Source organism: Acinetobacter sp. YH12135, assembly GCF_013418565.1.
Taxonomy (GTDB): Bacteria; Pseudomonadota; Gammaproteobacteria; order Pseudomonadales; family Moraxellaceae; genus Acinetobacter; species Acinetobacter towneri.
The window spans coordinates 1-57,671 of the sequence record NZ_VPBU01000010.1; the positions used below are offsets into that span (position 1 = coordinate 1).

Genomic DNA, 57,671 nt, shown 5'->3' on the forward strand with positions numbered 1-57,671 from the left:
TTTCATGTACTTATATTAACAATCAAAACTCAAGGAAAATAGTCCTTAGTTAAATCAAACGACACTTTATGTCGTGTCGCTTATATCTCTGACCTGAAGGACTGAGTTTTACGCTCCATTTGATAAAGCATGCTAAACTGCCAAACATAGGGATTAAACTGCGTTAACCATGTCAAATATCAATAAAAAGTTATTTAAGCGCTTACATTTAAATCATGCTTATGGACAGCTGATTGCACTTATTTTTGTGCCAATTATGGTTTTGGCATGCGTCGGCACGATGCTAGTTTTATCTGAAACCTCGAATGCCGCAAAAGCACAGCAGCGACAAATGGCAATTGCGATTTTGACCCGTTTTGAGTTGCCATCTGAAGCAGCTTTGCATCAACTGGCTAGCTTTCCGTGGAAGTACGAAGAAGCACGTACTTTTATGCAAAACATGATGAACGAAAAGCACTTGATTCGTACTGCACTGATTGATGCTTCTGGTACACGCCGTTTAAGCATGGGCTTTCAAGACCAAGCCGAATGGCCCAAATTCCCTAAAAATGCCGATTTTTTTGGCCCAATTCTGTATAAAAATAATCATGTGTATGGCATGCAAATTCAGCAAGACATCAACCGTCCTGCATGGTTGCTGATTGAACTGGACAATCAGCCATTACAAATTGCCCGTTATCGGGTCATGATTGTATTAATTGCCACAGGCTTGCTGACCCTGTTGTTGTTATTGCTGTGTCTGAATTTCTATTCACGACGCTGGATTGCACCCATGTATGAAATTCGCATGCAGCTACAACGCCTGAATGCCGATACGCTCGATCAACACATGGTCATTAACAGTACTGGCGAATTACGCTTACTGCAGCGGGATATTGCCAATGTGGTAAAACGCCTGCATTTCAGCTTTTTAGAACTCAAAGAACATACCGAACAAACCGAAGATGACTTGCGCCGCACCCTCGATACTTTGGAAGTGCAAAACATCACTTATCGTCAGGCACGTGACCAAGCGATTTCTGCCAACCAGTCTAAATCGGTATTTTTAGCCAACATCAGTCACGAACTCAGAACACCATTGAACAGTATTGATGGCTTTATTCACCTGTTATTGCGTCAGGAAAATCTTAGCAATGAACAGAATTTATATTTACAGACCATTCGTAAATCATCGGCGCATCTTTTAGCACTCATTAATGACGTATTGGATTTTTCTAAAATTGATGCAGGCAAACTGGAACTGGATACCGCACCCTTTGATTTAGAAGAAGCCATTTTTGATGTGATGGATATGCTCTCGCCTTTGGCTGCGCAAAAACACATCAACATGGCCTTTTATTTTGCCGATAACGTGCCGCAATATGTGCTGGGCGATGCTTTACGTTTCAAGCAAATTTTAACCAATTTAATTTCCAATGCGATTAAATTCACCCCCGATGGTGAAATTATTGTACGGGCGCGGGTAGAACATGACGATATTGGACAATGCTTAATTCACTTTAGCGTCCAAGACAGTGGCATTGGCTTAAGCGGTACAGACCGTAAAAAATTGTTTGAGTCTTTCTCTCAAGGTGATACTTCGGTCACGCGTCAATTTGGTGGTACAGGTTTAGGTTTGGCCATTTCCAAACAGTTGGTGCATTTGATGCAAGGTCAAATTGGCTTTGAAGACAATCAGGAACGCGCCCCAACCGAAAAAGGCTCGACCTTCTGGTTTACTGCCATGTTTGCGGTAGATGAAGCGCATGCACAGCAGCATCCAAACTTTAAAGAGATTCAGGTGGTGTCGTATTTGGCGCACCCTGCCACAGCGAATATCTTGCGTCATTATCTTGAAAATTATGCGGTGCGACATATTGAAGCCGCTTCAATTTTAGATTTATTTAGCCGCTTAAAAGATGTATCCGACCTGCAAGACAATACTTGGTTGATTGTTGATCATAGTGGCGACACCGAAGCTTTATTAAAAGAAATTCGTACCCGTTATCAAGGTAACTTGGCAGTGTATGGCTATCAAATGGCGCTAGACCCAAGTCTGTTAAATGAATATCGTGCGCGCGCTTTGTATCAACCGCTCAGTCGTTCAGCCTTAATTGACTTACTCAACAATGAAAACAGTTTTGATGAACAGGAGTCTGCATCATTTGATGGTAAAGGCCTGCACGTTTTAGCGGTGGATGACCATCTACCAAACCTGATTGTACTCGAAGCCTTGTTGGGCGAACTGAATGTGACCACCACCAAAGCGCAAAGTGGTCAGGAAGCTTTGGGGATTTTGCAGCAACGCATTGAGCAGGGACAGCAACCATTTGACCTGATCTTTATGGATATTCAAATGCCTGTGATGTCGGGGGTAGATACCACCCGTGCGATTCGTTCTTTAGAATCGACTTTGGAAAATCACAAACGCTTACCTATTATTGCCCTCACCGCGCATGCTCTTGCCGATGAAAAGCAAAAATTACTCAAAGTCGGTATGGATGACTATGTCACCAAACCGATTCAGATTGAACAAATCATCCAAATTTTAACCCATTGGACCACGCAAAGTTTTAATAAGCCACCTGCAGTCGATAAAGCCATTGTGATTGAAGCGCTAGATCCACAGGTGTTGGATTGGCAACAAAGCCTAATGCTGGCAGCCAACAAAGAAGACCTTGCAGTGGATTTACTGAAAATGCTAGTGGATAGCTTTGCCACAGAATTACATGAAATTGAACAGCTGATTGAACTGGAAGATTTCCCACAACTCGAGCATGTGTTGCATCGTCTGTATGGTGCGACCCGCTATGTTGGCACACCGAACCTGCAAGAAGTAACAGGCTCATTTGAACAGTTTGTTTCGACCTTACGTAAAGAACGTCGTAAAGCCGATGATCTGTTTGTGCAAGAGGTCTTAAACCGTTATCAGGAATTACAAACCTGTATACAGCAAGTTGAACATGCGGCAGAACACATTTTTACCAAACACAATGCGGTGAGTTAGCCAACATCAAAGTGACATTCACCGCGAACGCCTCAACGAGAAGATACAGTTTGTAAGCACGACTCACCCAGCACTATTCACAAAAAAAAGTCACGTAATCAAAGGCAAGGTCGCAAGGCTTTGCCGTGACTCTGCTGTCATTTATCGCACTGCTGCCCATGTTATGCTTTGCCCAGTAAAAACAAGAGCTCACATCATGACCTTACTTCGTATCGAAAAAAATAATGGCATCGCCACAGTTTCCCTGAACCGCCCAGACAAACGCAATGCCATGAGTTTTGCCCTACTCAAAGAATTGGTGCGGACTGCCGAAAAACTTAAAAAAGACCGCAGCTTACGTTGTGTAATTTTAACAGGCGAAGCAAAGGTATTTAGTGCAGGCATTGACTTGGCCGACCTCAACAATCCACAAAACCGTGCATTTGCGGCTTGGGAATTAATTAAGCCAGGGCAAAGCCTGTTTCAAAAAGCATTTCTCGTTTGGCAACAATTGCCTGTACCTGTAATTGCTGCAATTGAAGGGTATTGTTTTGGCGCAGGGATGCAATTGGCTTTGGCTGCAGATATTCGTATCGCGCATCCTGACACGCAAATGTCGATTATGGAAAGCCGTTGGGGCTTAGTGCCTGATATGGGGCTAAGCCGTTCATTAAAAGGTTTAATTGGTTTAGACCTTGCCAAAGAACTGACCTTAACTGCACGTATTTTTGATGCCAACTATGCCAAAGAAATTGGCTTGGTCACGCATTTAGATGCAACACCTTTACAAAAAGCACAAGACCTTGCTGAAGAAATTGCACAACGCTCTCCTGATGCATTGGCTGCAGCCAAACAAGTGCTGGATGCTATGGAACATGCGCCAAATAAATCTTTACGTTTAGAAAAAATTTGGCAATTAAAATTATTGCTGGGTAAAAATAGCCAACTGGCACGTAAAAAGGACAAGAACCCTGAAGTGACCTTTGCACCGCGTCAGTTTTGATTCAGTTCAAACACAACAGACTTTGACCAAAGGCTAAATTGACATTTCAAGCCAGACTTGTACTGTAGGCAAAAACGGAGAATCAGCGCTATGCATTTTGATCGTGACACAAAAATCGCTTTTTTAGGTATGGGACTCATGGGTACGCGCATGGCAACCCGCTTAGTTCAGGCAGGTTTTGAGGTCGCGGTGTGGAATCGTAGCCCTGCGGCTTGCGAATCTGTGCTCAGTCTGGGGGCAAAGTCGCTGCAATTGAGCGAGATCGGACAATATCCAGTGATCTTGAGTTGCCTTGCCGATGATCATGCCGTCCAAGCTGTATTAGATCAAATTGAGCCATTTTTGACTGCTCAACAAGTCATTGTCGATTTTTCCAGTTTGTCTGTAGATCAAACCCAAAAGCTAGCGCAGCAAGCCAGCCTCAAACAGGTCACATGGATTGACTCACCTGTATCGGGAGGCACTGCGGGAGCCGAACAAGGTAGTTTGGTGATTTTTGCAGGGGGTGATGCAAACACCATCGAAAAATTAAGCCCGATTTATCATGTGCTGTCACAACGTGTAACCCGTATGGGCGAAACAGGCACAGGACAAGCCACTAAAATCTGCAACCAACTGATTGTTGCTGCCAACAGCACCCTAATTGCCGAAGCCGTTGCCCTAGCTGGACAGGCAGGTGTAGACACCCGTTTACTTGCACCTGCTTTGGCGGGTGGTTTTGCCGACTCGAAACCGTTTCAGATTTTAACTCCACGTATGGCAACTCACAGTTTTGAGCCTGTGCAATGGAAAGTCCAAACCCTGTCTAAAGATTTAAACAATGCCTTACAACTGGCAGCGCAATTTCAGTTACAGATTCCTGTGGCAGAAAAAGCCCTTTCACAACTGCAAGCCCATCAAGCTAAGGGTTTTGCAGAAGCAGATTTAGCCACCATTATTCATCAGGTCGAAGCTTAATCGGCTTGATTCCTGATCCAACCTTTGCCTGCAAGGAGCACCTGCATGTCTAAACTGGCGGTTAATCTGTCGATGATTTTTACCGAAGTGCCTTTAATTGAACGCTTTGCCCTTGCACGCGAACATGGTTTTCAGCATGTTGAAATTCAATTTCCCTATGAGCTGAGTATTGAGCAGATTCAAACCCAACTCACACTCCACCAACTCAGCCTGTGTTTAATCAATGTCCCTGCGGGTGACCTCATGCAAGGCGGCAATGGTTTGGCGGGCGTACCCGGAAAAGAGATTGAATTTCATCATGCCTTAGAGTTAGCCATCCGCTATGCCACGGCATTAAATGTCCCTAGCGTCAATATTTTGGCAGGCAAACAACCTGTCGATGCCGATTTACTGCCTTGCTTAAACACACTGGCAGAAAACCTAAAACTGGCCTGCTCGATGCTCACTCAACATCATATTCAGCCTGTCTTTGAAATGATTAATGGCACCGACATGCCACGCTTTTTAGTACAAAATATTGCGCAAGCTCAAGAGATGCTAGAAGCAGTCAAACATCCTGCTCTTAAAATGCAATACGACTGTTATCACATGGCGATGATGGGTGAAGATGTGCTGAGCGCATTGCAAGAAAACATTCAGGATATTGGTCATATCCAGTTTGCCGACAATCCAGGACGCCATGAACCCGATTCAGGCGAGCTAGACTATACTACTATTTTCAAATGGTTACAGCACAGTGCTTATTCAGGCTATATCGCTGCAGAATACCGCCCAAGTCTGGCGTCAAATCAATCATTTGCATGGAAAGACAAATACTTTCCCTCAAATCAAAGTGGTTAAAATTAAACCGATTTGAAATTTCAGGCTAAAACAGCTATATTAGACGATGAATAATTTTAGGAAATTATACACCCCATGAATTTAGAACCATCGCCCGGCGCTTCTAATTCTCACGATCTTGCAATGAATACCCAAAAGCATGACGTACAAACTTGTCTTAAAGTTGTACATGAAGCTCTCCTTGATGTAAAAGCCAAAGAAATTGTTGAACTTGATGTCAGCAGCATCAGCAATGTTTCAGATGCCATTGTGATTGCTAGCGGTACATCAACTCGCCACGTAAAATCTCTTGCCGACAATGTTGCCGAAGAAGCGCGCAAAGCAGGCTTCCGCCCAATTGGTATTGAAGGTGAACGTGATGCAGAATGGATCTTGGTCGATCTTGGTATGGTAGTGGTTCACATAATGCTACCAACAGCACGTAAATTCTACGACCTAGAAAGCTTATGGCGCACTACGCCTGAGTCTGTTGCTTAATACAACAGCTCACTTGAGCAGCCTTAAAGATACACAATAAGCGACTTTCAAATAAGTCGCTTTTTTAATGCAGATCTTTTGAAGCTCATATCCCTAATCATTTTTATATCGCATTAATCTACCCACCAAATATTGGTTTATATCATCCCCTACCCAATACATTGCTTCAAACCAATCCTATAAAACTCGCCCAAACTCAATCTGCCTGATCTCAATTAACCACTTTACATCAGCCATAAAAAAAACCGCCCGAAGGCGGTTTCATATCTGGAAACAGTGTCTTAGTGACCTGTACCGTTGATTGATTTAGTCATATCTTCCACAACTTTCTTGGCATCACCAAAGATCATCATGGTCTTGTCGTTATAGAACAAGTCGTTGTCTAGACCCGCATAACCTGTTGCCATTGAGCGCTTGATGACCATAATGGTACGTGCTTTATGCGCTTCAAGAATTGGCATGCCGTAAATTGGCGAGTTTGGATCGTCTTTTGCCGCAGGGTTAACTACGTCATTTGCACCAATCACCAACACCACATCTGTTGCAGGGAAATCTGAGTTGATTTCGTCCATTTCTAAGATGTCTTCATACGGTACGTCTGCTTCTGCAAGTAATACGTTCATGTGACCCGGCATACGACCTGCCACTGGGTGAATCGCAAAACGAACAGTTACACCTTGCTCTTTTAACAAGTTGGCCAATTCTTTGACCGCATTCTGTGCACGACCTTGCGCCATACCATAGCCCGGTACAATTACTACGCTGTCTGCATTTGACATCAAGAAGCCAGCATCATCAGCAGAACCTGAACGGTAGTTACGTTGCACTTGCGCACCCGCTGCTGCCGTTGGTGCTGCTGCACCGCCCATCGCACCACCAAACAATACGTTGATGATTGAACGGTTCATGGCTTTACACATGATGTAAGACAGAATCGCACCTGAAGAACCGACCAATGAGCCTGCAACAATCAGCATGTTGTTTTCAAGTGTGAAACCAATACCTGCTGCCGCCCAACCTGAGAACGAGTTCAACAATGACACCACAACTGGCATGTCACCACCACCCACTGGTGCAATCCATACCCAACCGAATGCCAATGCTAAACCTGTCATTGCCCAGAATGAAGTCATGTTGCCGCTCAGGAAGAAGTGAATCCCAAAACCGAGCATAGCAAGGAAAATTAACGCCTGAACAGGTTTTACCCATGCACCCGAAATAGTTTTTGCCCATTTCTTCGCCGCCAATTTACCGTATGCAAAAACAGATGCAGTAAAGGTAATCGCCCCCACGAAACAGCCCACAAACAATTCAAATAAATGAACTTTGCTCATTTCATGGAAAGTAATGCCATTTGCAGCCAACAAGTCTGGACCAAGTTCGATTAACTTGTTGTTATGAATAATCGCAGCAATCGCAATTAAAACTGCAGCCAAACCGACTAAAGAGTGCATTAACGCTACAGTTTCAGGCATTTGAGTCATTGGCACCGTACGTGCGCGGGCAATACCCACCACCGCACCTGCTGCCATAGCTGCCAGAATCATCCACACAACTGGATTGTCTGCCACAAAGAATGTAGTCAAGACTGCAATCGCCATTGCGATCATGCCGTAACGGTTGCCCGCAATCGCAGTTTTAGGCCCAGACAAACCACGTAAAGTTAAGATAAAGAGCACAGCCCCGATTAAATAGAACCAGTCTGCATATTCACGAATAAATTCCATGCATTAGCCCTCTTTTTTCTTTGCTTTTGGTTTGAACATTTCCAGCATACGTGCAGTCACTGCAAAACCACCGAAAATATTGATGCTTGCCAAGAACACAGCAATCGCACCCAGTACACTCACCACATTAATGGTTTGGAAATCGACACTGCCTTCTACACCCATGATTGGTAGACCAACAGTTTGAATCATCGCACCGACAATAATGATTGAAGAAAGTGCATTGGTTACTGCCATTAATGGCGTATGTAACGCAGGTGTTACCCCCCACACCACGTAGTAACCTACGAAGATGGCAAGGACAAAAATCGTAATTGTTTCAACCATGAGAATTCTCCTTAACCACGCTTTAACAGCACTTGACCGTTATGAGTGACCAGCAACGCTTTCTGAATTTCTTCTTCAGGATTCAATGCGAAGTTCTTGTCGTTATCAAATAATGTTTCAACAAAATTCAACACATTACGCGCATATAGTGCAGATGCTTCTGTCGATACAGTCGATGGAATGTTTGGAATACCCAAAATTTTCACACCATTGGCAGTCACTACAGTTTCACCGCATTGTGAACCTTCGACGTTACCGCCCGTTTCGACTGCCATATCTAAAATCACAGAACCCGGCTTCATTTTTGCCACAGTTTCCGCTTTGATTAAACGCGGTGCATCACGACCCGGCAATAACGCAGTGGTAATCACGATATCTGCATTAGAAACGGCTTTATCGACAATCACTGCTTGGTCTTTAATGTATTGTTCACCAGGCATCCAGCCATAACCATTTTTGGCAGCATCGGCAGCTTTTTGTTGTTCTTCTTCAGACATTGGTACGTCTAACCACTTACCACCCAAAGATTCCACCTGATCTTTTGCCGTTGGACGCAAGTCAGTTGCTTCGACTACAGCACCTAAACGCTTCGCTGTTGCAATGGCTTGCAAACCAGCAACACCCACACCCATGATCACAACACGCGCAGGTTTTACAGTACCCGCTGCCGTCATTAACATTGGGAACATGCGTTGATATTCTGCTGCAGCCAACAACACAGATTTATAACCTGCCAAGTTGGCTTGTGATGACAACACGTCCATATTTTGCGCACGCGACAAGGTACGTGGCAAAAGCTCTAAAGCAAATGCAGACACCTGAGCCGCAGCAAATTGGTCTAATTCAGTATTGCGGTAAGGATCAAACATCGCCACCACAGTGCTGTTCGGTGCAAGTTTTTGAATTTCTTCACCCTTTGGGGCACGAACTTTCAAAATCATTTGGCTACCGCGATAAGCATCATCTGTCATGGTCGCGCCTACTTGTTCATAAGCGCTGTCGATATAAGCGGCTTTTACGCCTGCACCACGTTCAATGACTACGCTATGACCCGCGCTAATCAACTTCTTTACTGTTTCTGGCGTCGCAGCGACACGATTTTCACCGACAACAGTTTCGGTTGGAATTCCGATCTGCATGAGCGTTCCTCAAGCTAGTTTTTCTTAAGTCAACATCGTGGATAACGATGCTTTCCCCTCAGGATAAGTTTTGTTGAATTTTTGGATTCTAATGCAACATTTTTAAATTACCACCCAATATTTATTTAATAAATACCCATATTTTGAACTGATGATTCATAAAAATATTGTTGCGAGATATAATTGATAAGTTTTGCTTATTGAATATAAGTCTAATTATTCAGCAAAACTTCGATTTGAAGTGTCTAAAAGAAAAAAAGCGATGCTTTGAGCTTGCAGTTGACCACATTTAAATGAATTAAGCATTGATCATTCTGACACGCATTTCACTTAATTGGGAAAATCCGACTTAGCGCTAAAAGATTGCATATCTATACATTTAAGCGCTAAAAGCAAAAACTTAAACACCAAATTGACTTTTTTGACAATTTTTACACCGCACAACATGGTTCAATTTAGAAGTGTTTTGCGCATCTGAAAACCTTAGAAAAACCTACCTTTGCCTTATGAGTAAAACCGAATATTTGAAACAGTAAAACTTTTAAAAGAAGCTTGAATTTATTCAACTCAGGTCTAAGTTAAGTGCTGCTATTTTTTTCATTTTTTTTGTGCGTCATTTTGTCTGATGATGGATTTTCTCTGTTTTGCAATATTTTCAACTAATTTGCACCATTATCGTGCAAATCCCATTTACTCTACTTTTCACAAAATTTATGCCATCTCAAGCAGACCATCTGCATAAAATCGGCTATGCTTGCTCAAATACAGCACACACAGCTTGATCCATGCAGTCGCATCTGCCTTTATCTATCATGCAACTTGCATTTGTGTGCGCGGCATGTGTCACTTCTCTTGCATCCACCTTGCTCGACAGCATTTTTCATGATCAGACTTAACGCCACACAATGGGGCTCCATCTTTGCCTTATTTGCAGCCTTTTTGTTTAGTACCAAAGCCATTTTTATTAAACAGGCTTATGCACTTTCACCGTTGGTCGATGCAACCGTACTCATGGCTTTGCGCATGGCAAGTGCCCTGCCTTTCTTCTTGCTGATTTGTTGGCTCAATCGCCATCACAGTCGCAACATCTCTACACGCAATTGGCTGCTAATAATATTTGCAGGTCTGATGGGCTATTATTTTTCTAGCTGGCTGGATTTTTTAGGGCTGATGTTCATTAGCGCTTCATTAGAACGCATTATTCTGTTTTTATATCCAACGCTCACCGTTCTGGCTTCGAGCGTAATGTATCGGCAGAAACTGAGCTGGCTGAGTCTGTTTGCAATTGCTCTGAGTTATGGCGGAACAGTGATTGTGATGTTACAGGAACAGAGCAATACCCCACATGACACGTATTTTTGGTTAGGCAGTAGTTTGGTGTTCGCCAGTGCAGTGTGTTTTGCAGGCTATTTATTGCTGACCAAAAGCCTGATTCAGCATTTTGGTTCATGGAATTTTACAGGTCTGGCTTTAAGTACTGCCTGCATCGGTACGCTTACGCATTACAGTTTGGTCACACCGAATCCACTGGGACTGGTGCAACAACTGCCTGTAGAAGTGCTGGGCTATGGCATAGCTTTAGGGATATTTGTCACAGTCTTGCCCACCTTACTCATGGCGCACAGTATCGCCCGTTTAGGTGCGGCACAATCGGCCATGATTGCTTCAATTGGCCCCATCTTGACGATTCTATTGGCCACAGCATTTTTAGGTGAACATCTAAATGGCATACAATGGTTCGGCTGCATGCTCAATATTGTAGGCGTGATGATGATCACCTTGTCCAAAAACAAGTTCTCTCATTAAGTTAAAGGCGACATCCTGCCACTAATGAAGTTGAATATTGGATTCAATCTTTGAGCTACTGCAACCCCGTTTTACCATTGACCTTAGGATAATTATGAACACTGCACCCGACATCAGCCAAGATAAAACCCTGCTCTGGTTGATGGCGATCGCCTGTGGTCTATGCGCGGGGGCGAATTATTATTGCCAACCGCTGATTTACTCGATTCATCAATCTTTCCAAATTCCGCAATCCCAAGTGGCATTGACAGTGACTTTTTCACAAGTGTCTTATGCTCTGGGTTTATTATTCATTGTGCCCATGGGCGATATTGTCAATAAAACCAAATTCATTCCCTTATTGATGTTTTTGGCCTCGATTGGCTTATTTTTATGTGCCTTTTCCAGCAATTTAAGCATGCTATGGATTGGCACGATTATCACAGGGCTGTTTTCAGTTGCAGCACAAGTCTTAATTCCCTTTGCCACCATGACCGTAAAACCTGAAAAAATGGGTGAAGTGGTCGGTTTATTGATGAGTGGTTTATTGGTCGGTATTTTACTTTCGACCAGTTTGGCAGGTTTGCTGTCCAACTTATTCCATTGGAAAGTGATTTACCTGATTAGCGGTGTGCTGATGCTTTGCATTGCCGCGGTACTCAAAGCACGCTTACCCTTTATCTCAACCAGCAAACTCAGCTATTTGGCCGTGTTTCAGTCTATGGGCAAACTCATTTTAGAAGAACGTCGTTTGGTCTATCGTGCCTTGCTCGGTGCGTTTGCTTTTGCAGCGATGAGCGTGTTGTTTTCCACCATTGCAGTATTACTCAAATCCAGTTTTGGCTTAGCTGACTTTATGGTGGGCATTGTGGCAATGGTGGGTGTATTCGGTGCTCTTTCGACCAAACACGTGGGGAAAATTGCAGATCGTGGCTATGTTACAGCGCTGACGTGGGGTGGTTTGGCGCTATTGGCAATCAGTTGGGTCTTTCTATACAACGGACAATTTAGCTTATGGAGCTATATTCTTGGTTTTGGCTTAATTAACCTTGGGCTTGCCACCGTACACAGCAGCAACCAAAATGTAATTTTTCGCTTACGCCCCGATGCCAAATCGCGGATTAACTCAATTTATATGACCAGTTATTTTACTGGCGGTGCTTGTGGTTCTGCCTTGGGAATCTATGCATGGCAACACGGTGGATGGTTATGGAGTTGCCTAGTTGGTTTGTGTTTTGTTACCGCCGCAATGAGCTTTGCCCTACTCGACTGGCAGCATCAACGTCAACACACCGCCATGCCTTAAACGCTGCGATTACAATCAAGCAAGTCGCTTAAGACATTTGCATCACAGGGTAAAATGGCTGACTCAATTCCACATTTTCTAAATTTTCCAATAAGATTTGGATAAAACACGGCATCAACGCACACAGTAAAGTATTGGCATGGCTGAGTTGTTTGCGGTTGATTGCACTGTTATAAGTTGCACCACCTTGTAAAAGTTGCTGCTGTAACGTCAATAAGCGCTTAAACAAACATGCCAAAATTGTAGCTGAATCATGGATGTGCAATGCCTGCATAATCTGCTGTTTCTCTGCTTCATAATCTGCACGCCATTCAGCTTCAGTCATTTTTTGATTACGCCAATCCCAAAAACTTTGATACAAATAAGGGTTGGTCAGCAACACCTCTAAACTTTGTGGATATTTTTCCCAAATAATTCTCGCCATGCGCTGATCGACATCTTTTTGATACATACGCTGCACAAATTGCTGCAAGGTCTGTTGTGTATGCTCTGCCGTTTGACCTTGCGCATACAAGGCACTCAACGCCACCCATGCTGTCATAAATTGCATATCGACATCATCATGAAACTCAATGGCTTTTTTCCACCAACTTAAACTGCGCTGCATGCGTAAATTAAATGCCGTTGAAAATTCATTTTTCTTAGTTCGATAAATTTCTTCTAATACCAACATTTTATTTTCCCTCTTATGCTGCGTTATCCTATCTTTTCAACATACTAAAAAACGGCTACGCATACAAATACTGAGCAGTTCCGCTTTAGCATCTACGGTTGCGCTGCTTTGTTCATAGCGAACAAAGCAAAGTTAATGCCAATGGATGTGGGTTGGGGATACTGTCGATTTTCACTTAAACCCCGTATAATGCGCGGTCTTGTGCTTTTGTTTTTCAATTCAGGTGGGTTATGACACGTGCCATCCAAACTTTACAACCTCGCATTTCGGTTGCCCCTATGATGGATTGGACTACCCGCGATTACCGTTTTTTTGCACGTTTATTTAACCCCAATATCATTCTGTATACTGAAATGGTAACCACTGGCGCAATTTTATTTGGTGATGCCAAGCGCCATTTAGATTACAGCAAAGAAGAACATCCTATTGTCTTGCAGTTGGGCGGTTCAAATCCGAAAGACCTTGCGACCTGCAGTAAAATGGCACAAGACTGGGGTTATGATGAAATCAACCTGAATGTTGGCTGCCCAAGTGATCGAGTACAAAACAATAAAATTGGTGCGTGTTTAATGGCAGAACCAGACTTGGTTGCAGAGTGTATTGCCGCCATGCGTCAATCGGTTGATATTCCTGTGACCGTAAAACATCGCATCGGGATTGATGACATGCACTCTTATGCAGAGATGCTGCATTTTGTGGATACTGTGGCTCAAACAGGTTGCAATAACTTTATCGTGCATGCCCGAATTGCCTTATTACAAGGTTTATCGCCTAAAGAAAACCGCGAAGTTCCGCCTCTGCGTTATGAGGATGTGTATCGCCTAAAACAAGACCGCCCCGAATTGTTAATTGAAATTAATGGTGGAATTAAAACGTTTGCCGAAACCCAACAACACCTCAAGCATGTCGATGGGGTGATGATTGGTCGTGAAGCCTATCACAACCCTTATTTACTGGCAGAGCTTGGGCAATTATGGGGGCTAGAATTACCTGACCGTTTTGAAATTATGCAGCGCATGTTGCCGTATATTGAACAACGTCTACAACAAGGTGCACCACTTTCTGTCATTACCCGCCATATTTTAGGTTTATTCCAAAACCTGCCAGGTGCACGTAAATGGCGTCAGGCACTAAGTGGCGGCAATGCCAAAACATTTGCAGATGTAGAGCAAGCATTGGTCAATATTCAAGCAGCAATGCAGCGTACGGAAGACTATTTAAAAGAGCAGCAGCTACAACGACCTACTGAATAAAGTCATTGGCGATGTGCAAAATCAAAGAACTTTTTTATAAGCCATGCCTCGCATGGCTTTGATTTATGTATTTTTAGCCTGTAAGGCATCTAACTTTTTCAACACTTCTGCCACAGCTACCATCGCAAAACTGGACGTGACCACCACCGCCGAACCATAGCCGCCACAGCGCAAGCCTGCGCTTGGGCATACATCGGCACTAGAAAATGGATTGTCGATGGAATACACACAGGTAATCCCAAACTTTTCTTTTGGCTTTTTACAAATACCTTTGCTGCGTAATTGGGCGCGCAATTTGGCCAACATTGGGTCTTGTTCGGTTTTAGATAAATCTGCCACTCGAATTTTCAACGGATCAAGTTTGCCACCTGCACCACCCGAAACAATCAGTGGAATCTTGTTAAAACGACAATGCAGCATCAACGCTAGTTTAGCTTTTACGTCATCAATGCAATCTAAAATCAAATCAGGTGCAGTCGCCAATAACGCTTTGACGTTATCTGGACTGAGGTAATCATCGACCAAATTAATTTTGATACGTGGATTAATAGAACGGCAACGCTCTGCCATGACATTAATTTTTTCATGCCCCAAGGTTGAGCTCATGGCAGGCAATTGACGGTTAATGTTAGATGCTGCGACCACATCCATATCCACCAATGTCAGCTCGCCGATACCCGTACGTGCCAACGCCTCAACCGCCCAAGAGCCGACACCGCCAATTCCTATCACCATGACATGACTTTGGGCATAATGCTGAAAAGCACTGTCGCCATAAATTTTGGCCACACCTGCAAAACGGCGTTCATATTCATCATCTTGAAGAAGATCTGTCATGCTGCAATCAAATTTAATTTCAAAGTGTGGGCATTTTACTGCGTTTCGCAGACTTCGTGTTGTTTCATCTAAAGTTTAGGCAGGTCTAATACTTGAACACTATTCTGCCAAAGCTGTGCGGCTAAAGTTTGCGGTGCAATATCTAAACAATCCGCTAAACCTTCAAGCACATAAATCAGGTTCGCAGGGGTATTTCGGGTTCGTGATTGAGTATCTGTCTGACAACATAAAGGCGTCATATCGGGGCAGTCGGTTTCCAAAACCAAATGTTCAGCACCAATTTCTTGCACAACACGGCGCAGTTTTTTTGCATTGGGATTGGTAATCTGCCCTGTCACACCAATTTTAAAGCCCAATTTGATCAGTGCTTTGGCTTCTTCTACCCCACCGCTAAAAGCATGTGCAATGCCACCAAACTGAAATTGTTGCTGTTTGAGTATTTTTAAGGTTTCGGCATGAGCCTTACGAATATGTAGCAGTACAGGTTTATGTTGCTGACGAGCGATTTCCAATTGCGCGGCAAAAAAATCTTGCTGCTTTTGAAACGCTTCAGGCTGTTTATGTTCAACCAAAAAAGTGTCTAAGCCAATTTCACCCACCGCGACACAATGCTGTTGTTGCAAAAAATGTTCTAAATCTTGTAAATGTTGGTCTTGATGTTGTTCGATATAAAAAGGATGCAAGCCTGGTGCAAGATGACTTTGTGGCACATGCTCAAGTTGGTTTAAAAACTGTTGTGTAGAGATTAAATCTTGAAAACGTGATTGTACAAAGCCAATCAGTACCAAATGTTCTACGCCTGCTGCCTTGGCCGCATACGCCAATTGCTCCCGATCTGAGTCAAAATCAGGTACATCAAAATGGGTATGCGTATCAAACAGCGCAATGCTCATCTTAAGACTTCGCTTTGGTTGTTGTGTTTGCTGCACTTACTTCGGCAGGTTTTGCGGTTGCTTCAGAGGCTGCTTCTGTTACAGGCAAATACGCAGCTTTTAAAATTCCCTGCAGTTCTGCATACGGAATGGTTAAGCGCGGTAAACCAACGACATAAGGGCCGATTTCATATTCTGCATATTGCAAAATTAACCCCTGTTGACCTAAATAGTAATTTTCCGACAGCTTAAATTTCCACGCTTGTTCATATTCTTGCACATTGGTGGAAAGTTCAGATGCGATGACCCATTGTTTAAACGCTTCGTAGGCTTTGCGCTCCAATTGTGGACGCTGCTTCTCTAACAGAATGTCATTTAACAATACTAATTTTTTCTGTTCTAAATCAAAATTATAGTATTGCTGTGCCGATGCACCATGCGCTCCGCCCAAATAACTACTGCTATTCAGTACCACGGTTGCCAAAGGCTGATCTGCATTCAAAATTTTAGGCTTAATCATCAAACTGATTTTATGATTTGAGCTTAAAGCTTTCAGTTCCTGATCAAGTACCAAAAAGCTTTGCACATAAGGCACAGTTTGTTTTTCTAATTTTTGCGCCAAAGTTTCCACTTGTGCAATGGCTGCTGCAGTGGGGTTGCTGGCAGGTGCATCTGCAGCACTGGCTGCTGTATTTTCACTGGCTGCATTCTCAACTGCTATAGCCTCAGAAGCCGCCTGCTGTGGTGCAATTTCTAAAATTTGTGCCAATTCTTGAATAATTTTCTGATCAATAAAATGGTCGATAAAGGCCTGATTACTATTCAAACGCTCAATTGAGATTTCAGGGCAATTTTTCCCTTCACATTTAGGCAACGACAAATTCAGTTTTTCAGTATCCCCGACCAGTTTTAAGCTTTGTTGTTCCGCCTGCGTCTGCTCTGGCTCGACTGTTTCTGGTTCGGTTTTCTTTGGCTGACATGCAGTAATCCCTAGCGTTGTAATTAAAATACTGATCGCCAAAATACTTTTATTTTTCAACATGGATCCAACCTTGATTTCATCTATTTTTGCTTGTCACCGTACTCACCTACTAAAACATAGATGGATAGATGTCTGCTTTTAAAACTTGTTGTGTTTGTGCTTTGCTTAGGTAAATATCTAACTGCGTGCCATCTTTGACAATTTCATGGGTGCGATAATGCAATCCTAAGCCCTGATCATCAAAAAACCAATCTGCCTGCCCCCAGTATAATTTGGCAGGTGCTGCTTTTTGCACGTCACTGCTTTGTGTTTTGAGCCAATCCTGATAGGCCTGCTGTACAAAAGTATTCATACGGGTTTGTTGTTTGGCATCAATCACATCTAAAACAGACAAGGCTTTTTGCTGCTTCCGATCTGCCACAAAGAAATAATAGCGTTCTTTGACCTGCGTGCCTTCCTGTTTGCTATCTACCCCGACTTGCAACAAAACATATTGATTGCGTTGATATGCCATACGGGTGTACATCGCCAATTCATAAGCTTTATTTTGATCTAATTGTGCCTGCCAAGCATCGGATTTTTTCACATAGGCATCTACGGCTTGCTGCAAACTCATGTTTTGTTTTAAGCCAATTTGATCTTGAATCACCATGGCCTGATTTTTTGCAATCCAACTGTTGAGCCATGTATCTTGGGTATTTAAAGTTTGTACTTCTAATTCAATGCAGTTTTTATTTTCACAAAAAGGTAAGGCAATTTCTGCCGCCTGTTGTTTGATATTCAAATACGGCAAAACATCTGCTTGATCTTTCTGAAAAATAGACGTTTGCTCATCTGAGTTTTGATCTTGTTTAGATGAGTCACAGGCGCTAAGCAAAACCATCCCGCTCAAAATTGCACCCAGATAAACCGATTTTTGCTGCATGATTTCCCCAATTCATTTATCAAAAATAATCTTTAATCTTTTACCGCCCCCATAATAAAACAGCTTCCTAAAGAAGCTGTTTTAATTTTGAAACTTTTAGGCATGCCGAACATTCATCTGCGCTACGCTGATTGCATCTGCCAGATTAAGCATCATCAACCTGAGACTTAGTGCTCGCGTGTATTTCTAAACTCAATGTCAGGGTAACGCTCTTGCATTAACTGTAAATTCACACGACTTGGCGCGAGATAAGTTAAGTGACCACCACCATCGACAGACAACTGATCGTGGGCTTTTTTCTTAAACTCGTTAAATTTTTTCTCATCAGCACAAGACACCCAACGTACCGTGTTGATGCTGACAGGCTCGTAAATACAATCAACTTTGTATTCTTCTTTCAGGCGATAGGCGACGACTTCAAACTGTAGCACACCAACAGCACCTACGATTAAATCATTGCTGTTTTGTGGCATAAAGACTTGCGTTGCACCTTCTTCTGAAAGCTCTTTAAGGCCTTTTTGCAGCTGTTTGGACTTCAATGGATCTTTCAAACGTACACGACGGAACATTTCAGGTGCGAAGTGCGGAATCCCTGTAAATTGCAACTTTTCACCCGAAGTGAAGGTATCGCCAATTTGAATCGTCCCGTGGTTATGCAGACCAATAATGTCGCCCGGCCACGCTTCTTCGAGGTGCTGACGATCACCTGCCAAGAAGGTTAAGGCATCGCTGATACGTACATCTTTATCAATACGCACATGCTTCATTTTTAAGCCTTTTTCATACTTGCCTGAACATATTCGCATGAAAGCAATACGGTCACGGTGCTTCGGATCCATATTGGCCTGAATTTTAAAAACAAAACCACTAAAGCCTTCTTCATTGGCTTCTACAATACGGTCTTGCGTTGGATGTGCTTTTGGCGGCGGCGCATATTCACTGAATGCATTCAATACATGATCTACACCGAAGTTACCCAAAGCAGTACCAAATAGCACTGGTGTTTGACGACCCGCTAAAAACTCTTCACGGTCTAAAGGCTCATTCGCCATTTGTACCAATTCAAGTGATTCTTCAAATGCCGCCCATGCCAATTCACCTACTTTTTCACGTAGGTCTGCATGGTTATAGCCATCACGTACTTCAATTTCAGGAATGGTTGAACCAAAACCTGATTTGTACACATAAAACTTTTCTTCGATGAGGTTAAACACCCCTGCGAAATCACGCCCTGTACCCATTGGCCAAGTGATTGGCACACACTTAATTTTGAGGACATTTTCAATTTCATCCAACAACTCTAATGGTTCACGAATTTCGCGGTCCATTTTGTTGACGAATGAAATGATGGGTGTGTCACGCATACGACACACATCCATTAATTTAATGGTACGGTCTTCGACACCTTTCGCACCATCAATCACCATCAGTGCAGAGTCCACCGCAGTTAGAGTGCGGTAAGTATCTTCAGAGAAATCTTCGTGCCCTGGGGTATCGAGCAGGTTAATCATTTTGTCTTTATACGGGAATTGCATCACCGAAGTTGTAATGGAAATACCACGTTCTTTTTCCATTTCCATCCAGTCAGATGTTGCGCCACGATCTGACTTACGGCTTTTTACCATCCCTGCAACTTGAATGGCTTGTCCCCATAACAGCAGTTTTTCTGTCATGGTGGTTTTACCAGCATCGGGGTGGGAAATAATCGCGAAAGTACGTCGCTGTGCGACCTGCGCCGCTAACTCATCTTTAAAACTCATGCAAGACACCTACTGCAGAACCGCAGTGTATAAGATCAAAATGATCAATATGAAAAATTGGCGTAATTGTAGCAGATTTGAATCAAATTTTATTGATTGTTGATATGTTCTAATTTATCCACAACTGAGAATATAGTTATTTTTTCAATCTATACTTTTGCTTTTGGCTTTTCGGTTTTTCTGGAATCGTACGTTCAATCAAACCTACTTCTATGGCAGGATTCATATCGTTCTTTTGGAATGTTGCGCTATGAGTTAAACCTAACAACTGCATCAACTCAGCCAAACTATATTCATCTTGTTTCATCACTGAAATTAAACGCTGGACTTGGTCGCTCACTTGTACGCTATCTTGAGCGGTAGCATGATCGCTAGCTTAAGCCGAATGTTTAAACAGCTCTTCTAAACGCTCAACATCCATTGGTAAGCCTAATAAGTAGCCCTGTAATTGCTGACAGCCTAAACGGGTTAAAATCTCAGCTTGCAATGGCGTTTCCACCCCTTCAGCGGTCACAGTTAAACCCAGTTTAATGGCTAACTGAATAATACTTTCTAAAATTAATTCTTCTTTGCTGTCCAAACACAAATCTAAAATAAAAGCACGGTCAATTTTCAACTCATCGACTGGCAATTTTTTCAAATACAAGAAACTCGAATGTCCTGTACCAAAATCATCAATCGCCAATTGAATCCCCATTTGACGCAAACGCTCAAAACTACGAATACTCGATTCAATATGATGCATTGCTGTACTTTCAGTCACTTCAATCATCAGGTGATGGGGTTGAATCTCATAGCGTTTAAACAAGTTTTCTAACGTCGAAAATAAGTGTTTATGTTCAAACTGCACTGCCGATAAATTCACAGCCACAGGAAATAACGGTGCACCCGATCTTTCCCAAATTTGAATTTGTTTAAAGGCTTCTTCTAGCGTCCAATAGCCAATTTGAATAATCAACCCCGTCTTTTCAGCCCCTTTAATAAACATATTTGGGGTAAGTAAACCATGTACGGGGTGATACCAACGAATTAAAGCTTCTACGCCACAAATTTTATGGTCAGCGGCTTTAAACTTTGGCTGATAGAACAACGCAAATTGTTGTTGTTCAACCGCTTTATATAAATCATTAATCAACTTACTTTGGCTTTTGGCCTCAAGTAACTCCAGATCATAATTAAATACCGAACTGGTGTTACGCCCCTGATATTTAGAGGTCAGCATCGCCGCATCAGCATTCATTAAAATATCTTGCAAATTGGTGCCATGCTCTGGATACATCGCAATGCCAATACTGCCTGAAATATTAATGACCTTGCCTGCAATTAAGAAACTTTGCTGAATCAGTTCTAATATTTTTTCAGAAATGAGCGTGGCTTCTGCGATATCGGTATGTTCAATCACCAAAAGAAATTCATCGCCACCAATTCTTAATAACTGGGTATTTTCGCCCAAGTGGGATTGCACACGTTTAGACAACTGAATCAGCAATTGATCGCCAACATGATGCCCAAATACGTCATTCACCGCTTTAAAGCGGTCTAAGTCGATATACAAAAATGCAATTTTAGTGTTTTTTTGCCGATGCTCAGAAAAAAGCAATTGTGCATATTCAGCTAAATATAAACGGTTGGGCAATTTGGTCAGGTTATCTTTGACTGCCTGATTGGCCAATTCACGGTTGGCTAAAGACAATTGTCTGCTTTTTTCTTCTAAGCGCAGCTCCAGCAGAGATACGCCCACCGCAGCAGCAAAAATCAGACTGGTCACTAAAATAACCACCAACAGAGCTGGCCCTTGCCCGATCTGGAAGTGCCCTGATTGAGGCAAATCTGCTGTAGAGTAAAAATGCAGTGCTTCCATGCCTATATAGTGCATGGCAACAATGCTCAGACTCATGAGCACCGCAATGAAAATTTTATATTGTGCCTGACGCCCCATTCTGCACTTGGAATGAAACATAAACCAAAAGGTAAGTATTGCACCGCCAATGGCCACTAATACAGACAGCAAAACAATGGTAGGATCATAATAACTACGGTAGCCTTCTACCTGAATTCCCATCATGCCCGTATAGTGCATGCCTGAAATACCCAACCCCATTAAAATGCCGCTCAGGATCAAACGCGCCACAGGCAAGGTCGATTGCGTGGTCAGCCAAACCGCAAACGTAGAAGCGATAAATGCAATAACAAAAGATAGGGTCGTAAAGCTAAGATCAAATTGATACGGTGCAGGTAACTGGCATGCCAACATGCCCACAAAATGCATACTCCACACTGCCGCACCCAGCAGTAAACCACTCATGATTAATGCAATTTTTTTTAGTTGTTGTTGTACATTTTGAAAAAGCATTTGCTCAACAGACACTGCAAAATAGCAGGCCAATACTGAGATTGCTACCGAGCCAATTACCAAGCTCAGATCATAATGTACATGCATCATTAGATGTATCCATCTCTGTCATATTTTATTGTTTTTCGGCTACTCAATCTCACACTCTCTTATAAATAATAACTAAAAAGCAACCTGAACGACGGATTGATCTAGCAAAGACTGCATTGACTTAAGAGTCTAATACTATTCCGCTTTGGTCAATAGTCAAATATATAATATGTCATCATGAAATAATGGCAATTCAAAACTGCTAAAAATAGCTGTCTGACTCAAAGCTATATGCATCTTGTCACTTTACTTTTCGCTTTAGGATGAAAAAAACCAGCAACTTTTCGCTGCTGGTTCTATTTGATTAAGATTCTAACATTGTTTTAAGGTTGATTCGGCTCAGAAACACCTTTTTGTAACATGGCATAGTCTTGCAACACCTGCGCTGCTTCAATCACAAAAGCTTCTTCCTCAGGTAAAGTAGGGCGTTGTGCCGCTTTCATTTTGGCACGCGCTTCTGCCAAAGCATCAATAGATGCCTGATAGCTTTCCCAATTAGCAAATGGTTTCAAACCTGTTTCCTGACGGCGTTTGTTTTCCGCAGTCAGCGTTTGTTGCTCCAAAGCTAACAACTCTGCTCTGCGTTGTTCAATATCTAACACAATGCTTTTGCGATCTTCAGTTTGTTTGGCAATTTGCTTACGTTGTTCCAAATATTGAAATTGCGGATCAAGCGTGACACGTTGCTGTGACAATTGCCCTAGCTTGGTGATGTACGGCTGTACTGAACCTTCACGCTTAAATGGTGCAGTTGGAATAGTATCCCACTTCAAAGCATTTTTCGCTTTGCGTTCACCAAACTCCTCATTGTAAATATCCACCAGTTTAATGTCAGGAATCACACCTTTGTTTTGGGTACTTCCACCTGTAATACGGTAGAACTTACGTTGAGTTAAGGTCGCCTGCCCATAGGCTAAGGTGTCGAGTTGTACCTGCGCTGTACCTTTACCTGTGGTGGTGCTACCAATCACAATCCCGCGCTGATAGTCCTGAATTGCAGCAGAGTAAATTTCACTGGCCGAAGCAGAAGCAAGGTTAATCATCACTGCCAATGGGCCTGCATAAGTCTGTGCACCGCCATCGTCATCTTCAAATACGCTCACGTTGCCATTGCCATCACGAATTTGCACCACAGGGCCTGATTTGATTACTTGCCCAAGCATACGTGCCACTTCTTCTAGTGAACCGCCAGGGTTGTTACGTAAATCGACAATAATCCCTGCGACATTTTTGGCCGCCAAACTTTTCAGGGCATTGTTGGTATCCTCCGACACCGAGCGATATTCATTGCCTGCACGACGTGCACGGTAATTCAAATAAAAGGATGGAATTTCAATCACACCATAGGTATAAGTTTGACCATCACGTTTGATGTCAATCGTTCGTGAGCGAACTCCCGCATCTTCTTCCTGAATCACATCACGCACAATGGTCACATTACGCGCCTGATTCATCGCCGCACCCGCACCCAACAAACGCACAGTGACTTTGGTGCCACGTTTACCACGAATCAGCCCCACAATTTCATTACTCGGCCAACCCACAACATCCACCATTTTTTCGCCATCTTGCGCCACACCAATAATGCGGTCACCCGATTTCACCTGCCCTGTTTTACTGGCAGGGCCACCTTCAACAATGGTTTCAATTTTAGTGTAGTCTTCATTGCCCCGTTCAGGACGAATCGACACCCCAATTCCTTCAAGCTGCAAAGTCGTTTGACGGTTCAGCTCCATCGCATCGACAGGTGGGAAATAATTGCTGTGCGGATCATAAGTCAGCATCATCGCATTCAAAGTTTTATCCAGCACGTCATCGCTCTTTAAACGATCCATTCGCTCTAACTGGCGGGTATAACGCTTGGTTAAAGTCTGAACTGGTGTCAAATCTTCTGGACTTGCCAAATCCTGCCCATTGGTCAATTCAGGGTTATCTTTAATGGCTTTTTGTTTTGCCAATTCTTCTTCTTTGCTAATGGTCAGGTTAATGAGCTGCGACACCAGCATTTTTTGCCAATGCTTACGCATTTCTGCTTCAGTATTAAAGAACGGTGCTTTTTCCCGATCTGTTTCAATCGTGATATTTGGCTGTTTTAAATTTTGTGGTTTTTTCAGCTCTGCCAACATGAAATGATAAAACTGTTTTAAGCGTTCACGATACTGTGCATGAATTTGATACGGTCCAGCCAAATTGCCTGCTTTTAATGAAGCGCCAAATGTTGCTGCATATTGTTTGCGGTATTGCTCAACTTCTTTAGCCAAAAACAAAGTGTGGTCTGGGTCTAAACTGTCGATATAAAAATCAAAAATGCGCTGCGACGTCGCAGCATCTAAACGCTGATTTAAATAATGCTGACGATCGACCAAGGTCGCCAATTGACGCGAAACCAAAGCTTGTTCCTGCGTCGGCACAATACTGTTAGCAACGACAGCGGTATTATTGGCTGCAATTGCCTCGTTAATGGCGTGAGAAAAGAAAAAACCGCCAGTTGCTATTGCAACCGCACAAGCGATGGTTTGAAGTTTCATAAAAATATTTACGTCCTTGGTTTTTGACCAATCTCTGCTTTTCACAATGAATTGAGCAGATTCAAAATCTTATACAACTTAATTTGGGTCTGTCGTGTAGTTTTATCATAATCTGTGCTGTCAAAATGTAGCAAATCATTGCAGAATTCAGGTATTGTTTTTTTATTGATAAAAATCGAATACGGACACCCAATATGATTGGCGCATTGATGCTCGACATCGCTGGCACAGAACTTACTCAAGAAGATATTGAACTATTAAGCGCTCCGCAAGTCGGTGGAGTCATTTTATTTGCCCGAAATATCCAATCTCCTGCGCAAGTACGCGCCTTGACCGACCACATGCGTCAGGTACGCCCTGATATTTTAATTGCAGTCGATCAGGAAGGCGGACGCGTACAACGCTTAAAACAAGGTTTTACCCTATTGCCTGCTATGGGTAGATTTGGCGAGTTATACCAAAACGAACCTGAACGTGCCTTAGATTTAGCCGAAGAATGTGGCTGGTTGATGGCCACCGAAGTATTAGCCGTAGGCATTGATTTTAGTTTTGCACCCGTTTTAGATTTAAATGACATCAGTGATGTCATTGGAGATCGTGCTTTTGCTGCGCGTCCTGTCGATATTATTGCTTTGGCAGATGCTTTTTTACGTGGAATGCATCGTGCAGGAATGGCAACCACAGGCAAGCATTTTCCTGGGCATGGATCGGTTAAAGCAGACTCTCACGTTGCTGCCGCGATAGATTCACGTTCTTTTGCCGAAATTCAGCAACAGGATATGCAAACCTTTATCCAACTGCAAAATCAACTGGATGCCCTCATGCCTGCACATGTTATTTATGATCAGGTCGATCCGAACCCTGCAGGTTTTTCTGAGTTTTGGTTACAGCAAGTGCTTCGCAAAGACTTGGGCTATGATGGTGTACTCTTTTCGGATGATTTAAGCATGCAGGCGGCTTGTGTAGCAGGCGATGCCGATGCACGTATTCATGCCGCTTTGCTTGCAGGCTGTGACATGGGATTGGTCTGCAACAACCGTGCTGCACAACGATTGGCTTTAAATGCGATTGCCGATTTACCCTTGCCGAATCAGGCACGTTTAGAACGCATGCGCGGTAAAATCCCTGAGCTTAGTGCAGAGTTTAGCATTGCTGAAGTTTTAGACTTGGGTGATGAATGGCGAAGCGTCCGTGATCGTATCTTGGTATTTAAAGAACAAAGTGCCACGCTACTGGCAGCACAAACTAGTCACGACCCGACCAATTATTCAAGTACCACTAAAAACGCTGCGACTTGAGATCACCACAAACTAACTAGGGTCTGTTGACAATTCGTCTATGTTTGCGACGACACATATTTTTTAGCTGATATAAGGCATGGGACAGGAAATTTAGTCATTCTAAATGACTGGCACATAACGCAATAGCAGCAAAAAATATGCTCGTCCTGAAAGGCTGTGGCTAAAACTTTCTCAGATTACGTTATGGAACTTGAAAATAGGTCCACTATTCCCTGCGTTTTATGCCTGATCTGCTCAGTTTTAGCCTACAGCGCAAGCCATTTATGAAATGTCAACAGACCCTATACGCCTTCACTTTTTCACAGCATTTATACGACAAAGGAACACGACAGCTTGTTCCTTTTTGATTATGATAAACTTATTCTATTTTGAGTATATGCCTGACACCGCAGCTTGAGTGTCAAAGCATGCCTAAAAAGACAACGACCACCATACAAACAATTAAGGTCTATACGAAAATGACAAAAACATTGCTGAACAGCAAAATCACGACAGAAAAAAGGACTGAAATGCACAACTCGGATGCCAAGCCAACTCGCTCAGACACGACTGCATTGTCCAAACATCGGCATATTTCTTTTACCGCACATTATACGGGATATATCTGGTATCAAAGGGGGATTTCACATCCTGTATTTGCGACCCGAAAAGGCAAGTTTTTAGCCAAATTGGTACATCCTTTAGAAAACTGGGCAGAACGTCATGTGGGCGGCAGTATGCGCAGCACCCTCAAACAACGTCACCAAATGATTGATGCACACTTAACCGCACTGATTCAGCAACATCCGCAATTACAAGTGCTCGAAATTGCATCTGGGCTGTCACCACGCAGCTGGAACTTTCGACAAAAATATCCTGAACTGAATTACCGTGAACTGGATTTGCCTGATATGGCGCAAATTAAAACTCAAGCGTTACGACAAATTGACCACGACGCACCTGAAGTTCTCACCGCCGATATTTTTAGTGAATCCTTTCAACAGGCCTTTGAATATTTTGATCACTCTCAGCCCTTAGTAATTATTAGTGAAGGTTTAATTAACTACTTCAGCAAAGACATGCTACAACAGCTGTTAAATGGCATGTGTAACTACACCCAAGACTTTCCAGAACTGCATTATTTAACCGATATTTACCCTGAACCCGTCAAAAACAAGCTCGCCAATTTTATTTGGAACTGCAGCCGATTATTGAAATTTATGTCACGCAGTGCTTTCACCTTTCACTTTCAATCTCCGCAGGAATTAACTCAGTTTTTTCAAAATGCAGGTTTTGAGCAAGTGCAGCTACAACAACCACAACTGTATTTTTCCAACAGCTCTTTAGAAAAAACAACCGCAGAACATTTAGGCGATTTAGTCTGGATGGTTCATGCCTACAAAAAAAATAGCGTGGTTTAACACGCTATTTTGATTCTATTTTCTTTGGATAATTTTAAACCAAGCACTGATTTTATCTACTAACGGGCATATTCCAAATTTTGTGCAGCCGCTTTTTGACGTTCCACATAACGCAACAAACGCTCTGCCACCTCAAAACTACCATGCTTAAATAATGCGCGTAGTTGCTGCCCTTGGCTTTCAAAAATTAAACATTCAATGCTAAAACTGCCTTCCTCATCCTGTAATTCTAAGGCCATATCTCGTTCAAACTGTGCTGCTTGTGCCGCCAACGCAGCATTTTCAAAATCAAGCAATACACCAAAGAAGTTTAAATCGACAATGTGCGTAGCAATTTTCAAATCAGAATGACGATACTGCAAATGACTTTGCGGATTTTGCACCCGAATACGCGCTTCTCCACGGCGTTCCATCGTCAATAGTTGCGCACGTGTCATTGGAATAATGCCATCTAAGTCCTGAATAGATTCATCGCTTAAAAAGGTCGCAAATAAATTCATGGTTTCTTTACGGCGCTGTAATTGCGGCACATGATCTGCATTGGCAATCATGGCAAATTCCATGTTCGGGCACTGTAAGGCAAAATTGGCATTTTCATGCGGCAAGGTAAAACTGTCATATTGCCCACACGCCACCAAAACCTTACATTGCGGAATAGGCACATTGGTTAACCGCAATAAACGGTTGCAGTTCACATCGTAGCGATCTTGCTCTGTAGCGGTAAAGTCGGCCATTTGTCGGTAAAACAAACGCTTTGCAGTCGGTGACATGCGAGTTTGTTCCATTTTGGCATGATTGACCAAGTATAAAATCACCGCCTGACCAAATTCATCCATGCGCTGCTCTTTCATTAAATGCAGTGATTCTTCAAGCAACATGCGCCAACTTTTACGGGTCTTTTGCATAACCCCCATTAAAATCATGCGATCAATCAATTCAGGACGCTGATCTGCTAGACACGATGCCACCACCGAACCCAATGACATGCCCATGACGGATACTTTATCTAAGCCGACAATATCCAGCCAATCACCCAACATCTGACCTAAATCATGCAGTTCTAGCGTTCCTGCCGACTCACCTGTTTCCACATTGGTCATTTGCTGATTGGCGCCCATAGATGGCATATCAATTAAAATGATTGGCCCTGCACGAAAAAGCTGCTCGACACAATATTTATATGAATTAAAGTTTTGGAATGCACCACCAATAATCACAATTGGAGTTAAATGTGCGGTTTCTGGCTGAGCAATTGCCATGTATTCCACTTTCCAGCCGTTGATCCAAGTGGTACGAGCGGGTTGTTTAAAGCTGTGTTTATCGTAAATATCAAAAAAACAGACATGCGAACTTGCGTCCTGTACATCCGTGTCCATCTGGATCATGGAATTCATATTCCTTACCTCCATGCGCATTTTATTTTTATTGTGCAAGTGTTCGTCATTGAACGATTACCCACTTATCTGAATTAAAGTGGCATCCTGCTTATTGTTGTGAATGACATCAATGTCGTTATCGCATCATTCTATACAGGTGCTGATTTTATACGCAACATTTTCTATGACCGCTCATCTACTTTTAAATCATAAAGCATTTCAAAATATTAATTTTTGTGATGAAAGCATTGAAAAATATGAAAAGATTGAACAATTTAGTCGATTTTCCGCTGAGACGCTTCATTGTGCAGGCACAGACTGTTAATATCGAGTTGAAATTTCTAAGTGATCAAACCGCTATGCAAGAGTCTATTGAACAATATATGCAAACGGTAGGACAACAAGCACGCCAAGCCTCTCGTGTCTTAGCAAGCGCTTCTACCCAATCTAAAAACAATGCGTTATCGGCTATTTATACGGCATTGGAAAATAGCGAGTCCGCTATTTTAGCTGCCAACCAAATTGATATGACCAAAGGTCGTAACAACAACTTGGATAGCGCACTGCTTGATCGCTTAGAACTTAACCCCGCACGCTTTAAAGGCATGTTACAAGGTCTGAAAGATGTGATTGGTCTCATGGATCCAATTGGTGAAATTACCGATATGGCTTACCGTCCATCTGGTATTCAATTGGGCAAAATGCGTGTACCGCTAGGTGTGGTGGGCATGATTTACGAATCACGTCCAAACGTAACCCTTGAAGCTGCGTCTTTGGCATTAAAATCAGGCAATGCGATTATTTTACGTGGTGGTTCTGAAGCACTGGAATCTAACCAAGCGATTGCTGCCGCGATTCAACACGGCTTAAAAGCATCAGGCTTGCCAGAAACATCGGTGCAAGTGATTAATACCTCAGACCGTGCTGCCGTTGGGCAATTAATTACCATGTCTGAATATGTAGATGTAATTGTGCCACGTGGCGGTAAAAGTCTGATTGAACGCATCAGCAATGAAGCGCGTATTCCAGTGATTAAACATTTGGATGGTAACTGTCACGTATTTGTAGAAGCACAGGCCGATTTACAAAAAGCCCTGCCTATTGCCCTGAATGCAAAAACTCACCGTTATGGCGTCTGTAATGCCATGGAAACATTGTTGGTCGATGAGGCTGTTGCCGCACAATTCTTGCCACGTATTGCCGAGCTATATGCAGAAAAACAAGTCGAATTACGCGGCTGTCCTGCAACCCAAAAGATTTTGGGTACAAGTGTTAAAACAGCAACCGAAGAAGATTGGTACACCGAATATTTAGGCCCAATTTTGGCAGTTAAAGTGGTTTCAGGAATTGATGAGGCAATTGAACATATCAATAAATATGGTTCACATCATACTGATGCCATTATTACTGAAAACTTTAGTTTGGCGCGTCAATTCTTGGCTGCGGTAGATTCTAGTTCAGTCATGATTAACGCTTCTACACGCTTTGCTGATGGTTTTGAATATGGTTTAGGTGCTGAAATTGGAATCTCTACCGATAAAATTCATACCCGTGGCCCTGTCGGTTTGGAAGGTTTAACCTCACAAAAATGGATCGTGTTTGGCGATGGTCAAATCCGCCAATAAAATCCATCTGTAATTTTGCAATATCCAAATATAATGTTCAGTTTCACAGGAAGCTGAACATTATTCCCTTCTATTTTTTAGACATTGTTTTAAGACACAGTTCCACTACACATTTCTGCCTAACGCTCACTTAAAATAAAAACACCATCAAGATTAGAAAAATCATCAAAAAGAGTGGCGATGCTTATGTTTTATTATTTGATTATTAGTACCTTTGCTTTAGCACTGTTGGTGTCGTTCATTGTCATGCGTCTGTTTTCCAGCTCCATCAATGCAATTTTGGCGCGTATCATCCACGACCCAATTCATGAAGCATGGGCAAAGTACACCAAATTTGCAGGCATGGTGGTCGGCACATCTTCAGGCATTCGTATTTACGATATGGAAAAATACATTACCCCACTCACCTATGCCGAAAATGACAAAAGAATTGTGATTGAACTGACGCAAGAACGCTGGGTATTGGAAATTTACCGCACCATTATTGAAACCTTACAAGGCTTGGCGTGGATGATGTTGGTGTTTTTTATGGTGGCACTGATTGCTTATGTGATTGTCCGTTGGTCGGAAATTAAATACGCTGCCAAATCAAAATAAACCGACAAAGATTGAGGAAATAATTTAAAACAGTTTGCCACTCGCCTGCAGAATGAAGTGTGCTATGTTAAGAGAATACAACAGGAATTAAGCAGAAATTTTAGACCATCATTTCATGAAAAAATGAAAGTTTCGGGCTGATAAATTTTAATTATTTCTGATTTCATGGTCGATAATGCTTAAGTCTAATCTCCTAAAGTCTATCTAGGAGCAATAAAAAACCCATGATAAAACATACGTAATGATCAAGATTGCAACACAATAGATTGCCGTTTGCCATATCTTGCAATGCAGCTTGATTGACTAGGGATAACTTCAATTAGAATTCGGGTACATAAAAGTGACTACATCAGTATTAGTGATTAACTGCGGATCTTCTTCTATCAAATATGCGCTTGTATCTGAAAGCGTTGGAGATCGTATCTTTGGTTTGGCAGAAAATCTAGGTTCTGCTGATGCGCGCATTAAAGGCATTACCGCAGGTGGTGAGCCGCTCGAACTTTCTATTCCACATGCTGACCATGAAAAAGCATTGGAAACTATTCTTGGTCGCTTATCTCAATATAAGCCACAAGCCATTGGTCACCGCGTTGTACACGGCGGTACTTTAACCAAAGCAGAATTATTAACTGAAGAAATCGTGCAACGTATTCGTGAAGCAACTCCGCTTGCACCTTTACACAACCCTGCACACTTGGTGGGTATTGAAGCAACAATGCGTTTGTTCCCAGAACTTCCGCAAGTGGCTGTATTTGATACTGCATTCCACCAAACGATGCCTGCTCACGCTTACCGTTATGCAGTGCCTAAATTCTTATATACCGACCACAACGTACGTCGTTATGGCTTCCACGGTACAAGTCACGCATACGTTTCAGAGCGCGGTTCAGAGTTGGCTGGCAGCTTCAAACAAGGTGGCTGGTTAACTGCTCACTTGGGTAACGGTAGCTCGACTTGTGCAATCTGGAATGGTCAAAGTGTAGACACATCGATGGGCCTAACCCCACTTGAAGGTTTGGTGATGGGTACTCGTAGTGGTGATGTAGACCCAAGCTTACACAGCTTCCTTGCAAGCAACTTAGGTTGGGATATCTACAAAATTGACAAAATGCTAAACAGCCAAAGTGGTTTACTTGGTTTGTCAGGCTTATCGAACGACATGCGTACCCTGATTGAAGCATCTGAACAAGGCAACGAAGATGCAACGCTTGCAATTGAAGTATTCTGCTACCGTTTAGCTAAATCTTTAGCTGCACTTAGCTGTGGTTTACCATGCTTAGATGGCTTATTCTTCACAGGTGGTATTGGCGAAAACTCTGCGTACATCCGTGAAAAAACTGTATCTTACTTGCCACACTTTGGCTTTAACTTCAGCAAAGAACGCAATGACAGCTTAAAACGCGGTACTGAAGGTCGTATTGATGCAGGTACAGGCGGTCCACAAATTTGGGTTGTACCAACTGACGAAGAAGGCCGTATTGCGAAAGAAACTGCGCAAGTTGCAGAGGAGCTAAAGTCAGCTGCAAAAAAGTCTGAATGTGACGCTGCGATTGCTTAAGCAATCGTAGTGCTCAGCCACTTTCAATCAGTCCCTTTACGATTTAGAAAAAATTATGAAAACAATACTTTTGGTTCCTACAGAAATTGGTGTTGGTTTAACATCAGCATGTTTAGGTTTAATTTACGCTTTGGAATGCCAAGGCGTAAAAGCAGGTTTCTTAAAGCCTTTTTCACAAGAATTACAACCTGAAGCAGACCGCACAACTGCGTTGTATCGTCACCTGTTCAAGCATGAAACAGTTGAGCCGATTTCTTATACTGCGCTGACTGAGCGTTTAAAAAATGATGAAAATGACGAATTGCTTGAAGATGCAGTTCGTTTACATCGTGAAATTTCTAAACATCACGATATCATTATTGTAGAAGGCGTGTTGCCAAACGGACGTGATCCATTTGCAACTGAATTGAATGCAAATTTGGCTAAAGCACTTGATGCAAAAGTCATTATTGTCAGCAATGCCGACATCAACAATGCTGTTAAAACAGCGTCAAAAGTAGACAATCAATTACGTTTCTTTGGTGGTGCAACTTGTGAGCGTACTGCGGGCGTATTGTTTATGCGTACCAAAGGTTTACCAGAAGATTCTGCACAAATTCCTGTTACGCTTGATCCAAACTTACGTTTAATTAGCGACACCAACCAGTTTGTCAGCAAAATTCAAACTACACATCCAATGATTGGTAAAGATTGCATGCCAGTGATTGGCTTGGTGCCATTCAGCAATACTTTAAGTGTGCCACGCATGTCGGACTTGGCTGCACACATTTCTGCAGAATGGATTAACCAAGGTGAAGCAGCGCAGCGCCGTGTATTACACAGCAGCTTAATTGCATCGAATATTGAACACGAAATGCATAAATTCGTTGCAGGCGAGCTGATTATCAGTGGTTCTGACCGTGTCGATGTATTGCTTGCCAGTAGCTTAGCCAGCAGCAATGGTATTCCACTTGCAGGTTTGGTGTTAACTGAACATCAAGCACCAAGCGCACAAGCTTTAGAGTTCTGCCAAGCAGCAATGAAAAATGGCTTGCCAATTTTACATACTAAATTGAGCACCTTTGAAACTGCACAACAGTTATTAAACCTGAGCAACGAAATTCCTGTAGATGATACTGAGCGTGCAGAACAAGTTACCCGCTTTGTGGCCAGTCACATCAATGCAGAATGGTTAACCCAATTAATCAGCGATACGCATAAACCACGTTTATCGCCTTCTGCGTTCCGCCATGAATTGGTGCAAAAATCTATTGCAGCGAAAAAACGTATCGTGCTTCCAGAGGGTGATGAGCCACGTACCGTTCAAGCTGCAGCGATTTGTCAATCACGTGGTATTGCCCACTGCGTATTATTGGCAAAACCAGAAGCGGTAGTCGATGTTGCCAAAGCACGCGGTATTGAGCTTCCACACGACTTAGAAATCATTGATCCTGACTTGATTCGTGAAAACTATGTCGAAAAAATGGTTGCGATGCGTAAAGGCAAACTTACTGACGATCAAGCACGTGAACAGCTGCAAGACACTGTCGTATTAGGTACGATGATGTTAGCACTTGATCAGGTTGATGGTTTGGTGTCTGGTGCTGTGCATACTACAGCCAATACAGTTCGTCCCGCATTCCAGCTCATTAAAACTGCACCTGATTATTCATTGGTATCTTCAGTATTCTTTATGCTGTTACCAGATGAAGTATATGTGTACGGTGACTGTGCGATTAACCCAGACCCAGATGCTGAACAATTGGCTGAAATTGCGATTCAATCTGCTGACTCTGCAAAAGCGTTTGGTATTGACCCACGTATTGCCATGATTTCTTACTCAACTGGTACTTCGGGTGCAGGTGCTGACGTAGAAAAAGTAGCGAAAGCGACTGAAATTGCGAAACAACGTCGTCCTGACTTACTGATTGATGGCCCATTACAGTACGATGCAGCATCGGTTGAAAGTGTTGGTCGCTCTAAAGCACCAAACTCTCAAGTTGCAGGTCGCGCCAATGTGTTCATTTTCCCTGACTTGAACACAGGTAACACGACGTATAAAGCAGTACAGCGTTCTGCTAACGTGGTGAGTGTTGGCCCAATGCTACAAGGCTTGAACAAGCCAGTGAATGACTTGTCACGTGGTGCATTGGTAGATGACATTGTGTTCACGATTGCATTGACTGCGATTCAGGCAGAGCAACAAGCAGCTCAATAATTCGTAAAGTTAAGTTTTACAAACCACCTGATTGAAAAATTGGGTGGTTTTTTTATTCCACACTGTAGATTCATAGATCACTACAAAAATTGATTAGCTCCATCCAATCTATTTTTAAAACCTCTGCACCAACCACACCGTATGCCCTGCACAGTCCTGATCTTCCGCGAGCATTTTCACAACTTTAAAGCCATAATCTTTTAACAATTGCCGATATTCATCCTGCGACAAACTGGCGTGATAAAGTGCTTCACCAAACATTTCCCCAATCGCCTCACCCGCAGCAGGTCCACTGCTAAACATTAAAACTGTATTGGCGGTAGACCATTGCGCAAATTTCTCGAACATGCAGCGCTGATCGCTTGGCGTTAAATGAAAAAAGCTATCCCACGCCAAAATACCATCAAAGCACCGATTCAAGTTCACTGAGCGCATATCGGCTTCAATCCAGCACTGTTCAGGAAAATGTTCACGTGCCATCTCCAGCATGCTGTCTGCGCTATCTACTCCTGTAAGTTGATGCCCATGCTGTAATAGATATGCAGCAATAGGACGCCCCGAACCACAGCCCAAATCTAATATTTTGGCCTGCGCAGGCAAATAAGCAAGAAAACGATCCAGCCAAGTTTTTTCATATAACAACTGACCGCGCAAGTCTGTCCACGCTTTTGCATGCCGTTGATAAATGGGGATAATCTGAGCAGCTAAATGCGTGTGATCATTCATATTTACCCCAAACATCATTCCAAAGAAGTCTTTGAACATAGCTGAATTTGCACCAACAAAACAGCAAAATCATGGCCCGTTTTGACGACATAATTTTATGGATATTTCACAAATTCTCTCAAGCTAACGACTGATATTAAACTTTCGCCCAAAGCTTGATCAAAGTGCCCACAATCGCTGCATTTTATCTTATAATTTAGCCCGCTAGCTATCCGCCCGCTCAAGAGATTTTTGATATGACAACTATTATCAAGCAAGATGACTTGATCACTTCGATCAAAGACGCGCTTCAGTTCATTTCCTACTATCATCCACAAGACTTCATCCAAGCGATGAGCCGTGCTTATGATCGTGAAGAAAACAAAGCTGCGAAAGATGCGATTGCACAGATCTTAATTAACTCACGTATGTGTGCAGAAGGTCATCGTCCAATCTGTCAAGATACTGGTATCGTAAACGTATTCCTTGAAGTGGGTTTAGACGTTAAATTTGATTTAACGATGAGCTTGGACGATGCAATCAACGAAGGTGTACGTCAAGGTTACCTAGAAAACTCAAACGTACTTCGTGCATCGGTATTGGCTGATCCTGCATTTGGTCGTAAAAACACCAAAGACAACACCCCTGCAGTAATTCACTACAAACTCGTTCCGGGTAACAAAGTAGATATTACAGTTGCTGCCAAAGGTGGCGGTTCAGAAAACAAATCTAAATTGGCGATGTTGAACCCATCTGACTCAATTGTAGATTGGGTACTTAAAACTGTTCCAACTATGGGTGCAGGCTGGTGTCCACCGGGTATGCTCGGTATTGGTATTGGTGGTACTGCTGAAAAAGCCATGATGCTTGCAAAAGAAGCACTTATGGAAGAAATCAACATGGACGAATTATTACGTCGCGGTCCACAAAACAAAATGGAAGAACTCCGTATCGAGATCTTCGAGAAAGTGAATGCTCTTGGTATTGGCGCACAAGGTTTGGGCGGCTTAACCACAGTTCTTGATATTAAAATTAAAGACTACCCTTGCCACGCTGCAGGCAAACCAGTGGGTATGATTCCAAACTGTGCTGCAACTCGTCACGCACACTTCCAGTTAGATGGTTCAGGTGTAGCCCATATTCAAGCACCTAAACTTGAAGACTACCCAGAAGTAACTTGGGATTCTTCTAAATCTAAACGTGTAGATTTAGACAACATTACTCAAGAAGAAATGAACTCTTGGCAGCCGGGCGATACGTTGTTATTAAACGGTACGATTTACACAGGTCGTGATGCTGCACATAAGCGCATGGTCGACATGATCAACAATGGTGAAGAATTACCAGTCGACTTAAAAGGCAAATTCATTTACTACGTTGGCCCTGTCGATCCTGTTGGTGATGAGGTCGTTGGCCCTGCAGGTCCAACAACGGCAACCCGTATGGACAAATTCACCCGCCAAGTCTTAGAACACACTGGTTTGTTCGGTATGATTGGTAAGGCAGATCGTGGTCCTGCAGCCATTGAAGCGATCAAAGACCACAAAGCGACTTACCTCATGGCAGTAGGTGGTGCAGCTTACCTCGTATCTAAAGCAGTACGTGAAGCAGAAGTGGTTGCTTTTGAAGACTTAGGTATGGAAGCGATCTACAAATTCAAAGTGGAAGATATGCCTGTGTCTGTTGCAGTTGATGTCAACGGTACATCGATCCACGCGATTGCACCAAAAATCTGGCAAGCTAAAATTGGCAAAATTCCTGTTGTAGATGCAGCAGCAGAATAATATTCCAATTTAGCAATAAGCCAAACCAAAAAGCACCCAAATTTAGGGTGCTTTTTTATGCGTGTTAGAAATGAATGAAAGCGATGCGCGAGATAAAGATACAAGCCTTTACCACGTTCTCGGATCCCACAATTTAAAGGGTTGGGTTAAATGTACATCTTCTGCAGGGTCATATTTTTCATGCTTGATTTTTTGTGGCTTTTTACGCAACTTGCCTGTGGTTTGATCTTCCGCGACAAAGTTATAGCTTTCTGTTTTTAGTTGAGTAAATGCAATTTCCTGTTGTGCCGTACTTGCAGGCATGAGCATTAAAGGCCCAGAAACTTCTTTGCGAGTACTTAGGTTTTCTTCATCATACTTAATAAAATACGACTGCCCTGCCTGCACCTGAAAATCCAAATACTTCGGTTTTTGGAAATGTAATGCCCCCAAAGGACGGCTCACACTCAGACGATACGCACCTGGTGCCAGTTCAACCCAGTAATAATGATTGTGTAGTAAACTTGGAATCCGATGTTTGTTGATAAACATACTGGTCGCGACAATTTCCTGTCTGTTCCATTTGGAATCTGGACGATATAAATACACGATGGCAGCATCGGCATGTTGTGCCTGAACAGGTTTAAAATTTTGCCCTAGTTTTTGATTGACCCAACCACCAATGGTCATCATGCCCAAACGGTGTTGTTCTACAAAACCAGGTTTTTGTTCTAAATCTAAAACTTTTAAGGTACTAGGTGGTTGCGTTTGTTGCACCACGTTTTTTTTGCCATGACATCCCAGCAACATTAAACTGGTCACGACCAAGATTGCGACACCACGCATGTCTATCCCTCACTGCGTTTCTTATTTTTGTAAATCACGTTTTTGAAATCACGCTGCAAATTCATTTTGCAATTGTTGTTTTGAATAATGGGCATCCACGCCTAGGTCTAAGATTAACACTGCCTTGATTTTTTTGACAATAAAAAACGTGCCGAAACCTAGCGTTTCGGCACGTTTCAGACGAATAGCGTATTAAGCAGTTTTGCTGTCTAATACTTTTAAGTCAATTTTTTCTGCTGCAGGTTCTTCTGTTTGAGGCTGACGTTCGGTCTGAAATTCAGGTTTAGCACCTTCTTCAATCACCGCTTCAGTCACTACCACTGTGCCAACATCGGTACGGCTTGGCAAGTCGTACATGGTTTCGAGCAAGGCATTTTCCAGAATTGAACGCAAACCACGCGCACCTGTATTACGTTCAAGGGCTTTTTTCGCCACTGCACGTAATGCTGCATCTTCAAAGACTAAATCGACATTTTCCATCTCGAATAAGTATTGATATTGACGGGTTAAGGCATTTTTCGGCTCGGTCAGAATTTGCATCAATGCATCTTCATCTAGCTCGTCTAGCGTTGCAATTACAGGCAAACGACCAATGAACTCTGGAATTAAGCCAAATTTCACCAAATCGGTTGCTTCTACCTGACGAAATAAATCAGACAATTTCTTGCCTTCATCTTTTTTCTTCACGTCTGCCGTAAAACCAATGCCGCCTTTTTCTTGGCGTTGCTGCACAATTTTCTCTAAACCAGAGAATGCGCCACCGCAAATAAACAAGATATTTGAAGTATCAATTTGAATGAATTCTTGCTGCGGATGCTTACGTCCACCTTGAGGCGGAATAGAAGCCACCGTGCCTTCAATCATTTTGAGCAAGGCTTGCTGAACACCTTCACCAGACACATCACGAGTAATTGATGGGTTTTCAGACTTACGCGTGATCTTGTCAATTTCATCAATGTAGATAATGCCTTTTTGTGCTTTTTCTACATCGTAATCGGCTTTTTGCAACAGCTTTTGCACGATGTTTTCGACATCTTCACCCACATAACCCGCTTCGGTTAAAGTCGTGGCATCTGCCATTGCAAAAGGCACATCTAATAGACGTGCTAAGGTCTGTGCAAGTAAGGTTTTACCCGAACCCGTTGGACCTACCAACATGATGTTACTTTTTGAGATTTCGACAGCATCGCCTGCTTTATGCGCCTGATTGCTCACTTTTAGGCGTTTGTAATGGTTATATACTGCAACCGATAAGGTTTTTTTCGCAGTATCTTGACCAATTACATACTGATCAAGCGCAGCACGAATTTCATGTGGTTTTGGCAATGGACGTGTTGCCCAATCACCCGACTCAACTTGTTGACTGGTCTGAACCAAGTCTAAGCATACGTCCACACATTCATTACAGATGTATGCGTCCTCGCCTGCAATCAGCTTCCCGACTTCAGACTGCGTTTTACCGCAAAATGAACAATGTTTTTGTCCCTGAGGATGTTCGGACATAGTCACTCCAATATCTCAATCTTTAAAACTTATGGACGTTTTGTTAAAACTTCATCCACAAGACCGTATTCCTTCGCTGCCTGTGCAGTCATAAAGTTATCACGGTCGGTATCTCTTGCGACAGTTTCATAGTCCTGACCACTATGTTCTGCCATTAAACGGTTTAAACGCTCTTTAATGAATAGAATTTCACGTGCATGAATTTCAATATCAGATGCCTGACCACGGAAACCACCGAGTGGCTGGTGAATCATGACACGTGCATTTTCAAGACAATAACGCTTACCTTTTGCACCTGCGTTGAGCAGAAAAGCACCCATAGATGCCGCTTGTCCCATACAGTAAGTCACAACGTCAGGCTTAATAAATTGCATGGTATCGTAAATTGCCATACCTGCAGTCACAGAACCGCCTGGTGAGTTAATGTATAGGTGAATATCTTTATCCGGGTTTTCTGCTTCTAAAAACAACATCTGCGCCACAATTAAGTTGGCCATATTATCTTCGACTTCACCCGTCAAAAAAATGACACGTTCACGTAAAAGACGTGAATAAATATCAAAAGAACGCTCACCACGAGAGGATTGTTCAACCACCATGGGCACTAAAGCATTTTCAATTGTTGGAACATACATATGGTTATTTATTCCTAAATTCTTGTGACACGACTCATGTTCACAATATGAGGGATAATTGTCTAAATTGCAAAATATTCACAGCTTAAATCGTAGATATTTTGAGTTAAATGTTGTCGATCTGTGAAAAACCCAAAAACTGCGATGCAATAAAAAAGGCGCACAAAGCGCCTTTTTTACCTAAAGCCTATTAGCCTTGTTGACGAGCTTGTTGCTCTTTCAATAAGTCTTCATAGCTTACAGATGTATCAGTCACTTTTGCAGAAGCCAAGATGTGATCTACAACCTGATCTTCTAAAACAACTGCTTCGATTTGTGAACGCTGTTGTTTGTCATTTTTGAAGTATTCAATCACTTCGTTTGGATCTTCATAAGAAGAAGCCATATCTTCGATGTAAGCATCTACACGTGCTTGGTCAACTTCAAGTTTAGCATCTGCCAATACTTTGCTGACCAATACGCCTAGTTTTACAGATTTTTCAGCTTGTTCTTTGAACAATTCATCTGGAAGCATGCTTGAGTCAAATGCTTTTGCACCTTGCGCACCAAACTGCTGAGTGAATTGCTGAATCATTTGCTGACGTTGACGGTCAACTTCTTGAGCAACCATCGCTGCTGGAAGTTCAACTTCGTTTGCCGCAACGAGTGCATCAAAAGTTGCGCCTTTCACTTGGTTACGTAAACCATTTTTCACTTCACGTTCCATGTTTTTACGAACGTCAGCTTTTAATTTGTCTACGCCATCTTCTTCAGAAATACCGAAGATTTGTAGGAATTCAGCATCAATTTCTGGAAGTTTTTGCTTTTCAACCAGCTTCAATGTGATTTTGAATTGTGCTGCTTTACCTGCAAGGTTCGCTGCTTGGTAGTCTTCAGGGAAAGTTACATCAATCACTTTCTCTTCGCCTTTTTTCATGCCCACGATACCATCTTCAAAACCAGGAATCATGCGACCAGAACCAAGTACCAGTTTAAAGTCTTCAGCTTCACCGCCTTCAAACTTCTCGCCATCTACAGTGCCTTCAAAGTCAAAAGTCACTTGCATGTCTTTTTTCGCCATGCCTTTGGTTTCAACCCAAGAAGCACGTTGCTTTTGAAGGTTTTCAAGCATTTGTTCAACATCGCTATCATTTACTTCAGAAGACTTGCGTTCAACTTCCAAACCGTCAAATTTCACTTCAACTTCTGGATAAACTTCAACAGTCGCTTCATATACTAAAGCGTCGTCTTTCATTTCAGTTTTTTCGATGTTTGGCATACCCACAGCATTGATTTTTTCTTGTTGGATTGCTTCAAACACGGTGTCACGAATAATGTCGTTGACCACTTCTTGATAAATACCCGCACCGTATTCACGACGAACAACGTTTAGAGGCACTTTACCTGGACGGAAGCCGTTGATCTTCACAGTTTTGGCAGTGCGTTTCAAGCGAGCTTCAAACTGCTCGTTAATACGGCTCGTCGGTACAGATACATTTAAACGACGGGCAACGCCCGAAACCGCTTCAGAAGTTACTTGCATGGCTTCCTCGATATAGTTAGTAATAACAGTTTATAAAAAAGTGCCACATTATATGACAACATTAAAGGATATACAAAATACGTTCTGATCTCGACTGAATTTTTTTAATCGGAGCGCTATTTTCTGTAAATTTTCAACTTTGTGTATATTTCTTGTTGTAAATAAGAATCCTTATCATTATTATTAGCCAACTCCTTCATGAATGATTCTAATTACCATATAGGTTCAATTGGCATCATCAATTCATAATCAGAGATTTCATTTTATGGCTAAGTTCAACCTACACCCGCTGTGTTTTGCTTTACTTGGGGCAACCTCTACTGCTGTTTTCGCAAATACCTCTACCGATGCGACTTCAACCCACCAACTTTCCACAATTGTGGTTTCAGCGGCAGGTTTTGAACAAGAGCTAAAAAATGCACCCGCATCTATAAGTATAGTCAGTAAAGAAGATATTGAGAAAAAAAATGCCACCAGCATTGCTGACTTACTGGCTGATGTCCCTGGAGTCGATATTCGTAACGGCGTAGGTAAAACCTCAAACTTAAATATCGGTTTGCGTGGTATGGGGCAAGAGTACACGCTGATTCTGATTGATGGACGTCGTCAAACCACATCTTCAGATGTCACCCCGAATGGTTTTGGTGAAACATCAAATGGATTTTTGCCACCACTTGCTTCAATTGAACGCATTGAAGTAATTCGTGGCCCTATGGCAACGCGCTATGGCTCAGAGGCAATGGGCGGTGTGATCAATATCATTACCAAAAAAGTGTCAGATGAATGGAATGGTAATGTCACTATCAGCGGTAATGTAATGGAAAACAATGCCGAAGCCGATTCATGGAAAACCAATTTTGTTGTCAATGGCCCACTGATCAATGAACGTTTAGGCTTACAACTACGTGGTAGCTATTTAGACCGTCAGCGTTCAGAACGCATTCAGGGCTCAACAGGTCGTGACCCACGCCCAAGTACAGCAGACAATTACGATGTTGGTGCTAAACTCGACTTTAAACTGGATGATCAAAATTCATTTTGGATAGATGGTTTTCATTCTAGCCAGCAATATAAAAATGAAGATAACCGTTTAGGGACTTTAGATACCGCAACCAAAGCATCAGGTTATAAAGATGAATTAGAATTCAACCGTACTCAAATTTCTTTGGGACATGAAGGTAATTACGATTTTGGGATTTGGAAAAGCTATGTTAGCCATTCAGACACTGAAACTAAAGGTCGTACTCTACCAACCGATGCTTTTGACAAAACTGCGCAGCAGAACAATCCACTCATTGGCAGTGACCGTACTTTAGAAAATACCGATCTGGTTGCAGATAGCCATCTAATTTCCACCTTTGGTGCGCACAAAGTTACAGTCGGTGCAGAATATAAAAAGCTCACCATTCGTGACAATATTGCTCAACATAAAAGCGGCAAAGATGAATTTGAGAAAGACTCTTGGGCAATCTATGCCGAAGATGAGTGGAGCTTACTCGACAATTTGACCTTCACGTTTGGTACACGCTATGAAAACCACTCTGGTTTTGGTGGCGAGTTTAGTCCACGTGCTTATTTAGTCTGGAATACCAATGATATTTTAACCATTAAGGGTGGTGTCAGCACAGGTTATAAAGCACCTTCGCCTAAGGCACTCTACGATGGTTTAATCAATATGAGTGGTCAGGGTTCGACCTATGTATTTGGTAACGCTGCTTTAAAACCAGAAACATCGACCAATTACGAACTTGGTTTTAATTTACAGCCTAATGATCAGCTGAATTTTACCGCCACAGGCTTTTACAGCCAAATTGAAGATGCGATTGTTTCCCAAGACATCTCTAATTTAGCGATTTGCCCTGTAGATGATTGCTCTAGAAGTGTAAATGCCAACGAAGCCAAAATCTATGGTGCTGAGACGTCTTTACAGTACAGCATTATTCCTGAATGGGATATTAAAGCGGCCTATACTTACACCAAAAGTGAAATTACAGATGGTAAGGATGAAGGACTGTACTATAACAACAATCCTCGCAATGCCTTTAACCTGACCTCGACTTGGCACATTAATCCGAACGTTGATGTGTGGTTACAACACGAATACAAGTCAGCCCGTTTGCGCTTCAAACAATTACCAACAACACCACAAACTAGCGATTTTGAAGAATACAAAATCATGGGCGATAAATTTGGTGGCTATAACGTATTTAACTTAGGTGCAAGCTATACAGTAACAGATAATCTTCGTTTCAATATGGCAGTGAATAACCTATTAGATAAGGACTTCACCAAAGATAATCAGAGCTATACCTATGTCAACAAAGGTAAAACTCAAACTGCAACTGCCTATAAATACTTAGACATTGGTTCATCTGTTTCGGGCACATATTTAGCAGGTCGCAACTACTGGCTCTCTGTTTCTTATGACTTCTAAGCCTTAAATTTCTTTTTAAACCCTGCTTCGGCAGGGTTTTCTGTCTTTATTCCCAAGCCTTTCACGTTTACATCGTTTTATTAAATAAAAATATTGATAATGATTATTATTTTCAAATAAGAATCAAAAGAAAGTGTCATCCCACGCATTGTTGTTGATAATGATTCTCAATACAATTAACAACAATTGTTATAGACGTCATAACAACAACTTCACACTTTATTCATTTTGAACTAAAAACGCTGAATAAAGCGTGGCCTCCTGTTGGTTTACATTTAGGGAAATACCATAAATGGCACAGATCAAAAGCCGCAAACACAATCGCTCTGCGCAACTGATGGCTTTAGCCGCCTCTCTTCCACTACTTGCACATGCCGCAAGCCCTGAAGATGACGTCACCCACTTACCCACCATTACGGTTAAATCAGAAGCCGAAAGCAAATACAAGGCAGACCGTTTAAGTTCTGCAAAATATACACAGCCGTTGTTGGATACCCCACAAACAATTTCTGTGATTAAAAAAGAAATGCTACAAGAACAAGGCGCAACGTCCTTAGTTGAAGCCTTACGCAATACACCAGGCATTACTCTACAATTGGGAGAAAATGGCAATACTAGTGCTGGCGATGCCTTTCAAATGCGTGGTTTTTCCACCCAAACCTCGACCTATGTTGATGGTGTCCGAGATTTAGGCGCAATCAGCCGTGATGTATTTAACATTGATCAAATTGAAGTTGTCAAAGGCCCATCGGGTTCAGAAGCGGGTCGTGGTGCAGCATCGGGTTATATCAATTTAGTCAGCAAATTACCGCAAAGTGAAAGCAGTCAGGAAATTTCTGCAACTTACAACACAGCACAACATACAAGACTTTCTGCAGATATTAACCAGGCCATCAATCCAAATACCGCATTTCGTCTAAATGTAATGGGGCAAGAGGGCGGCATAGAAGGACGTGACTATATTGAAAACAATAGTTATGCCATCGCCCCTTCTATTGCCTTTGGATTAAACACTGCCACACGCCTTTATTTATATTCTCAACACATCAGACAACGCAATATTCCAGATGGTGGCATTCCAACTGTGGGCATGCAAGGCTTTTACAATACCGATTCACTGTTAGCCACTGCGCCTAAAGTTAATCGGGAGAATTTTTATGGTCATGTCAATGACTATGAAGATGTCGATGCTGATATGTTCACCGCAAAAATTGAAAGTGATTTAACCGATCAACTCAAACTGACCAATATCACCCGTGTAGCGAAAACCCACATGAATCGGGTTTTAACAGGCATCAATACAGGTGCAAATGGTCTTCGAACCAATGGTTCATCAAACCCTGCCGAATGGGAAGTGAACCGCTCCCGCCAAGGCGTCGATCAAGAAAATAAAATTCTGGCCAATCAAAGCACTTTAAACTGGAGTGTCAAAACGGGGGCAGTACAGCATGATGTTGTTGCAGGCATGGAGTTTTTAAAAGAACAGCAATCTAGCAAACTCATGGCAACCCAGATGCCTGGCGAAGCCACTGCCGATACACCGTGGGCCAATCTTTATCACCCAGACCGCAATCAAGCCATGCCAGCGCTTATTTATAATGGCGGTTATACCGATGGTGAAACCCAAACGGCAGCCGCATATTTATTTGATACTCTAAAATTTGGGGAGCGTTTTCAACTGAATGGTGGCGTACGGGTCGATTATTATGAAACAGATTATCAAGGGCTTACTCTGCCACGTGGGGGAAATGCTTTGGTGGCCACAGATCTGAGCACCCACGATACGCTGTTCAGTTGGAAACTTGGCGCTGTGTATAAGCCTACGTTAAATAGCAGCATTTACGCTGCGTATGCAAAATCGCTGACTCCGCCCGGCAGCGCCAACTTTAGCCTGTCTGAATCGGGCAATGACGCAATCAATGCCAAGCCTCAAGAAACCCATCATTATGAAGTAGGCAGCAAATGGGAGTTACTACAAGGCAAGCTGGCTTTGGCTGCTGCAGCGTATCGTACAGAAAATGAAAATCAATCGACTATAGATCCAATTTCTCAGCTTGCTGTACAAGAGGGTAAAAAACGGGTCGATGGCATTGAGTTGAGTGCCGTTGGTCAAATGACCGAAAACTGGAATTTGTCTGCAGGCGTTGCGCACATGAAAGTGAAACAACTCAATCAACGTTCAACGAGTGCCACAACCTTATCGGAACGTTGGTCGCCTGAATGGACTGCAAGTTTATGGTCAACCTACGACTGGGCGGGCTTTAAATTAGGTTTGGGCGCGCGTTATGTCGATGAACAAAACCGTGTTGTGACTGACAGCAACGCACCAGCCAACATGCCAAATATTCCAGGCTATGTCGTGTTTGATGCATTGGCAGGCTACAACTTCAACAAAAATGCCTCGTTAAATTTAAACCTTTATAACCTTGCCGATAAAGAATACATCAGCACGCTAAACAATGGTGGTGGTCGCGTCGTGCTTGGGCAGCCACGCTCGGCAGCAATCAGCTTAAACTACAAGTTCTAAGTTATAGCAAATCTGTAGTAGCCTGCTTAAAACAGGCTACAGATTTAGATTCGAGCGATAGATTATTTTTCATACCATCTATTGCTCGAACTTTGCATGCCGAACAACGCTGTAGAATGTTCAGCAGTTTGAATTCAAACTTTTTCAGGAAGAATCGGTATGATGCTTCACATTCCAGAGGTCCTCAGCAAAATTCAAGTCCAACGAATTCGTGCTGAATTGGACACCGCAGATGCATGGCAAAATGGTCAACTCAGTGCAGGGGCTCAAGCACAGAAAATTAAACAGAATTTACAATTTGACCTGCAGCATCCGAGCTATGTAACTCTGTCACAAGACATCCTCAGTGCACTAAAACAACAGGCTTTATTGCAGTCCTTTGCCTTGCCGCTGCACATTCTGCAACCCATGTTCAATTGTTATCAAAACACAGGAACTTATGGCAATCATGTCGATAATGCCGTGCAATATTGTGCACAAGTACGACGCCCGATTCGCACCGATGTATCCATGACCCTATTTTTAAGTGAGCCTGAAGAATATCAGGGCGGTGAACTGATCATTGAAGATAGTTACGGTAGCCATGCGGTTAAACTCAATGCAGGCGATGCCATCGTATACCCTGCCACCAGTTTACATAGAGTCGAACCTGTTACAGCAGGTCAACGAATTGCAGCGTTTACATGGTGTCAAAGTATGGTAAAAGATGACTGGCAACGCAGTATGCTGTTCAATTTAGATATGACTATTTTGCAATTGCGTCAACAACTTGGAGATACAGCAGAAGTATTGGCACTAACCGCACATTATCACAATCTGATTCGTCAATGGAGTCAGTTATGAATACCACGCCATTGGCAGCTTTGAATCACATCCCGCCACATTTACACACCATTGCCGACTATCAAAAACAGGCGCAATTACATTTAGATGCAGCCACTTGGGCCAATTTAGAAGGCGCTGCAGGCGATGAATATAGTCTGAACAACAATTTACGTGCGTTTGCCGATATTCAATTATTGCCCCGTCATTTAAATACTTTTGCAGGGGCAAATACGCAAATTCAGCTCTTGGGCGAACAGTATCCACACCCAATTTTTTTAGCACCCGTGGCTTACCAACAACTGTTTCATCCACAGGGGGAAATTGCTACAGCGCAAGCGGCAGCCGCCCTACAAGCCCCCATGATTCTCAGTCATTTAAGTACCACTTCAATGAGCACACTGAATCAGGTTTCGGGCGCGGCAAAATGGTTTCAACTGTATTGGCAAGGCAGTCGTAAAGCTGCTTTGGATTTGATTTTTCAAGCGCAACACTATGCCTATCAAGCCATTGTACTCACGGTTGATGCACCGCACATGGGCATTCGAGATCGGGAACGTCGCGCTGCTTTTCAATTGCCTGCACATATTCGGGCGGTATATCAATCATCTGTAAATACCACTCCGCTTAAGGAAAATCAGCACCCTCTTTTTGATGGATTGATGCAGCAGGCTGCCACATGGGAAGATATTGCTTGGTTGCTACAACACAGTCCACTGCCTATTTTACTCAAAGGTATTTTACATCCTGACGATGCGCAGCAGGCATATCAGTACGGAGCACACGGTATTATTGTGTCTAATCATGGTGGCCGAATTTTAGATACCGCGGTCAGCCCAATTCAAATTTTAGGCACGATGCGAAAAATTTTATCGCACGATTTCCCAATTTTATTAGACAGTGGGATTCGTCGTGGCACAGATATTTTTAAAGCACTAGCCTTGGGAGCAAGTGCGGTTTTGGTCGGTCGTCCGTATATTTATGGCTTGGCAGTTGCAGGCGCGCTAGGGGCAGCGCATAGCATTAAGCTATTAAAAGAAGAATTTGAGGTCACAATGGCACTTATGGGAACAAGCTGCATCGAACAAATCAACAGCGGTTATATTTATCACCAAAACAGCCAATAGCAGAAAAATATTTCACAGCACATGCAGTATATGTAAAAAACAGGGAATTATTACGCTTGCAGATCGATTAACATACAGATATTGGTTTACAAGTGCCATGATTCTACTTTTAGCGATAGCCTCCTGAAAACAGCTTGTAAATTGATAGAATAGACACAATCTATATTTATAGTAAGTTGCCGTTATCCACGCGATGCAACCGCTACTATTCAAGGAGTTTTCACATGATGTTGGCAGATCCAAGCAAAAAATACCGTCGTATGTACCAGCGTGTCGATTTACCAGACCGCCAATGGCCAAATAACGAAATTACCAAAGCGCCAATTTGGATGAGTACCGACCTACGTGACGGTAACCAAGCGATCTTTGAGCCAATGAACATAGAACAAAAATTCAAAATGTTCCAAATGCTTGTGAAAATTGGTTTTAAACACATCGAAATTGGTTTCCCATCGGCATCTCAAGTTGACTTCGATTTCACCCGTAAATTGATTGAAGAAGGTCATATTCCAGATGACGTGTATATTGAAGTCTTGGTACAGGCGCGTGACCACTTAATTCAACGTACTTTTGAATCTTTACAAGGTGCTAAACGTGCGATTGTGCATATTTATAATGCCAACTCACCAACCTTCCGTAACAAAGTCTTGAATGTTGATGTTGAAGGTGCCAAACAATTGGCAATCAATGCAGCAAGCAAAGTAAAAGAATACGCAGCGAAGCAACCTGAAACAGAATGGGTATTCCAGTACAGCCCAGAATGTTTTACTGCAACTGAGTTGGAAGTGGCTAAAGATGTTTGTGATGCCGTGACTGAAATTTGGGAAGCATCGCCAACCAATAAAGTAATTTTAAACTTGCCTGCAACGGTAGAAGTGTCTACACCAAACGTGTATGCCGACCAAGTGGAATGGATGCACCGCAACATTGCGCGTCGTGATGGCGTGATCATTTCAGTACACTGTCACAATGACCGTGGTTGTGGTATTGCCGCATCTGAATTGGCAATCATGGCAGGTGCAGACCGTGTAGAAGGCTGTGTATTTGGTAATGGTGAACGTACCGGTAACGTAGACGTTGCTGCAATTGCCTTGAACATGTACACCCAAGGTGTTGCACCAGAATTGGATTTCTCGAACATCAACGAAATTATTGCCACAGTTGAAGAATGCACAGGTTTGCCAGTGCATCCACGTCATCCGTATGCAGGTGATTTGGTGTTTACTGCATTCTCTGGTTCACACCAAGATGCGATTAAGAAAGGTTTTGAATTCCAGAAAAACGAAGAAATTTGGGATATGCCTTACTTGCCAATCGACCCGAAAGACTTAGGTCGTGACTATGATGCGGTGATTCGTGTCAACTCACAATCGGGTAAAGGCGGGATAGCTTACTTGTTAGAATCGAACTACAACGTGACTTTACCACGTCGTTTACAAATCGAATTCTCACAAATTGTGCAACAACGTACCGATGAGCAAGGCACTGAAATTAGCGCAAGCGAAATCTGGAACTTGTTTAAAGACACTTACGTTGCAGTAAAAGATGCGCACTATGCGACCAAAAACTACAAACTATCTGATGAAAATGGCAATCAAGTCATTGAGTTAGATGTGGTCGTGAACGGCGAAACGCAACGCTTACGCGGTGAAGGCAATGGCCCAATTTCAGCAATTTTGAATGCACTTCAATTACCAATTGATGTCTTGAATTATGAAGAACGCAGCATTAGCTCTGGCGCACATGCAAAAGCGTTGGCATTGATTGAGTTGCAAGTCAAAGGCACAGGTAAATCTGCCTTTGGTGCAGGGGTACATGACAACATCGTGACCTCATCTATTGATGCAATTATTGCCTGCACCAACCGCTTGATTGAACAAGGCGTATTAAGCACAGATCAAGTAGTTGCAGCAGCAGTATAATCTTGCGCTAACATGTAAAAGCATTTTGAAAAGGATACCCCAAGTGGTATCCTTTTATTTATTCATCCTCAGGATTTAAGGCGAATTATTCCCGTGTCTTTTCCAGCTGACTCAGTAGGTATTGTTGTTCCAGAAAAATTCCAATTTGAAGAACCTTTAGAACTCGAATGCGGTCGTGTTCTGCCCCGCTTTGAACTCATGGTCGAAACTTATGGCACGCTAAATGCCGATAAATCCAATGCGATTCTGATCTGTCATGCACTATCAGGGCATCACCATGCTGCGGGTTATCATCATGCCGATGATAAAAAAGCAGGTTGGTGGGATGCCTGTATTGGCCCAGGAAAAGCCATTGATACCAGTCGTTTCTTTGTGGTGGCGCTAAACAATATTGGCGGCTGTAACGGCTCTACAGGCCCAACATCGCCCAACCCTGAAAATGACAACCGTCCTTATGGCCCAGACTTCCCTTTAGTGACGGTGCGAGATTGGGTAAAAACCCAAGCCATGCTGTCTGACCGTTTAGGCATTGAGGTCTGGTATTCAATTATTGGCGGTTCTTTGGGTGGTATGCAGGCTTTGCAATGGTCGGTAGATTATCCTGACCGTCTGAAAAAATGCGTAATTATTGCCAGTGCGCCAAAACTGTCTGCACAAAATATTGCCTTTAACGAAGTCGCACGTCAGTCCATTTTATCTGACCCAGATTTTCATCATGGACGCTATTTGGAACATGACAGCTATCCAAAACGTGGATTGATTTTGGCACGCATGGTCGGACACATCACCTATTTGTCTGAAGAAGCCATGAAACAGAAATTTGGTCGTGACTTAAAATCTGGCAAGTTTATGTATGGTTTTGATGTCGAATTTCAGGTCGAAAGCTATTTGCGCTATCAGGGCGAACAATTTAGCCGTAATTTTGATGCCAATACCTATTTAATTATGACCAAGGCACTGGATTATTTTGATCCTGCACGTGAATACGAGCAATCCTTACAAAAAGCCATGGCGAATACAAAATGCAAGTTTTTAGTGGTGTCATTTACCACCGACTGGCGCTTTAGCCCTGAGCGTTCGCAGGAAATTGTGGATGCGCTAATTAGCAATCATAAACCTGTCAGCTATTTAGATATTGATGCCGAACAAGGACACGACTCGTTCTTGTTCCCAATTCCACTGTACGTGAAAGCCATGCGTGCATTCTTGGGCGGAACAGAACATCTTCAAGCAACCCCACAGGAGGCCGTGTAATGCGTCTTGATCAGCAACTTGCCGAAAAGTGGATTAAACCCAATTCTAAAGTACTCGATTTGGGTTGTGGCGATGGTGAACTGTTGGCACACATGAGCAAACAGCATAATATTCGTGCATACGGATTAGAAATTGATCAAGAAAAGATTGCAATTGCGATCAGTCGCGGGTTAAATATCATCCAACAAGACTTGAATTTGGGGCTTAGCCGTTTTGCAGACCAGTCTTTTGACTATGTGGTCATGGCACAAGCCTTGCAAGCAGTAGATGCACCTGACGTATTATTAAGAGATATGGTACGTGTGGGTAAACAGGCGATTATTACCTTTCCAAACTTTGCGCATTGGAAGACTCGTTCTTTTCTTGCCTTAAAAGGAAAAATGCCTGTTTCAGATGCATTACCTTATATGTGGTACAACACCCCAAATATTCATTTGTGTACGTTTCGTGATTTTGAGGCACTTTGTGCCGAAAATAATATTCGCATCATTAACCGACTTGCCGTGAATGGGAATCAACAAGATAGTTTACTCAGTAAGCATCTGCCTAATTTGTTTGGTGAAGTCGCAATTTATCGAGTGAGCGCTCTATGAAAAAACTATTATTAAGCACCACGCTATTGGTTGGACTGTTGAGCATTCAAGCCCATGCAGATTATGTTTCACCATCATCTTCTGTAGCGAGCCAAGCGGCTCAATATTCAACCATGGATATTAATGGCTTGATTAAAGCAGCCAAAGCAGGTCAGGCAGGCGCACAATTTTACTTAGCGACAAAATATCAACAAGGTAAAGACGTTCAACAAGACAGCCGTCAAGCGTTTGCTTGGTACAAAGCTGCGGCAGATCAAGGTTTATCGGCTGCGCAATTAAATGTAGGTCGTATGTTGGCAGATGGTATTGGCACGAAAAAAGACGAAGTCTTAGCACGTCAATATTTTGAAAAGGCGGCTAGCCGTGGTGATAACCGTGCCAGCTTTAACCTTGCCATGATGGAAGAACAAAAGAAAAACTATATGGGCGCGTATCAGTGGTATGAGTTATCTACCCGTGATGGCATGCTCGACAATAAAGTAATTTCTTTGTCTGAAGGTAAGAAAACCGCTTTGGCAGCTAACTTAACTCAAGAACAAATTCGTCAAGCACGTGACCGCGCAGACCAATGGATTCAAGCGCAATAAATTTAACTACGTTTGAAGTGATCTCAAAGCACCTTCGGGTGCTTTTTGTTTTATCCGAAATAAACTGCCTGCATGGCCTGTAGCAGTTCAGGACTGAATTCTTCTACTGCAGCAGAACCTAATACCGCATCTATACCACAATGCGGACAAATTGCGGTTTGCTCATCATCACACCAATCTTCAATTTCGCTATAAGCAAAAGTTTCCAGACAGTAAAAACAGCCAGAACGCTCACTTTGCTGCAATAATGTACGGTGCTGACTCGAATAACGGTAGATCTCTGAAATTTTGCTCATCATGATTCCCCTATTTTTTTATATCTCAGCATAATTGGTATGTATTAAAACAAATCTATCTAAGATTAAACTTTTAAGTCTGCAAAATCCGTTAAAATATCCAAGATTATTTTGAATTAAGATCTGAATTATGGCTGCAACTGATTGGCGTGCTCAAGGTACTTTGGTTTTAGCAAGCAATAACAAGGGAAAAATTGCAGAATTTGAAACCCTGTTTGCGCAATTAGACTTGCCTGTGCAAGTGATTCCGCAAGGTCAACTAAATATTGAAGATGCTGTTGAAGATGGTTTGAGCTTTGTTGAAAATGCCATTTTAAAAGCACGCCATGCCGCAAAAATTTCAGGAAAGCCTGCCATTGCAGATGACTCTGGTTTATGTGTGCCTATTTTAGGCGGCGCACCGGGGATTTATTCTGCACGTTTTGCAGGCGAACATGGCAATGATGCAGCCAACAATGAAAAACTTTTGAATAAACTCAAACCACTACGTCAAGACGGCGCAGCAATTGAAGGTATGTTTGTTTGTGTTTTGGCTTTGGTTGAACATGCCGATGATCCATTACCACAAATTTTCCAAGGTATTTGGAAAGGCGAGATTTTAGCAGAAGCTCGTGGTGAAAATGGTTTTGGCTATGACCCGCTCTTTTGGTTGCCTGAATTGGGAGTGTCGAGCGCAGAAATGTCGAAAGCAGAAAAGAATAAAATCAGTCACCGTGGTCAGGCGATGCAACTGTTTAAAGCAAGTTTACAAGCTTAGATTTAACAGATGTGATTGATCTTACAGCCCGTTTTCAAACACGGGCTGTTTTATTTTCAAGCTTTACAAATCAGGTCAAACATCCCTTGTCGTCAAATCGCAACACATTCGTCACCGCATTGTCATACAGACCTGTTGAGATAGGCTCAACTATTGAGAGGTCTAAATCATGGCAGGATTATCTATTTGGCACGTGCTGATTTTTGCAATTGTGGTCATTTTATTATTTGGTACATCTAAGCTTAAAAACTTAGGTAAAGATGTAGGTGGCGCGGTCAAAGATTTTAAAAAATCAATAAAAGATGATGAGGCAGAAGCGGCGCAACTGAAAGAACCTCGTACGATTGAACATCAAGCCAATAGCAGTGATGTAAATTCGACTGTAAAGCATTAAGGCTGAGGGTTTGAGATTATGCTCAATATTGGAATGACGGAACTGCTGATTTTCGGCATCATTGCATTATTGGTGCTGGGTCCTGAAAAACTCCCTGAAGCAGCGCGTTTTGTCGGCAAGTGGTACGCTAAAATTAAACGTATGGTCAGTAATGTTCAAAATGACATTGACCGCGAATTGCGTTTATCTGAATTACGCGAGCAAATGCAGCAAGAAATGGCGCGTATTCAGGAACTTGAAGCAAAGATGCAAGCACAAATGCATGAAATGCAGCAAGAAAAAATATTTGAAGATACAACTGCAAAAAGCACACATTCCCCGCATGCCGTATCAAAAAATACCTTACAACAGCATCATTACACCTTGGTTTTAAATACTGAAAAAACCTCTGCGGTGTTACTCCCTAAAACTAAAATGACATCACATTCAAATTTATCTGCGCTACAACATACTACAGCGCCCTATACTGAAATGAAGGTTGCAGTATGAGCCAATCAAACGCTTCTGAGCTTTCACATTTGCCTGTGAAGGCAGAGCAAGCCGCATTAGAAGAAATGCCAATTACCAAGCACTTGATGGTGCTGCGTAATCATCTTTTTAAAATTGTAGGGCTTATTCTTGCCTTATTCTTCTGTTTATTGCCCTTTGCCAATAAAACTTATCAAGTATTGTCGGAACCATTACGTGCACAGTTGCCACATACATCAACCATGATTGCGACTGATGTTACCGCAACCTTTATGGCGCCGTTTAAACTAAACTTTTTTGTCGCGCTGTTCATTGCGATGCCATTTATTTTGTATCAGATTTGGGCATTCGTAAAACCAGCGTTATATGAAAAAGAAAAAAGTTTGGCGCTGCCTTTGCTGATCGGCAGTATTTGCTTGTTCTATATCGGAATTAGCTTTGCTTACTTTGTCGCCTTGCCATCCATTCTGCACTTTTTCATTAGCGTTTCCCCTGAAACAGTCGCCCCGATGACCGACATTAATAGCTATCTTACGTTTTGTTTGAAGCTGTTTTTGGTTTTTGGTTTTACCTTTGAGATTCCAATTGTCACACTTTTGCTGATTATGATTGGTGTCGTGTCTACGCAAACTTTGGTTGAAAAACGTCGCTTTATTATTGTTGGCTGTTTTTTTGTGGCCATGTTTGTCACACCGCCAGACGCTTTATCGATGATCATGCTTGCCATTCCGATGTGGATGCTGTTTGAAATTGGTTTGTTTTTTGGCAAATTAATTGAGAAGCGCCGAGTCAGTCACAGCTAATCTAAAATATTGAATTTTAAAAAGAAGCACATGGTTGCTTCTTTTTTTTTGCGTGTAGATCACAACTGAACGGATTTAATCAGTTTGACACATAAGCTTAACCCGCATGTCATGTTTAGCCACTAATTTACATATAACTTTCAAACGACTAAGCAATTTGCTAGGAAAAAAAATGACTGATTTTATGCCTTACAATGAAGATCAAGAGTTAGATAATAACACTTCAGACAATACGCACTTTCGTGACATTCTAGAACAACGCATGAGCCGTCGCAGTTTAATTAAAAAAACTGCAAGCGGTGCAGCAGCTTTAGCTTTAGCTTCTTCTTTATCTGCATGTAGTGATGATGATGAAGATACAAATGTAACACCACCAACAAGTAAAGAAGAACCCAATACCAAGCCTGAAACATTAACATTTAAAGCTGTAGATAAAAATTTAAATGATATTGTTACTGTTCCTGAAGGTTACCAAGCAACTGTATTATATGCTTTAGGTGACTCAATCAATCCTTCTTATAGCAATTGGAATGCAGATGCAGATGTTCCATCTGGCCCAAGTTTCCAATTCCGCTCTGGTGACTGTCACGATGGCATGAGCTATTTTGGCTTAAGTACTAAAACTGGTCGTTATGATGAAAATGCATCAGATCATGGCTTATTGGTTTTGAACCACGAATATATCAACCAAACCTTCTTACATCCAAAAGGCGCAACTAAAAAGGATGGACGTCGCCCAGAAGATGAAGTGATTCGTGAAGTAAATGCACACGGTGTTTCAGTCGTTCATATTAAGAAAAATGCTGAAACTCAAGCTGTAGAGATTGTGAAGTCATCACCATTTAACCGTCGTATTACAGCTTCGACTGTCATGGATTTTGCAGGGCCTGTAGCTGGTTCTCCATTACTGCACACAGCATTCTCTCCCGCTGGTCGTCAAACTCGAGGCACACAAAATAACTGTGGTAATGGTTATACACCATGGGGCACTTATTTAACTGCTGAAGAAAATTTTATTGGTTATTTCCAACGCTCAGGTACAGACCAATACTCAGCCCGTAGTGAAGCTGAAAAAATAGCACTTAAACGCTATGGCTTAGGCTTAGAGATCTCTTATCAAACTGAAAAAAATGCAGACGGTAGTGTTAAACGTGATGCGAAAAACAACATCATTTATATTTTAGATGCTGATGGTAAAAAAATTCCAGAACGCGATGAGCAAGATCGCATCGTGTATTTGAATAAATCTTCACGCTATGGTTGGGAAACAGCAGAAGCTGGTTTTGAATCTCAAGACATGTATGATCGTTGGGCTGCTAACGTAACCAAAGAGTCTGCAACTCAAGACTATCGTAATGCGCCAAATACATTTGGCTGGATTGTAGAAATTGATCCATTCGATAGCCGCTCAAACCCAGTAAAACGTACTGCATTAGGTCGTTTTGCTCACGAAGACTGTCGCGCCAGCCGCGCAATTGAAGGGCAAAAATTTGCATTCTATATGGGCGATGACTCGCGCGGTGAGTACATCTACAAATTTGTATCAGATGCAACATGGGATCCTAAAGATGTGAATGGTGGCTATCGAGCTGGCGACAAATATATGAATTCAGGGAAATTCTATGTCGCTAAATTTAATGCATCAGGCACAGGAGAGTGGATTGAACTGGCTTATGGTAAAAATGGCTTAACCGAAACAAACGCTATTTACCCATTTAGCTCACAAGCGGATGTCCTTACTTTTGCTCGTCTTGCAGCAGATGCTGTAGGAGCTACAAAAATGGATCGTCCAGAATGGGTTGCTGTAAACCCTGAAAATGGTGAAGTGTACGTGACTTTAACCAATAACTCGAACCGTGG

At 42.5% G+C, this 57,671-nt stretch carries 46 protein-coding genes and 1 pseudogene (1 of these 47 running past the window's edge); 28 read left to right on the forward strand and 19 right to left on the reverse strand.

Annotated elements, in window-relative coordinates; translation table 11 throughout:
- Positions 1-169: 169 nt before the first annotated feature.
- From FTU70_RS07125 to rsfS, 5 genes are all read left to right on the forward strand, one after another.
- Positions 170-2,986, forward strand: coding sequence for an ATP-binding protein (locus tag FTU70_RS07125; protein ID WP_180060391.1), 2,817 nt, complete (start codon positions 170-172; stop codon positions 2,984-2,986).
- 196 nt (positions 2,987-3,182) lie between these two features.
- Positions 3,183-3,968 (forward strand): crotonase/enoyl-CoA hydratase family protein, encoded by a 786-nt coding sequence (locus FTU70_RS07130; protein WP_179995949.1) that lies wholly within the window; start codon positions 3,183-3,185, stop codon positions 3,966-3,968.
- A 90-nt stretch (positions 3,969-4,058) separates the two neighbouring features.
- Positions 4,059-4,925 (forward strand): NAD(P)-dependent oxidoreductase, encoded by an 867-nt coding sequence (locus FTU70_RS07135; RefSeq protein WP_004974928.1) that lies wholly within the window; start codon positions 4,059-4,061, stop codon positions 4,923-4,925.
- A 45-nt stretch (positions 4,926-4,970) separates the two neighbouring features.
- Complete coding sequence (locus tag FTU70_RS07140) at positions 4,971-5,765, forward strand: hydroxypyruvate isomerase family protein (RefSeq protein ID WP_096901402.1); 795 nt, start codon at positions 4,971-4,973, stop codon at positions 5,763-5,765.
- 75 nt (positions 5,766-5,840) lie between these two features.
- Entirely contained in the window at positions 5,841-6,242 is a 402-nt protein-coding gene (gene rsfS, locus FTU70_RS07145) for a ribosome silencing factor (protein WP_004974926.1), read from the forward strand.
- 281 nt (positions 6,243-6,523) lie between these two features.
- On the opposite strand, the gene FTU70_RS07150 is transcribed toward rsfS, so the two are convergent.
- From FTU70_RS07150 to FTU70_RS07160, 3 genes are read right to left on the reverse strand one after another with little or no spacing between them, the layout of a single operon-like run.
- On the reverse strand, positions 6,524-7,969 hold the full coding sequence (locus tag FTU70_RS07150) for an NAD(P)(+) transhydrogenase (Re/Si-specific) subunit beta (RefSeq protein ID WP_004974925.1): 1,446 nt from the start codon (positions 7,967-7,969) through the stop codon (positions 6,524-6,526).
- 3 nt (positions 7,970-7,972) lie between these two features.
- The gene (locus FTU70_RS07155; protein ID WP_004974924.1) at positions 7,973-8,296 is read right to left on the reverse strand and encodes a proton-translocating transhydrogenase family protein; all 324 of its coding nucleotides are present in this window, start codon (positions 8,294-8,296) and stop codon (positions 7,973-7,975) included.
- A gap of 11 nt (positions 8,297-8,307) precedes the next feature.
- Positions 8,308-9,435 (reverse strand): Re/Si-specific NAD(P)(+) transhydrogenase subunit alpha, encoded by a 1,128-nt coding sequence (locus FTU70_RS07160; RefSeq protein ID WP_004974923.1) that lies wholly within the window; start codon positions 9,433-9,435, stop codon positions 8,308-8,310.
- Positions 9,436-10,317: 882 nt separating this feature from the next.
- Here FTU70_RS07160 and FTU70_RS07165 point away from each other — a divergent pair.
- Positions 10,318-11,241, forward strand: a complete 924-nt coding sequence (locus FTU70_RS07165) for a DMT family transporter (protein WP_096901401.1) — start codon at positions 10,318-10,320, stop codon at positions 11,239-11,241.
- Positions 11,242-11,335: 94 nt separating this feature from the next.
- The gene (locus FTU70_RS07170; RefSeq protein WP_167846303.1) at positions 11,336-12,526 is read left to right on the forward strand and encodes an MFS transporter; all 1,191 of its coding nucleotides are present in this window, start codon (positions 11,336-11,338) and stop codon (positions 12,524-12,526) included.
- Positions 12,527-12,554: 28 nt separating this feature from the next.
- Here FTU70_RS07170 and FTU70_RS07175 read toward each other — a convergent pair whose 3' ends face one another.
- Complete coding sequence (locus tag FTU70_RS07175) at positions 12,555-13,199, reverse strand: hypothetical protein (RefSeq protein WP_004974903.1); 645 nt, start codon at positions 13,197-13,199, stop codon at positions 12,555-12,557.
- 230 nt (positions 13,200-13,429) lie between these two features.
- On the opposite strand from FTU70_RS07175, the gene dusA reads away from it, so the two are divergent.
- A complete protein-coding gene (gene dusA, locus FTU70_RS07180) occupies positions 13,430-14,452 on the forward strand; it encodes a tRNA dihydrouridine(20/20a) synthase DusA (protein ID WP_004974902.1) in 1,023 nt (340 codons plus the stop codon).
- Between the two features lie 63 nt (positions 14,453-14,515).
- Here dusA and FTU70_RS07185 read toward each other — a convergent pair whose 3' ends face one another.
- The 8 genes and pseudogenes from FTU70_RS07185 to FTU70_RS07220 all read right to left on the reverse strand — a co-directional run bounded on the left by FTU70_RS07185 (position 14,516) and on the right by FTU70_RS07220 (position 24,799).
- Complete coding sequence (locus FTU70_RS07185) at positions 14,516-15,289, reverse strand: ThiF family adenylyltransferase (protein WP_096901398.1); 774 nt, start codon at positions 15,287-15,289, stop codon at positions 14,516-14,518.
- A 68-nt stretch (positions 15,290-15,357) separates the two neighbouring features.
- A complete protein-coding gene (locus tag FTU70_RS07190) occupies positions 15,358-16,182 on the reverse strand; it encodes a TatD family hydrolase (protein ID WP_167846304.1) in 825 nt (274 codons plus the stop codon).
- A 1-nt stretch (position 16,183) separates the two neighbouring features.
- Entirely contained in the window at positions 16,184-17,203 is a 1,020-nt protein-coding gene (locus tag FTU70_RS07195; protein ID WP_180060392.1) for an RsiV family protein, read from the reverse strand.
- A 49-nt stretch (positions 17,204-17,252) separates the two neighbouring features.
- A complete protein-coding gene (locus tag FTU70_RS07200; protein WP_096901395.1) occupies positions 17,253-18,068 on the reverse strand; it encodes a hypothetical protein in 816 nt (271 codons plus the stop codon).
- 167 nt (positions 18,069-18,235) lie between these two features.
- On the reverse strand, positions 18,236-19,828 hold the full coding sequence (locus tag FTU70_RS07205) for a peptide chain release factor 3 (protein WP_004974887.1): 1,593 nt from the start codon (positions 19,826-19,828) through the stop codon (positions 18,236-18,238).
- Between the two features lie 136 nt (positions 19,829-19,964).
- Positions 19,965-20,201 (reverse strand): annotated as a pseudogene (locus tag FTU70_RS07210) (Fic family protein); the annotation flags it as partial.
- 3 nt (positions 20,202-20,204) lie between these two features.
- On the reverse strand, positions 20,205-22,271 hold the full coding sequence (locus FTU70_RS07215; protein ID WP_180060393.1) for a bifunctional diguanylate cyclase/phosphodiesterase: 2,067 nt from the start codon (positions 22,269-22,271) through the stop codon (positions 20,205-20,207).
- A 323-nt stretch (positions 22,272-22,594) separates the two neighbouring features.
- Entirely contained in the window at positions 22,595-24,799 is a 2,205-nt protein-coding gene (locus tag FTU70_RS07220) for a carboxy terminal-processing peptidase (protein WP_180060394.1), read from the reverse strand.
- Positions 24,800-24,993: 194 nt separating this feature from the next.
- On the opposite strand from FTU70_RS07220, the gene nagZ reads away from it, so the two are divergent.
- Both nagZ and FTU70_RS07230 read left to right on the forward strand, forming a co-directional pair.
- Positions 24,994-26,097 (forward strand): beta-N-acetylhexosaminidase, encoded by a 1,104-nt coding sequence (gene nagZ / locus FTU70_RS07225; protein WP_167846325.1) that lies wholly within the window; start codon positions 24,994-24,996, stop codon positions 26,095-26,097.
- 512 nt (positions 26,098-26,609) lie between these two features.
- The gene (locus tag FTU70_RS07230; RefSeq protein WP_004974878.1) at positions 26,610-27,500 is read left to right on the forward strand and encodes a class I SAM-dependent methyltransferase; all 891 of its coding nucleotides are present in this window, start codon (positions 26,610-26,612) and stop codon (positions 27,498-27,500) included.
- Between the two features lie 59 nt (positions 27,501-27,559).
- On the opposite strand, the gene FTU70_RS07235 is transcribed toward FTU70_RS07230, so the two are convergent.
- Positions 27,560-28,894: an alpha/beta fold hydrolase gene (locus FTU70_RS07235; protein WP_004974874.1), complete on the reverse strand. Its 1,335-nt coding sequence runs from the start codon at positions 28,892-28,894 to the stop codon at positions 27,560-27,562.
- Between the two features lie 341 nt (positions 28,895-29,235).
- Between FTU70_RS07235 and FTU70_RS07240 the strand changes: the two genes are divergently transcribed.
- The 4 genes from FTU70_RS07240 (at position 29,236) to pta (ending at position 34,853) form a co-directional block, all read left to right on the forward strand.
- A complete protein-coding gene (locus tag FTU70_RS07240; protein WP_096901406.1) occupies positions 29,236-30,501 on the forward strand; it encodes a glutamate-5-semialdehyde dehydrogenase in 1,266 nt (421 codons plus the stop codon).
- Positions 30,502-30,687: 186 nt separating this feature from the next.
- Positions 30,688-31,098 (forward strand): hypothetical protein, encoded by a 411-nt coding sequence (locus FTU70_RS07245; protein WP_026438428.1) that lies wholly within the window; start codon positions 30,688-30,690, stop codon positions 31,096-31,098.
- A 340-nt stretch (positions 31,099-31,438) separates the two neighbouring features.
- Positions 31,439-32,656 (forward strand): acetate kinase, encoded by a 1,218-nt coding sequence (locus tag FTU70_RS07250; RefSeq protein ID WP_180060395.1) that lies wholly within the window; start codon positions 31,439-31,441, stop codon positions 32,654-32,656.
- A 55-nt stretch (positions 32,657-32,711) separates the two neighbouring features.
- Positions 32,712-34,853: a phosphate acetyltransferase gene (gene pta / locus FTU70_RS07255; RefSeq protein WP_004974865.1), complete on the forward strand. Its 2,142-nt coding sequence runs from the start codon at positions 32,712-32,714 to the stop codon at positions 34,851-34,853.
- A 114-nt stretch (positions 34,854-34,967) separates the two neighbouring features.
- Here the strand turns inward: pta and FTU70_RS07260 are convergent, their stop codons facing one another.
- Positions 34,968-35,579: a class I SAM-dependent methyltransferase gene (locus tag FTU70_RS07260; protein ID WP_180060396.1), complete on the reverse strand. Its 612-nt coding sequence runs from the start codon at positions 35,577-35,579 to the stop codon at positions 34,968-34,970.
- 236 nt (positions 35,580-35,815) lie between these two features.
- Here FTU70_RS07260 and FTU70_RS07265 point away from each other — a divergent pair, with 236 nt between their 5' ends.
- Positions 35,816-37,342 carry a fumarate hydratase gene (locus FTU70_RS07265; RefSeq protein WP_004974861.1) on the forward strand — a complete coding sequence of 509 codons (1,527 nt, stop codon included), beginning with the start codon at positions 35,816-35,818 and terminating at the stop codon, positions 37,340-37,342.
- Positions 37,343-37,450: 108 nt separating this feature from the next.
- Here the strand turns inward: FTU70_RS07265 and FTU70_RS07270 are convergent, their stop codons facing one another.
- The 4 genes from FTU70_RS07270 to tig form a co-directional block, all read right to left on the reverse strand.
- A complete protein-coding gene (locus FTU70_RS07270; protein WP_096901390.1) occupies positions 37,451-38,167 on the reverse strand; it encodes a DUF2846 domain-containing protein in 717 nt (238 codons plus the stop codon).
- Positions 38,168-38,359: 192 nt separating this feature from the next.
- Positions 38,360-39,670 (reverse strand): ATP-dependent protease ATP-binding subunit ClpX, encoded by a 1,311-nt coding sequence (clpX, locus tag FTU70_RS07275; protein ID WP_004974856.1) that lies wholly within the window; start codon positions 39,668-39,670, stop codon positions 38,360-38,362.
- Between the two features lie 29 nt (positions 39,671-39,699).
- Positions 39,700-40,305: an ATP-dependent Clp endopeptidase proteolytic subunit ClpP gene (gene clpP, locus FTU70_RS07280; RefSeq protein ID WP_004974855.1), complete on the reverse strand. Its 606-nt coding sequence runs from the start codon at positions 40,303-40,305 to the stop codon at positions 39,700-39,702.
- A gap of 190 nt (positions 40,306-40,495) precedes the next feature.
- Positions 40,496-41,827, reverse strand: a complete 1,332-nt coding sequence (tig, locus tag FTU70_RS07285; protein ID WP_180060397.1) for a trigger factor — start codon at positions 41,825-41,827, stop codon at positions 40,496-40,498.
- Positions 41,828-42,092: 265 nt separating this feature from the next.
- On the opposite strand from tig, the gene FTU70_RS07290 reads away from it, so the two are divergent.
- The 8 genes from FTU70_RS07290 (at position 42,093) to FTU70_RS07325 (ending at position 53,093) form a co-directional block, all read left to right on the forward strand.
- The gene (locus tag FTU70_RS07290; protein WP_180060398.1) at positions 42,093-44,261 is read left to right on the forward strand and encodes a TonB-dependent receptor domain-containing protein; all 2,169 of its coding nucleotides are present in this window, start codon (positions 42,093-42,095) and stop codon (positions 44,259-44,261) included.
- A gap of 292 nt (positions 44,262-44,553) precedes the next feature.
- Positions 44,554-46,788 (forward strand): catecholate siderophore receptor Fiu, encoded by a 2,235-nt coding sequence (locus FTU70_RS07295; RefSeq protein ID WP_180060399.1) that lies wholly within the window; start codon positions 44,554-44,556, stop codon positions 46,786-46,788.
- A gap of 159 nt (positions 46,789-46,947) precedes the next feature.
- A complete protein-coding gene (locus FTU70_RS07300) occupies positions 46,948-47,631 on the forward strand; it encodes a Fe2+-dependent dioxygenase (protein ID WP_180060400.1) in 684 nt (227 codons plus the stop codon).
- Positions 47,628-48,737: an alpha-hydroxy acid oxidase gene (locus FTU70_RS07305; protein WP_180044008.1), complete on the forward strand. Its 1,110-nt coding sequence runs from the start codon at positions 47,628-47,630 to the stop codon at positions 48,735-48,737. The genes FTU70_RS07300 and FTU70_RS07305 overlap by 4 nt, the downstream gene beginning before the upstream one ends.
- Before the next feature lie 224 nt (positions 48,738-48,961).
- Entirely contained in the window at positions 48,962-50,659 is a 1,698-nt protein-coding gene (gene leuA / locus FTU70_RS07310; protein ID WP_131260575.1) for a 2-isopropylmalate synthase, read from the forward strand.
- Positions 50,660-50,752: 93 nt separating this feature from the next.
- The gene (locus FTU70_RS07315) at positions 50,753-51,913 is read left to right on the forward strand and encodes a homoserine O-acetyltransferase (RefSeq protein WP_004974835.1); all 1,161 of its coding nucleotides are present in this window, start codon (positions 50,753-50,755) and stop codon (positions 51,911-51,913) included.
- On the forward strand, positions 51,913-52,506 hold the full coding sequence (metW, locus tag FTU70_RS07320; protein WP_004974832.1) for a methionine biosynthesis protein MetW: 594 nt from the start codon (positions 51,913-51,915) through the stop codon (positions 52,504-52,506). The genes FTU70_RS07315 and metW overlap by 1 nt, the downstream gene beginning before the upstream one ends.
- On the forward strand, positions 52,503-53,093 hold the full coding sequence (locus FTU70_RS07325) for a tetratricopeptide repeat protein (RefSeq protein ID WP_070153255.1): 591 nt from the start codon (positions 52,503-52,505) through the stop codon (positions 53,091-53,093). The genes metW and FTU70_RS07325 overlap by 4 nt, the downstream gene beginning before the upstream one ends.
- A 50-nt stretch (positions 53,094-53,143) precedes the next feature.
- Here the strand turns inward: FTU70_RS07325 and FTU70_RS07330 are convergent, their stop codons facing one another.
- Entirely contained in the window at positions 53,144-53,389 is a 246-nt protein-coding gene (locus FTU70_RS07330; protein WP_225530414.1) for a cytoplasmic protein, read from the reverse strand.
- A 130-nt stretch (positions 53,390-53,519) separates the two neighbouring features.
- Between FTU70_RS07330 and rdgB the strand changes: the two genes are divergently transcribed.
- The 5 genes from rdgB to FTU70_RS07355 all read left to right on the forward strand — a co-directional run.
- Entirely contained in the window at positions 53,520-54,146 is a 627-nt protein-coding gene (rdgB, locus tag FTU70_RS07335) for an RdgB/HAM1 family non-canonical purine NTP pyrophosphatase (protein ID WP_004974822.1), read from the forward strand.
- Between the two features lie 169 nt (positions 54,147-54,315).
- Positions 54,316-54,540: a Sec-independent protein translocase subunit TatA gene (gene tatA, locus FTU70_RS07340; protein ID WP_004974820.1), complete on the forward strand. Its 225-nt coding sequence runs from the start codon at positions 54,316-54,318 to the stop codon at positions 54,538-54,540.
- Between the two features lie 18 nt (positions 54,541-54,558).
- Positions 54,559-55,029 carry a Sec-independent protein translocase protein TatB gene (tatB, locus tag FTU70_RS07345; RefSeq protein ID WP_019836836.1) on the forward strand — a complete coding sequence of 157 codons (471 nt, stop codon included), beginning with the start codon at positions 54,559-54,561 and terminating at the stop codon, positions 55,027-55,029.
- Positions 55,026-55,811 carry a twin-arginine translocase subunit TatC gene (gene tatC, locus FTU70_RS07350; RefSeq protein ID WP_004974811.1) on the forward strand — a complete coding sequence of 262 codons (786 nt, stop codon included), beginning with the start codon at positions 55,026-55,028 and terminating at the stop codon, positions 55,809-55,811. The genes tatB and tatC overlap by 4 nt, the downstream gene beginning before the upstream one ends.
- Before the next feature lie 172 nt (positions 55,812-55,983).
- On the forward strand, positions 55,984-57,671 hold the 5' portion of the coding sequence (locus FTU70_RS07355; RefSeq protein WP_131260576.1) for a PhoX family phosphatase. Its footprint extends 628 nt past the window's final position; the window shows 1,688 of its 2,316 coding nt (coding positions 1-1,688); it begins with the start codon at positions 55,984-55,986; its stop codon lies off the right edge, out of view.

What these genes read in the sequence shown, in the direction of transcription:
- FTU70_RS07160 (WP_004974923.1), bottom strand. Translation starts at nt 9,435, where the DNA reads ATGCAGATCGGAATTCCAACCGAAACTGTTGTCGGTGAAAATCGTGTC.
- FTU70_RS07260 (WP_180060396.1), bottom strand. Translation starts at nt 35,579, where the DNA reads ATGAATGATCACACGCATTTAGCTGCTCAGATTATCCCCATTTATCAA.
- tig (WP_180060397.1), bottom strand. Translation starts at nt 41,827, where the DNA reads ATGCAAGTAACTTCTGAAGCGGTTTCGGGCGTTGCCCGTCGTTTAAAT.
- leuA (WP_131260575.1), top strand. Translation starts at nt 48,962, where the DNA reads ATGATGTTGGCAGATCCAAGCAAAAAATACCGTCGTATGTACCAGCGT.
- FTU70_RS07300 (WP_180060400.1), top strand. Translation starts at nt 46,948, where the DNA reads ATGATGCTTCACATTCCAGAGGTCCTCAGCAAAATTCAAGTCCAACGA.
- metW (WP_004974832.1), top strand. Translation starts at nt 51,913, where the DNA reads ATGCGTCTTGATCAGCAACTTGCCGAAAAGTGGATTAAACCCAATTCT.
- FTU70_RS07220 (WP_180060394.1), bottom strand. Translation starts at nt 24,799, where the DNA reads ATGAAACTTCAAACCATCGCTTGTGCGGTTGCAATAGCAACTGGCGGT.
- tatB (WP_019836836.1), top strand. Translation starts at nt 54,559, where the DNA reads ATGCTCAATATTGGAATGACGGAACTGCTGATTTTCGGCATCATTGCA.
- FTU70_RS07295 (WP_180060399.1), top strand. Translation starts at nt 44,554, where the DNA reads ATGGCACAGATCAAAAGCCGCAAACACAATCGCTCTGCGCAACTGATG.
- FTU70_RS07190 (WP_167846304.1), bottom strand. Translation starts at nt 16,182, where the DNA reads ATGAGCATTGCGCTGTTTGATACGCATACCCATTTTGATGTACCTGAT.
- FTU70_RS07270 (WP_096901390.1), bottom strand. Translation starts at nt 38,167, where the DNA reads ATGCGTGGTGTCGCAATCTTGGTCGTGACCAGTTTAATGTTGCTGGGA.
- FTU70_RS07240 (WP_096901406.1), top strand. Translation starts at nt 29,236, where the DNA reads ATGCAAGAGTCTATTGAACAATATATGCAAACGGTAGGACAACAAGCA.
- FTU70_RS07290 (WP_180060398.1), top strand. Translation starts at nt 42,093, where the DNA reads ATGGCTAAGTTCAACCTACACCCGCTGTGTTTTGCTTTACTTGGGGCA.
- FTU70_RS07125 (WP_180060391.1), top strand. Translation starts at nt 170, where the DNA reads ATGTCAAATATCAATAAAAAGTTATTTAAGCGCTTACATTTAAATCAT.
- rdgB (WP_004974822.1), top strand. Translation starts at nt 53,520, where the DNA reads ATGGCTGCAACTGATTGGCGTGCTCAAGGTACTTTGGTTTTAGCAAGC.
- FTU70_RS07170 (WP_167846303.1), top strand. Translation starts at nt 11,336, where the DNA reads ATGAACACTGCACCCGACATCAGCCAAGATAAAACCCTGCTCTGGTTG.
- FTU70_RS07330 (WP_225530414.1), bottom strand. Translation starts at nt 53,389, where the DNA reads ATGAGCAAAATTTCAGAGATCTACCGTTATTCGAGTCAGCACCGTACA.
- FTU70_RS07205 (WP_004974887.1), bottom strand. Translation starts at nt 19,828, where the DNA reads ATGAGTTTTAAAGATGAGTTAGCGGCGCAGGTCGCACAGCGACGTACT.
- FTU70_RS07325 (WP_070153255.1), top strand. Translation starts at nt 52,503, where the DNA reads ATGAAAAAACTATTATTAAGCACCACGCTATTGGTTGGACTGTTGAGC.
- FTU70_RS07215 (WP_180060393.1), bottom strand. Translation starts at nt 22,271, where the DNA reads ATGATGCATGTACATTATGATCTGAGCTTGGTAATTGGCTCGGTAGCA.
- nagZ (WP_167846325.1), top strand. Translation starts at nt 24,994, where the DNA reads ATGATTGGCGCATTGATGCTCGACATCGCTGGCACAGAACTTACTCAA.
- dusA (WP_004974902.1), top strand. Translation starts at nt 13,430, where the DNA reads ATGACACGTGCCATCCAAACTTTACAACCTCGCATTTCGGTTGCCCCT.
- FTU70_RS07230 (WP_004974878.1), top strand. Translation starts at nt 26,610, where the DNA reads ATGCACAACTCGGATGCCAAGCCAACTCGCTCAGACACGACTGCATTG.
- FTU70_RS07175 (WP_004974903.1), bottom strand. Translation starts at nt 13,199, where the DNA reads ATGTTGGTATTAGAAGAAATTTATCGAACTAAGAAAAATGAATTTTCA.
- pta (WP_004974865.1), top strand. Translation starts at nt 32,712, where the DNA reads ATGAAAACAATACTTTTGGTTCCTACAGAAATTGGTGTTGGTTTAACA.
- FTU70_RS07185 (WP_096901398.1), bottom strand. Translation starts at nt 15,289, where the DNA reads ATGACAGATCTTCTTCAAGATGATGAATATGAACGCCGTTTTGCAGGT.
- FTU70_RS07130 (WP_179995949.1), top strand. Translation starts at nt 3,183, where the DNA reads ATGACCTTACTTCGTATCGAAAAAAATAATGGCATCGCCACAGTTTCC.
- FTU70_RS07135 (WP_004974928.1), top strand. Translation starts at nt 4,059, where the DNA reads ATGCATTTTGATCGTGACACAAAAATCGCTTTTTTAGGTATGGGACTC.
- clpP (WP_004974855.1), bottom strand. Translation starts at nt 40,305, where the DNA reads ATGTATGTTCCAACAATTGAAAATGCTTTAGTGCCCATGGTGGTTGAA.
- FTU70_RS07165 (WP_096901401.1), top strand. Translation starts at nt 10,318, where the DNA reads ATGATCAGACTTAACGCCACACAATGGGGCTCCATCTTTGCCTTATTT.
- rsfS (WP_004974926.1), top strand. Translation starts at nt 5,841, where the DNA reads ATGAATTTAGAACCATCGCCCGGCGCTTCTAATTCTCACGATCTTGCA.
- FTU70_RS07150 (WP_004974925.1), bottom strand. Translation starts at nt 7,969, where the DNA reads ATGGAATTTATTCGTGAATATGCAGACTGGTTCTATTTAATCGGGGCT.
- clpX (WP_004974856.1), bottom strand. Translation starts at nt 39,670, where the DNA reads ATGTCCGAACATCCTCAGGGACAAAAACATTGTTCATTTTGCGGTAAA.
- FTU70_RS07195 (WP_180060392.1), bottom strand. Translation starts at nt 17,203, where the DNA reads ATGTTGAAAAATAAAAGTATTTTGGCGATCAGTATTTTAATTACAACG.
- FTU70_RS07235 (WP_004974874.1), bottom strand. Translation starts at nt 28,894, where the DNA reads ATGAATTCCATGATCCAGATGGACACGGATGTACAGGACGCAAGTTCG.
- tatA (WP_004974820.1), top strand. Translation starts at nt 54,316, where the DNA reads ATGGCAGGATTATCTATTTGGCACGTGCTGATTTTTGCAATTGTGGTC.
- tatC (WP_004974811.1), top strand. Translation starts at nt 55,026, where the DNA reads ATGAGCCAATCAAACGCTTCTGAGCTTTCACATTTGCCTGTGAAGGCA.
- FTU70_RS07265 (WP_004974861.1), top strand. Translation starts at nt 35,816, where the DNA reads ATGACAACTATTATCAAGCAAGATGACTTGATCACTTCGATCAAAGAC.
- FTU70_RS07245 (WP_026438428.1), top strand. Translation starts at nt 30,688, where the DNA reads ATGTTTTATTATTTGATTATTAGTACCTTTGCTTTAGCACTGTTGGTG.
- FTU70_RS07155 (WP_004974924.1), bottom strand. Translation starts at nt 8,296, where the DNA reads ATGGTTGAAACAATTACGATTTTTGTCCTTGCCATCTTCGTAGGTTAC.
- FTU70_RS07200 (WP_096901395.1), bottom strand. Translation starts at nt 18,068, where the DNA reads ATGCAGCAAAAATCGGTTTATCTGGGTGCAATTTTGAGCGGGATGGTT.
- FTU70_RS07305 (WP_180044008.1), top strand. Translation starts at nt 47,628, where the DNA reads ATGAATACCACGCCATTGGCAGCTTTGAATCACATCCCGCCACATTTA.
- FTU70_RS07140 (WP_096901402.1), top strand. Translation starts at nt 4,971, where the DNA reads ATGTCTAAACTGGCGGTTAATCTGTCGATGATTTTTACCGAAGTGCCT.